General features: G+C 66.4%; 57 protein-coding genes and 1 tRNA gene (1 of these 58 cut by a window edge). 36 read left to right on the top strand and 22 right to left on the bottom strand.

Annotated elements, in window-relative coordinates; all coding sequences use genetic code 11:
- Positions 1–667, bottom strand: partial view of a transcriptional repressor LexA gene (lexA, locus tag HLH21_RS10650; protein WP_182943739.1) — the 5' portion only. 50 nt of this gene lie to the left of the window's left edge; the window shows 667 of its 717 coding nt (coding positions 1–667); the start codon lies at positions 665–667; its stop codon lies off the left edge, out of view.
- Positions 668–799: 132 nt separating this feature from the next.
- Positions 800–2,008: a molybdopterin molybdotransferase MoeA gene (locus HLH21_RS10645; RefSeq protein WP_182943738.1), complete on the bottom strand. Its 1,209-nt coding sequence runs from the start codon at positions 2,006–2,008 to the stop codon at positions 800–802.
- 159 nt (positions 2,009–2,167) lie between these two features.
- Between HLH21_RS10645 and rpmG the strand changes: the two genes are divergently transcribed.
- Positions 2,168–2,335, top strand: a complete 168-nt coding sequence (rpmG, locus tag HLH21_RS10640) for a 50S ribosomal protein L33 (RefSeq protein WP_176640578.1) — start codon at positions 2,168–2,170, stop codon at positions 2,333–2,335.
- 109 nt (positions 2,336–2,444) lie between these two features.
- Here rpmG and HLH21_RS10635 read toward each other — a convergent pair whose 3' ends face one another.
- Positions 2,445–2,774: an FtsB family cell division protein gene (locus HLH21_RS10635; protein WP_182943737.1), complete on the bottom strand. Its 330-nt coding sequence runs from the start codon at positions 2,772–2,774 to the stop codon at positions 2,445–2,447.
- 134 nt (positions 2,775–2,908) lie between these two features.
- A complete protein-coding gene (gene eno, locus HLH21_RS10630; RefSeq protein ID WP_182943736.1) occupies positions 2,909–4,189 on the bottom strand; it encodes a phosphopyruvate hydratase in 1,281 nt (426 codons plus the stop codon).
- Positions 4,190–4,332: 143 nt separating this feature from the next.
- Here eno and HLH21_RS10625 point away from each other — a divergent pair, with 143 nt between their 5' ends.
- Entirely contained in the window at positions 4,333–4,809 is a 477-nt protein-coding gene (locus HLH21_RS10625) for a DUF3429 domain-containing protein (RefSeq protein ID WP_182943735.1), read from the top strand.
- 9 nt (positions 4,810–4,818) lie between these two features.
- Here the strand turns inward: HLH21_RS10625 and kdsA are convergent, their stop codons facing one another.
- From kdsA to tpiA, 4 genes are all read right to left on the bottom strand, one after another.
- A complete protein-coding gene (gene kdsA, locus HLH21_RS10620; RefSeq protein WP_182943734.1) occupies positions 4,819–5,655 on the bottom strand; it encodes a 3-deoxy-8-phosphooctulonate synthase in 837 nt (278 codons plus the stop codon).
- Positions 5,652–7,283, bottom strand: coding sequence for a CTP synthase (locus tag HLH21_RS10615; RefSeq protein ID WP_182943733.1), 1,632 nt, complete (start codon positions 7,281–7,283; stop codon positions 5,652–5,654). Before HLH21_RS10615 ends, kdsA begins: the two co-directional genes overlap by 4 nt.
- A 117-nt stretch (positions 7,284–7,400) precedes the next feature.
- Positions 7,401–7,694: a preprotein translocase subunit SecG gene (gene secG / locus HLH21_RS10610; RefSeq protein WP_182943732.1), complete on the bottom strand. Its 294-nt coding sequence runs from the start codon at positions 7,692–7,694 to the stop codon at positions 7,401–7,403.
- A gap of 36 nt (positions 7,695–7,730) precedes the next feature.
- Positions 7,731–8,474, bottom strand: a complete 744-nt coding sequence (tpiA, locus tag HLH21_RS10605; RefSeq protein ID WP_182943731.1) for a triose-phosphate isomerase — start codon at positions 8,472–8,474, stop codon at positions 7,731–7,733.
- 264 nt (positions 8,475–8,738) lie between these two features.
- On the opposite strand from tpiA, the gene HLH21_RS10600 reads away from it, so the two are divergent.
- From HLH21_RS10600 to HLH21_RS10545, 12 genes are all read left to right on the top strand, one after another.
- Entirely contained in the window at positions 8,739–10,667 is a 1,929-nt protein-coding gene (locus HLH21_RS10600; RefSeq protein WP_182943730.1) for a peptidylprolyl isomerase, read from the top strand.
- Entirely contained in the window at positions 10,664–12,226 is a 1,563-nt protein-coding gene (gene trpE / locus HLH21_RS10595) for an anthranilate synthase component I (protein ID WP_182943729.1), read from the top strand. The genes HLH21_RS10600 and trpE overlap by 4 nt, the downstream gene beginning before the upstream one ends.
- Positions 12,227–12,380: 154 nt before the next feature.
- Positions 12,381–12,977 carry an anthranilate synthase component II gene (locus tag HLH21_RS10590; RefSeq protein WP_182943728.1) on the top strand — a complete coding sequence of 199 codons (597 nt, stop codon included), beginning with the start codon at positions 12,381–12,383 and terminating at the stop codon, positions 12,975–12,977.
- A gap of 7 nt (positions 12,978–12,984) precedes the next feature.
- Entirely contained in the window at positions 12,985–14,103 is a 1,119-nt protein-coding gene (trpD, locus tag HLH21_RS10585) for an anthranilate phosphoribosyltransferase (RefSeq protein WP_182943727.1), read from the top strand.
- Positions 14,103–14,963, top strand: coding sequence for an indole-3-glycerol phosphate synthase TrpC (trpC, locus tag HLH21_RS10580; protein WP_182943796.1), 861 nt, complete (start codon positions 14,103–14,105; stop codon positions 14,961–14,963). The genes trpD and trpC overlap by 1 nt, the downstream gene beginning before the upstream one ends.
- Position 14,964: 1 nt before the next feature.
- A complete protein-coding gene (gene moaC / locus HLH21_RS10575; RefSeq protein WP_182943726.1) occupies positions 14,965–15,477 on the top strand; it encodes a cyclic pyranopterin monophosphate synthase MoaC in 513 nt (170 codons plus the stop codon).
- An 81-nt stretch (positions 15,478–15,558) separates the two neighbouring features.
- Complete coding sequence (gene pdhA, locus HLH21_RS10570) at positions 15,559–16,569, top strand: pyruvate dehydrogenase (acetyl-transferring) E1 component subunit alpha (protein WP_182943725.1); 1,011 nt, start codon at positions 15,559–15,561, stop codon at positions 16,567–16,569.
- A gap of 6 nt (positions 16,570–16,575) precedes the next feature.
- Positions 16,576–17,925 carry a pyruvate dehydrogenase complex E1 component subunit beta gene (locus HLH21_RS10565; protein WP_182943724.1) on the top strand — a complete coding sequence of 450 codons (1,350 nt, stop codon included), beginning with the start codon at positions 16,576–16,578 and terminating at the stop codon, positions 17,923–17,925.
- Between the two features lie 12 nt (positions 17,926–17,937).
- On the top strand, positions 17,938–19,182 hold the full coding sequence (locus tag HLH21_RS10560) for a pyruvate dehydrogenase complex dihydrolipoamide acetyltransferase (RefSeq protein WP_182943723.1): 1,245 nt from the start codon (positions 17,938–17,940) through the stop codon (positions 19,180–19,182).
- Positions 19,183–19,193: 11 nt separating this feature from the next.
- A complete protein-coding gene (gene lpdA, locus HLH21_RS10555) occupies positions 19,194–20,603 on the top strand; it encodes a dihydrolipoyl dehydrogenase (protein ID WP_182943722.1) in 1,410 nt (469 codons plus the stop codon).
- Between the two features lie 168 nt (positions 20,604–20,771).
- Positions 20,772–21,761 (top strand): lipoyl synthase, encoded by a 990-nt coding sequence (gene lipA, locus HLH21_RS10550; protein ID WP_182943721.1) that lies wholly within the window; start codon positions 20,772–20,774, stop codon positions 21,759–21,761.
- Positions 21,761–22,261 (top strand): type II toxin-antitoxin system RatA family toxin, encoded by a 501-nt coding sequence (locus HLH21_RS10545; protein WP_246379595.1) that lies wholly within the window; start codon positions 21,761–21,763, stop codon positions 22,259–22,261. The genes lipA and HLH21_RS10545 overlap by 1 nt, the downstream gene beginning before the upstream one ends.
- Positions 22,262–22,458: 197 nt before the next feature.
- On the opposite strand, the gene HLH21_RS10540 is transcribed toward HLH21_RS10545, so the two are convergent.
- A complete protein-coding gene (locus HLH21_RS10540) occupies positions 22,459–22,767 on the bottom strand; it encodes a hypothetical protein (RefSeq protein ID WP_182943720.1) in 309 nt (102 codons plus the stop codon).
- A 72-nt stretch (positions 22,768–22,839) separates the two neighbouring features.
- Between HLH21_RS10540 and aqpZ the strand changes: the two genes are divergently transcribed.
- The gene (gene aqpZ / locus HLH21_RS10535; RefSeq protein ID WP_182943719.1) at positions 22,840–23,559 is read left to right on the top strand and encodes an aquaporin Z; all 720 of its coding nucleotides are present in this window, start codon (positions 22,840–22,842) and stop codon (positions 23,557–23,559) included.
- A gap of 15 nt (positions 23,560–23,574) precedes the next feature.
- Here aqpZ and HLH21_RS10530 read toward each other — a convergent pair whose 3' ends face one another.
- The 4 genes from HLH21_RS10530 to HLH21_RS10515 are packed head-to-tail and all read right to left on the bottom strand — an operon-like array spanning position 23,575 to position 27,209.
- On the bottom strand, positions 23,575–24,084 hold the full coding sequence (locus HLH21_RS10530) for a CinA family protein (RefSeq protein WP_182943718.1): 510 nt from the start codon (positions 24,082–24,084) through the stop codon (positions 23,575–23,577).
- Between the two features lie 15 nt (positions 24,085–24,099).
- The gene (locus tag HLH21_RS10525) at positions 24,100–24,567 is read right to left on the bottom strand and encodes a phosphatidylglycerophosphatase A family protein (protein WP_182943717.1); all 468 of its coding nucleotides are present in this window, start codon (positions 24,565–24,567) and stop codon (positions 24,100–24,102) included.
- On the bottom strand, positions 24,564–26,573 hold the full coding sequence (locus tag HLH21_RS10520; protein ID WP_182943716.1) for a lytic transglycosylase domain-containing protein: 2,010 nt from the start codon (positions 26,571–26,573) through the stop codon (positions 24,564–24,566). Before HLH21_RS10520 ends, HLH21_RS10525 begins: the two co-directional genes overlap by 4 nt.
- Before the next feature lie 33 nt (positions 26,574–26,606).
- The gene (locus HLH21_RS10515; RefSeq protein ID WP_182943715.1) at positions 26,607–27,209 is read right to left on the bottom strand and encodes a YjbE family putative metal transport protein; all 603 of its coding nucleotides are present in this window, start codon (positions 27,207–27,209) and stop codon (positions 26,607–26,609) included.
- 184 nt (positions 27,210–27,393) lie between these two features.
- Between HLH21_RS10515 and purB the strand changes: the two genes are divergently transcribed.
- From purB to HLH21_RS10465, 10 genes are all read left to right on the top strand, one after another.
- A complete protein-coding gene (gene purB / locus HLH21_RS10510) occupies positions 27,394–28,749 on the top strand; it encodes an adenylosuccinate lyase (RefSeq protein ID WP_182943714.1) in 1,356 nt (451 codons plus the stop codon).
- Between the two features lie 57 nt (positions 28,750–28,806).
- Entirely contained in the window at positions 28,807–29,547 is a 741-nt protein-coding gene (locus tag HLH21_RS10505) for an NRDE family protein (RefSeq protein WP_182943713.1), read from the top strand.
- 145 nt (positions 29,548–29,692) lie between these two features.
- A complete protein-coding gene (gene purC, locus HLH21_RS10500) occupies positions 29,693–30,457 on the top strand; it encodes a phosphoribosylaminoimidazolesuccinocarboxamide synthase (RefSeq protein ID WP_182943712.1) in 765 nt (254 codons plus the stop codon).
- Positions 30,454–30,696, top strand: coding sequence for a phosphoribosylformylglycinamidine synthase subunit PurS (gene purS / locus HLH21_RS10495; protein WP_182943711.1), 243 nt, complete (start codon positions 30,454–30,456; stop codon positions 30,694–30,696). Before purC ends, purS begins: the two co-directional genes overlap by 4 nt.
- A complete protein-coding gene (locus HLH21_RS10490) occupies positions 30,693–31,076 on the top strand; it encodes a Rap1a/Tai family immunity protein (RefSeq protein WP_182943710.1) in 384 nt (127 codons plus the stop codon). Before purS ends, HLH21_RS10490 begins: the two co-directional genes overlap by 4 nt.
- On the top strand, positions 31,073–31,774 hold the full coding sequence (purQ, locus tag HLH21_RS10485; protein ID WP_182943709.1) for a phosphoribosylformylglycinamidine synthase subunit PurQ: 702 nt from the start codon (positions 31,073–31,075) through the stop codon (positions 31,772–31,774). Before HLH21_RS10490 ends, purQ begins: the two co-directional genes overlap by 4 nt.
- A complete protein-coding gene (purL, locus tag HLH21_RS10480) occupies positions 31,771–33,987 on the top strand; it encodes a phosphoribosylformylglycinamidine synthase subunit PurL (RefSeq protein WP_182943708.1) in 2,217 nt (738 codons plus the stop codon). The genes purQ and purL overlap by 4 nt, the downstream gene beginning before the upstream one ends.
- Positions 33,988–34,019: 32 nt before the next feature.
- On the top strand, positions 34,020–34,256 hold the full coding sequence (locus HLH21_RS10475) for a BolA/IbaG family iron-sulfur metabolism protein (RefSeq protein WP_182943707.1): 237 nt from the start codon (positions 34,020–34,022) through the stop codon (positions 34,254–34,256).
- Between the two features lie 64 nt (positions 34,257–34,320).
- The gene (gene grxD / locus HLH21_RS10470; protein ID WP_182943706.1) at positions 34,321–34,656 is read left to right on the top strand and encodes a Grx4 family monothiol glutaredoxin; all 336 of its coding nucleotides are present in this window, start codon (positions 34,321–34,323) and stop codon (positions 34,654–34,656) included.
- A 127-nt stretch (positions 34,657–34,783) separates the two neighbouring features.
- The gene (locus HLH21_RS10465; protein WP_246379593.1) at positions 34,784–35,122 is read left to right on the top strand and encodes a hypothetical protein; all 339 of its coding nucleotides are present in this window, start codon (positions 34,784–34,786) and stop codon (positions 35,120–35,122) included.
- Positions 35,123–35,134: 12 nt separating this feature from the next.
- On the opposite strand, the gene HLH21_RS10460 is transcribed toward HLH21_RS10465, so the two are convergent.
- Positions 35,135–35,620 carry a YraN family protein gene (locus HLH21_RS10460; protein WP_246379591.1) on the bottom strand — a complete coding sequence of 162 codons (486 nt, stop codon included), beginning with the start codon at positions 35,618–35,620 and terminating at the stop codon, positions 35,135–35,137.
- Between HLH21_RS10460 and cls the strand changes: the two genes are divergently transcribed.
- A complete protein-coding gene (gene cls, locus HLH21_RS10455; RefSeq protein ID WP_182943704.1) occupies positions 35,610–37,028 on the top strand; it encodes a cardiolipin synthase in 1,419 nt (472 codons plus the stop codon). The genes HLH21_RS10460 and cls overlap by 11 nt on opposite strands.
- Here cls and HLH21_RS10450 read toward each other — a convergent pair.
- On the bottom strand, positions 37,019–37,726 hold the full coding sequence (locus HLH21_RS10450) for an endonuclease/exonuclease/phosphatase family protein (RefSeq protein ID WP_182943703.1): 708 nt from the start codon (positions 37,724–37,726) through the stop codon (positions 37,019–37,021). The genes cls and HLH21_RS10450 overlap by 10 nt on opposite strands.
- Positions 37,723–38,799, bottom strand: coding sequence for an AI-2E family transporter (locus HLH21_RS10445; RefSeq protein ID WP_182943794.1), 1,077 nt, complete (start codon positions 38,797–38,799; stop codon positions 37,723–37,725). The genes HLH21_RS10450 and HLH21_RS10445 overlap by 4 nt, the downstream gene beginning before the upstream one ends.
- Positions 38,800–39,035: 236 nt before the next feature.
- On the opposite strand from HLH21_RS10445, the gene HLH21_RS10440 reads away from it, so the two are divergent.
- Positions 39,036–39,926 carry a sulfurtransferase gene (locus HLH21_RS10440; protein WP_182943702.1) on the top strand — a complete coding sequence of 297 codons (891 nt, stop codon included), beginning with the start codon at positions 39,036–39,038 and terminating at the stop codon, positions 39,924–39,926.
- A gap of 50 nt (positions 39,927–39,976) precedes the next feature.
- Positions 39,977–41,164, top strand: coding sequence for a cystathionine beta-lyase (metC, locus tag HLH21_RS10435; RefSeq protein ID WP_246379605.1), 1,188 nt, complete (start codon positions 39,977–39,979; stop codon positions 41,162–41,164).
- A gap of 11 nt (positions 41,165–41,175) precedes the next feature.
- On the opposite strand, the gene HLH21_RS10430 is transcribed toward metC, so the two are convergent.
- Both HLH21_RS10430 and HLH21_RS10425 read right to left on the bottom strand, forming a co-directional pair.
- The gene (locus HLH21_RS10430) at positions 41,176–41,994 is read right to left on the bottom strand and encodes a helix-turn-helix transcriptional regulator (RefSeq protein WP_182943701.1); all 819 of its coding nucleotides are present in this window, start codon (positions 41,992–41,994) and stop codon (positions 41,176–41,178) included.
- Positions 41,995–42,306: 312 nt separating this feature from the next.
- Positions 42,307–43,812, bottom strand: coding sequence for a YifB family Mg chelatase-like AAA ATPase (locus HLH21_RS10425; RefSeq protein ID WP_182943700.1), 1,506 nt, complete (start codon positions 43,810–43,812; stop codon positions 42,307–42,309).
- A gap of 570 nt (positions 43,813–44,382) precedes the next feature.
- Between HLH21_RS10425 and edd the strand changes: the two genes are divergently transcribed.
- The gene (edd, locus tag HLH21_RS10420; RefSeq protein WP_182943699.1) at positions 44,383–46,203 is read left to right on the top strand and encodes a phosphogluconate dehydratase; all 1,821 of its coding nucleotides are present in this window, start codon (positions 44,383–44,385) and stop codon (positions 46,201–46,203) included.
- A 129-nt stretch (positions 46,204–46,332) separates the two neighbouring features.
- The gene (eda, locus tag HLH21_RS10415; RefSeq protein ID WP_182943698.1) at positions 46,333–46,953 is read left to right on the top strand and encodes a bifunctional 4-hydroxy-2-oxoglutarate aldolase/2-dehydro-3-deoxy-phosphogluconate aldolase; all 621 of its coding nucleotides are present in this window, start codon (positions 46,333–46,335) and stop codon (positions 46,951–46,953) included.
- A 47-nt stretch (positions 46,954–47,000) separates the two neighbouring features.
- On the opposite strand, the gene HLH21_RS10410 is transcribed toward eda, so the two are convergent.
- From HLH21_RS10410 to HLH21_RS10400, 3 genes are all read right to left on the bottom strand, one after another.
- The gene (locus HLH21_RS10410; RefSeq protein ID WP_281375043.1) at positions 47,001–48,149 is read right to left on the bottom strand and encodes a UDP-galactopyranose/dTDP-fucopyranose mutase family protein; all 1,149 of its coding nucleotides are present in this window, start codon (positions 48,147–48,149) and stop codon (positions 47,001–47,003) included.
- 129 nt (positions 48,150–48,278) lie between these two features.
- On the bottom strand, positions 48,279–49,865 hold the full coding sequence (locus HLH21_RS10405; RefSeq protein WP_182943697.1) for a globin-coupled sensor protein: 1,587 nt from the start codon (positions 49,863–49,865) through the stop codon (positions 48,279–48,281).
- 442 nt (positions 49,866–50,307) lie between these two features.
- Positions 50,308–50,381, bottom strand: a tRNA-Gln gene (locus HLH21_RS10400).
- 167 nt (positions 50,382–50,548) lie between these two features.
- On the opposite strand from HLH21_RS10400, the gene HLH21_RS10395 reads away from it, so the two are divergent.
- Entirely contained in the window at positions 50,549–51,682 is a 1,134-nt protein-coding gene (locus HLH21_RS10395; RefSeq protein WP_182943696.1) for a Ppx/GppA phosphatase family protein, read from the top strand.
- Complete coding sequence (locus HLH21_RS10390; protein WP_182943695.1) at positions 51,679–52,461, top strand: RlmE family RNA methyltransferase; 783 nt, start codon at positions 51,679–51,681, stop codon at positions 52,459–52,461. Before HLH21_RS10395 ends, HLH21_RS10390 begins: the two co-directional genes overlap by 4 nt.
- A 47-nt stretch (positions 52,462–52,508) precedes the next feature.
- Here the strand turns inward: HLH21_RS10390 and HLH21_RS10385 are convergent, their stop codons facing one another.
- The gene (locus tag HLH21_RS10385; RefSeq protein WP_182943791.1) at positions 52,509–53,423 is read right to left on the bottom strand and encodes an ROK family protein; all 915 of its coding nucleotides are present in this window, start codon (positions 53,421–53,423) and stop codon (positions 52,509–52,511) included.
- Positions 53,424–53,548: 125 nt separating this feature from the next.
- Between HLH21_RS10385 and HLH21_RS10380 the strand changes: the two genes are divergently transcribed.
- The 4 genes from HLH21_RS10380 to HLH21_RS10365 all read left to right on the top strand — a co-directional run.
- Positions 53,549–53,794, top strand: a complete 246-nt coding sequence (locus HLH21_RS10380; RefSeq protein ID WP_182943694.1) for a sulfurtransferase TusA family protein — start codon at positions 53,549–53,551, stop codon at positions 53,792–53,794.
- 138 nt (positions 53,795–53,932) lie between these two features.
- A complete protein-coding gene (locus HLH21_RS10375; RefSeq protein WP_182943693.1) occupies positions 53,933–54,163 on the top strand; it encodes an exodeoxyribonuclease VII small subunit in 231 nt (76 codons plus the stop codon).
- Between the two features lie 7 nt (positions 54,164–54,170).
- Positions 54,171–55,106 carry a polyprenyl synthetase family protein gene (locus tag HLH21_RS10370; protein ID WP_182943692.1) on the top strand — a complete coding sequence of 312 codons (936 nt, stop codon included), beginning with the start codon at positions 54,171–54,173 and terminating at the stop codon, positions 55,104–55,106.
- A gap of 5 nt (positions 55,107–55,111) precedes the next feature.
- Positions 55,112–55,300 (top strand): 1-deoxy-D-xylulose-5-phosphate synthase N-terminal domain-containing protein (locus tag HLH21_RS10365; RefSeq protein ID WP_182943691.1); only part of this gene is annotated, 189 nt, incomplete at its 3' end.

Genomic DNA, 55,300 nt, shown 5'->3' with positions numbered 1-55,300 from the left:
CCGATGGGACGATGCGGGATTCGTAGCGCGCGTTGGCCGGCTCCAGGGCGATCGTGCTGCCACGCCGGCGCAGCCGTTTCAGCGTGACCTCCAGATCGTCGATCAGCGCGACGACGATCTGCCCGTTCTCGGCCCTGTCGCTTTGCCGGATGATGACGGTGTCGCCGTCCAGGATTCCGGCCTCGATCATCGAATCGCCCGCAACCTCCAGCGCGTAATGGTCGCCCGACCCCAGCAGCGTCAGCGGGACCTCGATCTGCGCGCCGGTGTCGCGCATGGCTTCGATCGGCTGGCCGGCGGCGATCCGCCCGTAGAACGGCAGATTGATGGCCCCGGCCTCGGTCGCAACCGGGGCGCCGGTCAGGCGGCTGGCGAAATCGCCCTTGATGACGTTGGGCACGAAGGCCTCGGCCGGCAGTGGAGCCGGCGGGTCCTCCTGCACCGGCGGGGCGACTTCGGGCAGGCGCAGCACCTCCAGCGCGCGAGCGCGGTGGTGGCGCCGTTTCAGGAAATCGCGTTCCTCCAGCGCGGAAATCAGGCGATGGATTCCGGATTTGGATCGCAGGTTCAGCGCATCCTTCATTTCATCGAAGGAGGGCGAAAAACCCGTCTGTTTCAGGTGTCGGTCGATGAACAGCAGGAGTTCATGTTGCTTGCGCGTCAGCATTGGAGCCCCCGTGATCGTGCCGTTCCGATGGTTGACCGTTCCGTTGCCAGAATTTGGAACAAACAGGAAACCTCTTTCGAATGTTCTATATTGGTTCCTGCCCCTCCGTCAACATCACGGCCCGCCCGGATATCAGATGAACATATTGTCCAGCCGAATGATCCGGCACAGTTCGCCCGGTTCCGCGGCCGGGGCGTGCGGGGGGCGGACAAGCAGCGCCTGGCTGTCGGCCAGGGTCCGCAACATGGCCGAATCCTGCCGGGAAAACGCCGTCGCGACCAGCCCGCCGTCGTCCGCGCGGGCCACGCCGGCGCGCAGATGATCCAGCCGCTGGTCATTGGCCGGCAACGCGCTGCCCAGTCGCGCCACATCATGTTCCGCCATCACGTCCGACCGGCCGGACATCGCCCGAATCGCCGGCAGGATGAACAGGACCCCGCAGACCAGCGCCGCCACCGGGTTGCCGGGCAGGCCCAGCACGGGCAGCCGGCCGATTCGGCCATGCATCAGGGGCTTGCCCGGACGCATGGCGATCTTCCAGAAATCGACCTTCAACCCGATCCGGCCCAATCCCTCCTGCACCAGGTCGTAGCGCCCGACGCTGGCGCCGCCCGCGGTCAGCAGCAGGTCGGCGGTCTCCAGCCCGCCGGCGAGGCGCGCGATCTCGGCCGCGTCGTCGCGCGCGGTCGGCAGGATCACCGGCGTCCCCCCGCAGGCCCGCACCAGCGCGGCCAGCATCGGCGCGTTGGAATTGACGATCCCGCCCGGGGGAATGTCCCCGCCGGGCAGGGTGATCTCGTCCCCCGCCGACAGGATCGCGACGACGGGGCGCCGGTGAACCGGCACCCAGGCATGGTTCGCCGCCGCGATCAGCCCGACCTCGCGCGCCAGGATGTGGCGTCCCGCCGGCACGACCGTCTGCCCCAGCCCGAAATCCTGCCCGCGTCGGCGGATATGCCGGCCCGCCTCCGCGTCGGACAGTGCCGTGATCCGCTCACCCGGCTCCACCCGCGCGTTCTCCTGGATCAGGATGCTGTCCGCCCCGGCGGGCAGGACGCTTCCGGTATACAGGCGCACACAGGTGCCGGGCTCCACCCCGCCGGTGAAGGGGCGGCCCGCCGGGCTTTCGCCGATGACGCGCAGCGTGTCGCCCGACCGGCATTCCGCCGCGCGGACGGCGTAGCCATCCATGGCCGACATATCCGCCGGCGGGTTGTCCAGCCGGGCGGTGATGTCGGCCGCGGCGACCCGCCTCCAGGACTCGGCCAGCGGGACCAGTTCGGTTCCCGTTGGCGCAAGGTTCGCCAGAATCCGTTCCTGGGCCTCGGAAACACTCAGCATCTATCGGATTTTCCCTGTTTCCTGGCGGGATCGACATATATCTCGCCGATTCGCGTGACTAACGCTTGACCTGAGGGCTGTGTATGCGCATTTTCCGCCGACTTGAACCACTGCTGCACCTGATTGTTCCAGCAGCGGCGGAGCAGTGCTGAGGATTCCATGGCCAAGACCAACACCATCCAGATCAAGCTCGTCTCGACGGCGGACACCGGGTACTTCTACGTCACGAAGAAGAACGCCCGTGCCCAGACCGGCAAGCTCGAGATGCGGAAATACGATCCCGTCGCGCGGAAGCATGTCGCCTTCCGTGAAGCGAAGATCAAATAACGCACCGACGTGTCCATCGGGGACTTTCCCCGAAGGCATGTCATGAAAAAGCCGGGCGGCCCGACATCGGGCCGCCCGGCTTTTTTTGTTCGGCACGCTGTCCTGCGCTTCAGTACAGATGATCGTGCGGCCCGTAGGGCACGACCAGTTCATCCGGCCGGGCAAGGTTGAGCATCGCCCGTGACCGCTCGTCCAGCGTATCGGTGTCCAGCGCGCTTTCCTTGAGGCCATGCACCCGCCGGCTCCAGGCCGCCTGCTCCGACATCGCGTCCTGCTGGGCGGCCCTGGCTTCGTCCAGCAGGTGAAGCTGGGCAGCGTAGCTGTGCAGCCCATGGTCGCCTTGCATGACGTTCCAGCCGAAATAGGCGGTCAGGCCGATGAACAGGGCAGGGGGAACGACCATGCGGGCTGCCCGTCGGATCATCCGGCCGATCTGCATGGGCGATCTTCCCTTCCAACTGGCCCCGGACATGCGGCGGGGCGGTTTCCGTGGGAAATTATTCCCGATCCGGCGGGAGTGTGGAACTGTCTTCTTTCAGTTTCCGCCGGATCGGGGCAAATTTGTGACGGAAATCAGGCCGATTTCAGGATCGTGCGGCCCGCATAGCGGGCTGCCGTGGCCAGTTCGTTCTCGATGCGGATCAGCTGGTTGTATTTGGCTGTCCGGTCGGAACGCGACAGCGAACCGGTCTTGATCTGCCCGCAATTGGTGGCGACCGCCAGGTCGGCGATCGTCGAATCCTCGGTCTCGCCGGACCGGTGGCTCATGACGGCGGTATAGCCGGCGCGATGGGCCATCTCGACCGCCTCCAGCGTCTCGCTCAACGTGCCGATCTGGTTGACCTTCACCAGCAGCGAATTCGCCACCCCGGCCTTGATCCCGCGACGCAGGCGGTCGGGGTTGGTGACGAACAGGTCGTCACCGACAAGCTGGACCGTCTTGCCCAGGGTCGCAGTCAGGGTTGCCCAGCCTTCCCAGTCGTCCTCGGCCAGGCCGTCCTCGATCGACACGATCGGATAGCGGCTGGCCAGGTCGGCCAGGTAGGCGACCATGCCGGCCGAATCCAGGTTCTTGCCTTCACCCTCCATCACGTAGCGGCCGTCGCGATAGAATTCGGTCGAGGCGCAGTCCAGCGCGAAGGTCACGTCCTCGCCGGGACGATAGCCGGCGGCTTCGACCGCCTTGGTGATGAAGCCCAGCGCCTCGTCCGCCGATTTCAGGCCGGGGGCGAAGCCGCCTTCATCGCCGACATTGGTGTTATGGCCGGCGGCCGACAGGTTCTTCTTCAGCTGCGCGAAGATCTCGGAGCCCACGCGGACCGCGTCGGCGATCGTGGGCGCCCCGACCGGCTGGATCATGAATTCCTGGATGTCGATCGGGTTGTCGGCATGCTGCCCGCCATTGACGATGTTCATCATCGGGACGGGAAGGGTGCGGGCATAGACACCGCCGACATAGCGATAGAGCGGAACCTGCAATTCCTCGGCCGACGCCTTGGCCACGGCCAGCGACACGGCCAGGATCGCGTTGGCGCCCAGGCGGGCCTTGTTCGGCGTGCCATCCAGGTCGATCATCGCCTCGTCGATCGCGACCTGATCCATCGATTCGGCGCCCTGCAGGGCTTCCAGGATCTCTTTCTCGATGTGCTCGACGGCCTTCAGGACACCCTTGCCGCCATAGCGCGACTTGTCGCCGTCACGCAGTTCGACCGCCTCGTGCGCGCCGGTCGACGCACCCGAGGGCACGGCGGCGCGGCCCTTGGCGCCCGACGCCAGTTCGACATCGACCTCGACCGTCGGATTGCCGCGGCTGTCCAGGATCTCACGCGCGATGATATCGACGATAGCACTCATGGATCTGCTTCCTCGTTATGTGGATATTGGGCCCGTTGCAGGTTTGGCCGGAAGACGCAACGGCGACCGGCTCGCCCCATGAAGACCGGACAGGGGGCGCCCCGTCACGGCGGGGACCATAGCAGGAGGTGATGGAGAAGAACATGAAACGCCTGCCCCTTCTGGCGATCATAATGGGGATCGCCAGCCTGTTTCCAGTCATCGTCTGCTCCGCCGGGGTGATCTTTTTCCCCGCCGATCGCCCGGTGCCCGGCCTTATGATGGCGCTGGTGGAATATTCCGCCCTTCTGCTGGCCTTTACCGGGGCGGTCCATTGGGGGCTGGCGCTGGAGTCGCCGGCCATCGTCGCTGTGCCGGGAATGGCGCGGACCGATAACCGGCGGCTGCTGCTGGGCGGGCTGCCCGTCCTGATCGGCTGGCTGGCGATCCATGTGACCTTCCTGGGTCACATGACGATAGGCCTGGCCGTTCTGCTGGCCGGATTCGGAGGCGTTTTCCTGGCGGAGCGGGCGGCATGGCGCAGGGGAGACCTGCCGTCGGGTTACCTCGCCCTGCGCCTGTGCGTTACCGTTGTCGTGGTGACGTGCCTTGCGGCCGTCCTGCTGGTCCGGCTGGTATAAGGCCGGCCCTCAGGCGCTGGCGCCCTTGGTCAGACGGTCATAGGACGCCAGGCGCGTGACCAGTTCCTTCATCTCCCGGATCGGGATCATGTTGGGGCCGTCGCTGGGCGCGCTGTCCGGGTCCTGGTGGGTTTCGATGAATACCGCCGCCACGCCAATCGCCAGCGCGGCCCGGGCCAGAACGGGCGCGAATTCCCGCTGGCCGCCCGACGCGCCGCCCAGGCCGCCCGGCTGCTGGACGGAATGGGTGGCGTCGTAGACGACCGGATATCCCGTCGCGGCCATGATCGGCAGGCCCCGCATGTCGTTGACCAGGGTATTATAGCCGAACGTGGTGCCCCGCTCGCACAGCATGATGCGGCTGTTGCCGGTCGATGCGATCTTGGCCGCGACGTTGGCCATGTCCCAGGGCGCCAGGAACTGCCCCTTCTTGACGTTGATCGCGGCCCCGGTCTCGCCCGCGGCCAGCAGCAGGTCGGTCTGCCGGCACAGGAAGGCCGGGATCTGCAGCACGTCCACCGCCTCGGCCGTGGGCGCGCATTGCTCGGCCGTGTGCACGTCGGTCAGGACCGGAATGGAAAATCGTTCGCGCACGCGGGCCAGGATCTCCAGCCCCGCGCCCATGCCGACGCCGCGCGCGGCCCCCAGGCTGGTGCGGTTGGCCTTGTCGAACGAGCTTTTATAGATCAGCCCGACCCCGGTTTCCCGCGCGATCGCGTGCAGGGCCTCGGCCATTTCCATCGCGTGCGATTCGGATTCGATCTGGCATGGCCCCGCGATCAGGGTGAAGGGCCGGTCGTTGGCGACGAGCAGCCCGCCGACGGGAACAGCGACGGAACCGGTCATACCAGGCGCATCTTCTTGACCGCCGCCCCGACGAATCCGGAGAACAGCGGGTGTGGATCGAACGGCTTGGATAGCAGTTCGGGATGGTACTGCACGGCGATGAACCAGGGGTGGTCCGGATACTCCACGACCTCGGGCAGGACGTCGTCGGGGGACATGCCCGAGAATCGCAGCCCCGCCTTTTCCAGGACCTCGCGGTAATGGACGTTCACCTCGTAGCGATGACGATGCCGCTCGCGCACCTCGGTCTCGCCGTAAATCTCGGCCACCCGCGATTCGGGGGCCAGCTTGGCCGAGTAGGCGCCCAGGCGCATGGTGCCGCCCAGTTCGCCGCCTTCGCGCCGGCGCAGCCAGTCATTGCCGCGCGCCCATTCGGTCATCAGGCCGACCAGCGGTTCGTCGGTCGGGCCGAATTCGGTCGAGGAGGCATTCGGCAGGCCGGCCAGGTTCCGGGCGCATTCGATGACCGCCATCTGCATGCCGAAGCAGATGCCCAGGAACGGGATATTATGTTCCCGCGCGAAACGGACGGCCTGGATCTTGCCTTCGGCCCCGCGTTCGCCGAATCCGCCGGGGACCAGAATGGCGTGGGCGTCCCGCAGGGCTTCGATGGCGGTTTCCGATTTCTCGAAAATCTCCGATTCCACCCAGTCCAGCTTGACCCGCACGCGATTGGCGATGCCGCCATGCAGCAGCGCCTCGATCAGCGATTTATAGGCGTCCAGCAGGGCCGTGTACTTGCCCACGACCGCGATCCGGACCTCGCCTTCGGGGTGGCGTATGGCCTCCAGCACCCGGTTCCACGCCGTCAGGTCGGGTTCCTGGTCGAAGGGCAGGCCGAAATGGCGCAGGACCTCGGTATCCATGCCCTCGGCATGGTACGAGATCGGGCAGGCATAGATGGTGTCGACATCCAGGGCGGCGACCACGGCTTCGGGCCGCACATTGCAGAAATTGGCGATCTTGCGCCGTTCGTTATCGGGAATCGGACGGTCGGACCGGCAGAGCAGCATCTGGGGCTGGATGCCCACGTTCTGCAGTTCCTTGACGGAATGCTGCGTCGGCTTCGTCTTCAGCTCGCCGGCCGAGGGGATCCAGGGCAGCAGCGTCAGGTGGACGAACATCGTCCGCGCCGCACCCAGATCGTTGCGGAGCTGCCGGATCGCTTCCAGGAAGGGGAGGCTTTCGATGTCGCCCACCGTTCCGCCGATTTCGACCAGGACGAAATCCAGGTCGTCCGTGCCGGCCACCACGGCTTCCTTGATGGCATCGGTGATGTGGGGGATGACCTGGATGGTCGCGCCCAGATAATCGCCGCGCCGTTCGCGGGCGATCACATCCGAATAGATCTGCCCGGTGGTGGCGTTGTCGGCCCTGGTGGCATGAACGCCGGTAAAGCGTTCATAATGCCCAAGGTCCAGATCGGTCTCGGCACCGTCATCGGTCACGAAGACCTCGCCGTGCTGATACGGGCTCATGGTGCCCGGATCGACGTTGAGATAGGGATCGAGCTTGCGTAGCCGGACCCGGTAGCCGCGCGCCTGCAGCAGGGCCGCGAGGGCTGCTGAGGCAATGCCTTTACCGAGGGAGGAAACCACGCCGCCAGTGATGAATACAAACCGCGTCATGGACGGCCTCCCTACACCGTTTCGCCCAGCCGTGGAAAGCCCATAGTCGAACATGCCGACCGGCCGGACGTAATAAAAATCCGCGTCCCGCGCCAGACGCGGGACGAACGGGCGTCTTCAGTGGGACGGTGGGGCCGTCGGCGCCGGAGGCTGCGCCAGGATATCATGTCCGGCGCCGGTCGAGGCGCCGCGATTCAGCACCGCCAGCGTCAGCGACAGCGCCATGAAGATCGCCGCCAGGATCGAGGTGGTGCGAGTCAGCAGGTTGGCGGTCCCGCGGCCGGACATGAAGGTCCCCATGCCCTGGCTGCTGCCGATTCCCAGACCACCACCCTCGCTGCGCTGGATCAGGACCGTTCCGATCAGGGCGAGGGTGACGAACAGATGCAAAAAGAGAAGGACGGTAATCATACTCGCTTCCAGATGAGACGCCACGTGACGGACCGTTTACAGGTCGACGGCGGCCCGGACAATCGGGAGAAATGTTTCGGCCCGCAGGCTGGCGCTGCCGACAAGCGCGCCCCCGACCTCCGCGATGGGCAGGATGGTCGCGGCGTCGCGCGCATTCACCGACCCACCATAGAGGATCCGGATCGTTTTTCCAGTCGCGCCGAACTGCCGCACCAGTTCGGCGCGGATGAACGCCATCATGTCCGCGATATCCTGGCTGGAGGCCGGGACGCCCGAACCGATCGCCCAGATGGGTTCATAGGCCACGATCCCGGAAAACCCGTCGGGCAGCGACCCTTTGATCTGCCAGCCGATCGCGTCCCGGCATTCGCCCGAAGCCCTCTGGTCCTCGCTTTCGCCCACGCAGACGATGGGCGTCAGTCCGGCCGCCGCCGCGGCCGTCGCCTTTTCCCGCACCGTCTCGTCCAGTTCGCCATGGTCGCGGCGACGCTCGGAATGGCCGAGAATGACGTATTCGACGCCGACATCCGCCAGCATCGCGGCGGAGATATCGCCGGTATGCGCGCCGGACGCTGCCTGGTGGCAGTCCTGCGCGCCAAGAAGGATGCCTGTTCCCTTCAGCATCGGCGCCAGTTGCGCGAGCAGTGTGAAGGGGGGGCAGACCACGACCTGGGGCGCGGAGGGCATGGCGGCCAGCCCCTGCGCCACCTCCGTGACCAGATCGCGCGACGAGGCGCCCAGCCCGTTCATTTTCCAGTTGCCGACGATCATCTGCATCATGTGTCTCGATCCCTCTGCCTGCGTGCCGTCGTTTCGTCCGGTCTTCGACGGTCTTTTCTTTTTCCAGGGGGAGTACCGACCGGATAGGCCACCCTACACCATGCGCGCCACCGCGTGGCAATGCCGCAACGGCCCTAAATCCGCCGCAAGGGCGCGAACAGGGTTCTGGTCAAGCCGCGGTCCTGTCCCTATGGTGCGCGGCCGAAAAGGTGGCCGCCTGCCGGCCCCGACGCCTCTGCCGCTTATGTTCGGATCCTGCATTTCATGATTTCCTTTCTGCGCCATGCCTTCGTCGATTCCTGGCTGGGCCGTGTCATCGCCGGCCTGCTGTTTCTTGCCTTCGTCGGCTGGGGGGTCGGCGACGTGCTGTCGAACATGGGAAGCGAGCGCGCGGACGTCGTGGCGCATGTAGGACCCAACACCATCACGACCGATGCGTTCATGGGGGCGGTGCAGAGTGAAATGCCCCAGGTGGCGCGGCAGATGGGTCTTGCCGACGCATCGCAGATCCCGGTCGCGACGCGGCGGGAAGCGGCCCGGCAGGTCCTGCAGCGCCTTGTCATGCAGTCCGAGGTCGCCTTGTCGGCCGACCGGCATGGCCTGATCGTTCCCGATGACGTACTGCGCGACGAGGTCTTCGGCCTGCGGGACTTCAAGGGGCCCGACGGGCGCTTCGACCGCAAGCTGTTCGATACACGCCTGCGGCAGATCGGCATGACCGAAGGCCGCCTTCTGGACCTGGTCCGGACGGACATCGCGTCCCGCGCCCTGATGGAGCCGATTCGGAACAGCGCGCGCGCGCCGGAGACGATGGTGCGCCGGGCCTTCGATTTCGACGCCCAGACCCGGACGCTCGATCTGGTCCGCATCGCCATCGGCGACCAGTCCGCCCCCACGCCGGACCCCGCGCAGCAGCGCCGGTTCTACGACAATCATCCCTGGCTGTTCCAGACGCCGGAATACCGCCATGCACGGATCGTCGTCCTGTCGCCCGAGACGATCGCCCGTTCGATGGAGGTTCCCGAGGAGGAACTGCATCGCCTGTATGACGCCCAGCAGGCGAAATACCATCTGCCGGAAACCCGGACCGTACAGATCGTGACGGCCCCCGACGAGGCCAGCGCCCGCACGGTCGCGGCCCAATGGCAGGCCGGCGCGACCTGGGCGCAGGTCCAGGCCGCCGCGAAGGGCAGTGCGTCGGTGCAGATGGATGGGGTTCGGGCCGCCTCCATTCCGTCGCCGGCCCTGTCCAAGCTGGTCTTCGCCGCCCCGGTGGACAGCTTGCAGGGCCCCACGCAGACCGATACCGGCTGGGTCGTGTTCAAGGTGACGCAGGTCCTGCCGCCGCACGACACGGACTTCGCCGCCGCCCGGCAGGAACTGCACGACCAGATCGCCCAGGCCCGCGCCGGCGAACAGGTCGGCGTCCGCGTCCAGCAGCTGCAGGACGCCATCGCCGGTGGCGGCCTGGACCGGATTCCCGATACGCTCGGCGCCAGCGCCACCGGCGGAACGCTGGATGCCCAGGGCCGGACGCAATCCGGCGACGCGGCGCCCATTCCCGCGTCGGGCGAGGCCCGCCTGGCGATTCTGGCGCGGATCTTCAGCCAGGCGAAAGGGGCGAATCCCACCCTGGTCCAGGGACCGGACCAGACCTGGTACGCGGTGTCGGTCGACAGCGTAACGCCCGGCCAGATCCAGGCCTTTTCGGCCATTTCGGACCAGGCCGCCGCGGCTTGGCAGGATGAGGCCCGTCGCCATGCGGCAAATGTGCAGGCGACGGATCTGTACCTGGCGGCGAAGACCAAAGGCGGAGTGGCGCTGTCGGCCCCGGCTGCCCAGGTGGTGCACAGCCCGCCGCTGGTGCGCGGCCGCCAGACGACGGGCGTGCCCGACAGCCTGGCTCAGTTGGCCTTCCGGATCGGGGCGATCGGCCAGTCGGTGATGGTCGAGGAGCCCGACGGGTTCTACGTCGCGACCCTGACCGCCATCACGCGTCCCGACCCCTCCACGCAGCCGATGCAGGTCGGCCGCATCCGCACGGGCCTGAGCCAGTCCATCGCCGAGGATATCGAGATGTCCTACGCCATGGCGCTGCAGAATGACGTAAAACCCAAGACCAACATGAGCGCGGTCCAGTCGGTCCTGTCCTCCGTGACCGGCCCCGATGGCGCGGAAGGCACTGTCCGGTGACCCTCTTTTCCGATTCGTCCCGCCCCGCCTCGCCCGACCGCGAGGACGTGCTGTCGGCCCTGGGCCGAGGATGCGCCAGCGTGGTCTGGAGCATCGAGGTCGCCGACCTGCTGACGCCGGTTTCGGCATTCATGCGCCTGTCCCGCCTGGCGGGGGCCAGCGATTCGTCCCCCCCGCGCAACGCTTTCCTTCTGGAAAGCGTCGAGGGCGGCGTGGCGCGCGGGCGCTATTCCGTCATCGGCCTGCTGCCCGACCTGATCTGGCGCTGCCATGACGGCAAGGCGGCGGTCAACGGCGCCCCCGACGACGCGGCCGCGTCCTACGAACCCGTGGCCGGCCGGCCTCTGGACTCGTTGCGGACGATCATCCGGGACAGCCAGATGACGCTTCCCGACGGCCTGCCGCCGATGACGGGCGGCGTGTTCGGCTACCTGGGGTACGACATGGTGCGGCAGATGGAATATCTGCCCGACATGCCGCCGGACGATCTCGGCCTGCCGGAAGGGATCATGATCCGGCCGGGACTGTTCGCGATCTTCGACACCGTCCGCGACGAACTGACCCTGGCCGTCCCCATCCGCCCCCGGGGCGACCGGTCGCCTGAAGAGGCCTGGCAGCGCGCGCAGGACCTTCTGGCGCTGGCGCGCCGGACCTTGTCCGAGCCCCTGGCGTTGCAGGAGATCATGCCGACCTACGCCGGGCCGGTCGATCCACCGCGATCGACCTTCACGCGTGAGGCATTCTGCGACGCCGTCCGGCGGATCCAGGATTACATCGCTGCCGGAGATGCGTTCCAGGTGGTGCCGAGCCAGCGGTTCTCGACCCCATTCACGCTGCCGGCGCTGGCACTGTACCGGGCGCTGCGCCGCATCAATCCGGCGCCGTTCCTGTTCTATCTGGCGCTGGACGGGTTCAGCCTGGTGGGCTCGTCGCCCGAAATCCTCGTGCGCCTGCGCGACGGCCAGGTGACGGTGCGCCCGCTGGCCGGCACCCGCCCCCGTGGCCGGACCGCCGCCGAAGACCGCGCGCTGGAGGAGGAACTGCTGGCCGATCCCAAGGAACGGGCCGAACATCTGATGCTGATCGACCTGGGCCGCAACGATGTCGGGCGCGTGTGCGAGATCGGCTCGGTCCGCGTCACGGAAAAATTCGTGATCGAGCGGTTCAGCCACGTGATGCACATTTCGTCCAATGTCGAGGGCCGGCTGCGTCCGGGGCTGGAAGCGCTGGATGCCCTGGTCGCCGGCTTTCCGGCCGGCACGTTGACCGGCGCCCCGAAGATCCGGGCGATGGAAATCATCGACGAGGTCGAGCCGACGCGCCGCGCCGCCTACGCCGGCTGCATCGGCTATTTCGGGGCCAGCGGCGAGATGGACACCTGCATCGGCCTGCGCATGGCGGTGGTGAAGGACGGCGAGATGCATGTCCAGGCCGGGTGCGGCGTCGTTGCCGACAGCATCCCCGAGGCCGAGTACGAGGAAACCCAGCACAAGGCGCGAGCGCTGTTCCGTGCGGCCGAGGCGGCCGCCCAGTTCACCCGTGGCCGGAACGAGGAATAGGCGATGGGAGCGGCCTCGGCCGTCCCCGTCATAAAATTGCGCCTGTCTTGCGGACAGGCGCAATAAAACGCCTGTTTTCCGCGGATAAACATTATTTCGATCAATTCCCGATCTGCTGTTTGACCGGGCCGAAACGGGAGGTCATCATATCGCCATGATCCTGCTGATCGACAATTACGACAGCTTCACCTTCAACCTCGTCCATTATCTGGGCGACCTTGGAGAGAGGTGCGACGTCCGTCGCAACGACGCCCTGACGGCCGAGGAGGCCCTGGCGCTGAACCCCGAGGCCATCGTGCTTTCGCCCGGCCCCTGTTCGCCGAACGAGGCGGGGATCTGCTGCGACCTGGTCCGCAAGGCCGCGGGCCAGGTTCCCATCTTCGGCGTCTGCCTGGGGCACCAGGCAATCGGCCAGGTCTTCGGCGGCACGGTCGTCCGTTCTCCGGCGCCGATGCACGGCAAGGTCAGCCCCGTCCTGCATGACGGGACCGGCGTGTTCGAAGGGCTGCCCAACCCCTTCCGCGCGACGCGCTATCATAGCCTGACGGTCGATCCGGCAAGCCTGCCGTCCGACCTGATCCCGACCGCCCGGACCGAGGACGGGGTCATCATGGGGCTGCGTCATCGTACCCTGCCCATCTTCGGCGTGCAATTCCATCCGGAAAGCATCGCGTCCGAACATGGGCACGATATCCTGGCCAATTTCATGGCGATCGCGCGGGGCCGTAACACGCCGCGGAAAGCGGCCTGACCCGACCATGGAAAATGCGCCGTCCCTGTCCGTCGATCCGGTCGGAGCGTTTCGGGCCGTCCTGGGCCGCGTGGCGCAGGGCGAATACCTGACCGAGCGTGAGGCCGAACAGGCATTCGGCCTGATTATGGACGGCGGCGTGCCCGACACGCTGATCGCGGCCTTCCTGATGGGCCTGCGCGTGCGGGGCGAGCGGCATGCCGAACTGCTGGGTGCGGTCCGGGCCGTCCGCGCACGCATGCGCGCCGTCGCCCCTGTGCCCGCGGGCACGATCGACGTCTGCGGGACCGGTGGCGACGGGCTGGGGACCCTCAATATCTCGACGGCCGTGGCCTTTGTCCTGGCGGCACTGGGCGTGCCGGTCGCGAAGCACGGCAACCGTGCCCTGTCATCGCGGTCGGGCGCCACGGATGTGCTGGGGGAGCTGGGCGTGCCGCTGTCGGACGACCCGGCAGTCATCAGCGACAGGCTCACCCGGCTGAATCTGGCGTTCATGGCGGCGCCCGCCCATCATCCGGCCATGCGGCACGCGGCCCCGGCACGCGTGGCGCTGGGGATCAGGACCCTGTTCAACCTTGTCGGGCCGCTGTGCAACCCGGCCAACGTGACGCGCCAACTGGTCGGCGTTCCCGATTCTGTCTGGCTGCGGCCGGTCGTCGAGACCTTGCAGCTTCTGGGAAGCGAGCGCGTCTGGGCCGTCCATGGCCAGTGCGGGGCGGGGCGCGGAATTGACGAGCTGACGCTGGCGGGGACGACCGACATCGTGGCGCTCCAGGACGGGCAAATCCATGAGCTGACGCTGGAGCCCGAGGACGCGGGCTTGCGCGCCGCGCCGATCGAAGCGATTACCGGCGGCAGCCCCAGGGACAATGCCGAGGCCCTGGCGGCCATGCTGGCCGGCGCCCATGGCGCCTATCGCGACACGGTCCTGCTGAATACCGCCGCGGCACTTCATGTTGCGGGACGCGGGGAGGTGCTTCACGATGGGGCCATCCGGCCGGCGGCATTGCGGATGCTGGTCGCCGATGCCGCCCGGGTTCTTGATAACGGGGCGGCGCTGGCCGTGCTGAACACCATGCGCGACCGCAATGCCGATACCGTAGAGGGGATTGTGCAAGCTATATGATGAACGACACGCCGACGAATCAGACCGAGGCCGATGGCGGAAACGCACCGGACCCGGACGACATTCCGGACGTCCTGGCACGGATCTGCGCCAGGACACGGGTCGATGTCGCCCAGCGTGCGACGATCATGCCGCTGAAAGACATCACGGCCCGCGCGCGCGAGGTGGATACGCCGACCCGAGGTTTCGGCCAGGCGCTGAAGCAGCGGACGGCAGACCGCCAGATCGGGCTGATCGCTGAAATCAAGAAGGCATCCCCTTCGGCGGGCATTCTGCGCCCCGACTACAACCCGGCGGCGATCGCCGCGCAGTACGAGCAGGCCGGGGCGGCCTGTATCTCGGTCCTGACCGAAGGGTCGTGCTTCCATGGCTGCACCGAGGATCTGGAACGGGTCCGCGACGCGTGCAGCCTGCCGATCCTGCGGAAGGATTTCATCCTGGACCCATGGCAGGTCCATGAAAGCCGCCTGATCGGGGCGGATTGCATCCTGCTGATCCTGGCGGCATTGACCGACGCCGAGGCATCGGAACTGCTGGATGTCGCGCGGGGCCTGGACATGGACGTCCTGGTCGAGGTGCATGACGAGGCGGAACTGAACCGCGCGCTGGCCCTCGATACCGCGCTGATCGGGATCAACAACCGCAATCTCAGGACGTTGAAGACCGATCTTGAGACGACGATCCAACTGACGCCGCTGGTGCCGCCCGACCGGATCGTCGTGTCCGAAAGCGGCATCAGGACGCATGACGACGTTGTCCGCCTCAGCACCATCGGGGCCAGTGGCTTCCTGGTCGGGGAAAGCCTGCTGCGTCACGATCGCCCCGGCGACGCCGCCCGCGCGTTGCTCGGCCTGTCATAAGATGACGGGCGGCGGGAAACTGTCCCACCTTGACGCGGCCGGACACGCCGTGATGGTCGACGTGTCCGACAAGCCGGCCACGGCGCGGCAGGCCCTGGCGCGCGGCCGGGTTTCCATGCGCGCCGAGACACTGGAGCTGATCCTGTCGGGCGGCATGCCCAAGGGGGACGTCCTGGCGGTGTCGCGCATCGCCGGCATCATGGCGGCCAAGAAGACGGCCGATCTCATCCCGCTGTGCCATCCGCTGCCGCTGTCGTCGGTGCGCGTCGGGCTGACGGCGGCCGAGGACGGAACAGGGATCGACATCGAGGCCTGCGTCGGGACCACCGGCCCGACCGGGGTGGAGATGGAGGCCCTGACGGCGGTCAGCGTGGCGGCGCTGACGCTGTACGACATGTGCAAGGCCATCGATCGCGGCATGACGATCGAAGCCGTGTATCTGGAGCGCAAGGCAGGCGGACGATCCGGCCTGTATGAACGAGCCGGGGCAGGGGGGCGACCACCCGGAACGTAGTCGATTGCGGCGATCATGCCCGGCCCGGCGGCAACCGCATGTGGTGACATCTGTTATAACAATAACAAGGGAGCGTTCAGAATGAGCGGGAACCAACACCCCAAGACAGAGGCCGGACGCAACAGTCCGTCGATGAGCGCGGAAGACCTGGCGCGCGCGTTTTATGACATGGTCCTGATCCGGCGGTTCGAGGAACGGGCCGGGCAGCTTTACGGCATGGGGCTGATCGGCGGGTTCTGCCATCTGTACATCGGGCAGGAAGCCGTGGTCGTCGGCCTGCAGATGGAACTGAAGCAGGGCGACAAGATCATCACCTCGTACCGCGACCACGGGCAGATGCTGGCGGCCGGCATGGACCCGCGCGGGGTCATGGCCGAACTGACCGGGCGCGAGGGGGGATATTCCCGCGGCAAGGGCGGCTCCATGCACATGTTCTCGTCCGAAAAGCATTTCTATGGCGGGCATGGGATCGTCGGCGCCCAGGTGTCGCTGGGCATCGGCCTGGCCTTCGCCAACAAATATCGTGGAACGGACGAGGTCTCGCTCGCCTATTTCGGCGAGGGGGCCTCGAGCCAGGGCCAGGTCTACGAAAGCTTCAACCTTGCGGCCCTGCACAAGCTGCCGTGCGTGTTCGTGCTGGAAAACAACCATTACGGCATGGGCACCAGCGTCGAACGCTCCTCGGCCTCGAAGGAGCTGTGGCGCAATGGCGAACCCTGGGGCATTCCGGGCCGCAAGGTCGACGGCATGGATGTCGAGGCCGTGCGCGAGGCGGCGCGCGAAGCGATTACGCATTGCCGCCAGGGCAAGGGACCGTTCCTGCTGGAGATGGCGACCTATCGCTATCGCGGCCATTCGATGTCCGACCCCGCGAAATATCGCCCGCGGAGCGAAGTGGACGAGATGCGGAAAAATCACGACCCGATTGATCGGGTACGCAAGGAACTGCTGGGCATGGGCGTCGACGAGGCCGAACTGAAAGCCATGGAGGACAAGGTGCGGGCCGTCGTGACGGACGCTGCCGATTTCGCGCAGACCAGTCCCGAGCCCGACCCGTCGGAACTCTGGACTGACGTGCTGGTGGAGGGCTGAGCGATCATGAGCACGCAGATCCTGATGCCGGCGCTGTCGCCGACGATGACCGAAGGCAAGCTGGCGCGCTGGCTGAAGAAGACGGGCGATCATGTCGCGGCCGGCGATGTGATCGCCGAGATCGAGACCGACAAGGCCACGATGGAGGTCGAGGCCGTTGACGAGGGGACGCTGGGCGACATCCTGATCGCCGAGGGTACGGAAAACGTCGCCGTCAACACACCGATCGCGAACCTGCAATCCGAAGGCGCCGCCGCCGCGCCGGCATCCGCACCGGCCGCTACCGCCCGGCCTGAGGCCCCGCAGGAACCGGCGCCCCAGGCGTCGGCCCCCAAGCCACCCGCCGCCCCCACGGCCGCGCCCGAGAAGGAATGGGGCGAGACGGCCGAGATCACGGTCCGCGAAGCCCTGCGCGACGCCATGGCGGCCGAACTGCGCCGGGACGAGGACGTCTTCCTGATCGGCGAGGAGGTCGCGCAGTACCAGGGCGCCTACAAGGTGTCGCAAGGGCTGCTGGACGAGTTCGGCGAGAAGCGGGTGATCGACACCCCCATCACCGAGCACGGCTTCACCGGCATGGCCGTCGGTGCGGCGCTGACCGGGCTGAAACCGATCGTGGAATTCATGACCATGAATTTCGCGATGCAGGCCATCGACCAGATCATCAATTCGGCGGCCAAGACCCGCTATATGTCCGGCGGCCAGATGTCGTGCCCCATCGTCTTCCGCGGCCCCAATGGGGCGGCGTCGCGCGTGGGGGCGCAGCATTCGCAGTGCTATGCCAGCTGGTACGGCCATATCCCCGGCCTGAAGGTCGTGGCGCCGTGGTCGTCGGCCGACGCCAAGGGCCTGCTGCGCGCCGCGATCCGCGACCCCAACCCGGTGGTCGTGCTGGAGAACGAGATTCTCTACGGCCAGAAATTCCCGTGCCCGGTCGACGAGGATTTCATCCTGCCGATCGGCCGCGCGAAGATCGAGCGCGAGGGCAGTGACGTCACCATCGTCGCGTTCTCGATCATGGTCGGCACCGCGCTGGAAGCGGCGGCGATCCTGGCCGAGCAGGGGATCGAAGCCGAGGTCATCAACCTGCGGACGATCCGTCCCCTGGATACCGAGACGATCGTCGCCAGCGTCAGGAAGACCAGCCGCCTGGTCTGCGTCGAGGAAGGCTGGCCGTTCGCCGGCATCGGGGCCGAGATCTCGATGCAGGTCATCGAACATGCGTTCGATTATCTCGACGCCCCGCCCGCGCGGGTGGCCGGCGCCGACGTGCCGATGCCCTTCGCCGCCAATCTTGAAAAGCTGGCCCTTCCCAACCCGACCTGGGTGGTGGATGCGGTCCGCAAGCTGGTCTGAGGGAGCGTCGCGATGTCTGTGAATATCCTGATGCCGGCGCTGTCGCCGACGATGACCGAGGGCAAGCTGGCCCGCTGGCTGAAGAAAGAGGGCGAGCACATCCAGTCCGGCGACGTGATCGCCGAGATCGAGACCGACAAGGCCACGATGGAGGTCGAAGCGGTCGATGAGGGTACCCTGGGGCGCATCCTGGTCACCGAGGGCACCGAGGGCGTGAAGGTCAATGCGCCGATCGCCATCCTGGTGGCCGAGGGCGAGGCAGTGCCCGAGGGCACGGCGTCCGCGCCCGCGCCTGCGCCCGTCGCGGCTTCGGCTCCCGCGAAGGCTGCGCCGGCCCCCGCAGCCCCTCCGGCGGCACCGGCCCCCGCGGCATCGGCCCCGGCCCGGAGCGGTACGCGTGTCTTCGCATCGCCGCTCGCACGGCGGATCGCGAAGCTGAAAGGCATCGACCTGTCCGGCGTGAAGGGCTCGGGTCCCAACGGCCGCATCGTCCGGCGCGATGTCGAGGGCGTGTCGGCCGCACCGGCGCCGGCCCCGTCCGCCCCCGTGGCCATCGAGGCCCCTCACAAGACGGTCCCGAACTCCACGATCCGCAAGGTCATCGCCAGGCGCCTGACCGAAGCCAAATCGACCATTCCGCATTTCTACGTGGCGGTCGATGTCGAACTCGACGCCCTTCTGGCGCTGCGGACGCAGTTGAATGCCGCGTCCCCGGCCGAGGGGCCGGAGGCCTTCAAGCTGTCGGTCAATGACATGCTGGTTAAGGCCGCCGCCGTGACGCTACGCCGGGTGCCGGGGGTCAATGCGTCGTACACCGAGGATGCGACGATCCTGTATGACGACGTGGACATTTCCATTGCCGTGTCGATCCCCGACGGGCTGATTACGCCGATCGTCCGCAATGCCGACGGCAAGTCGCTGCGCCAGATCAGCCAGGACGCCAAGGACCTGATCGCGCGCGCGCGGGCGGGAAAGCTGAAGCCGCAGGAATTCCAGGGGGGATCGTTCTCGATCTCCAACATGGGGATGTACGGGGTGAAGGAGTTCTCGGCCATCATCAACCCGCCACAGGCGGCGATCCTGGCCATCGCGGCCGGCGAGAAGCGCGCCGTCGTCAAGGGTGACGCGATCAAGATCGCGACCGTCATGACGGTGACGTTGTCGGTCGACCATCGCGTCGTCGACGGGGCCTTGGCCGCCGAATGGGTATCGACCTTCCGTTCGGTGGTCGAAGCGCCGTTCAGCCTGGTGGTCTGAGGACAGAATCCATGAGCAAGACAGAGTTCGACATCGTCATCGTCGGCGGTGGCCCCGGCGGCTATGTCGCCGCCATCCGCGGGGCGCAACTGGGCCTGAGCGTCGCCGTGGTCGAGGCCGCGCAACTGGGCGGCATCTGCCTCAACTGGGGATGCATTCCCACCAAGGCGCTGCTGCGATCCTCCGAGATCAACCATCTTCTGCATCATCTGGGCGAATTCGGCTTCACGGCGGATAACATCCGCTTCGACCTCGACAAGGTGGTCAAACGCTCGCGCAAGGTCGCGGGCCAGTTGTCGTCGGGCGTCGCGCACCTGCTGAAGAAGAACAAGGTGACGGTCTTCGACGGGTTCGGCAAGCTGGCCGGCAAGGACGGCGCGCGCCGTAAGGTCGCGGTCAGCAAGGACGGCAAGCCCGTCGCGACCCTGACGGCGCCGCACGTCATCCTGGCCACGGGCGCGCGGGCACGCGTCCTGCCGGGACTGGAACCCGACGGAAAGCTGATCTGGTCGTATCGCGAGGCCATGGTGCCGACCGAACTGCCGAAGCGGCTGATGGTGATCGGGTCGGGGGCCATCGGCGTGGAATTCGCGTCCTTCTACCGGAACATGGGGGCCGAGGTCACGCTGGTCGAGGTCCTGGACCGGATCCTGCCGGTCGAGGACGAGGAGATCAGCGCCCTGGCCCACAAGGCTTTCCTGAAGCAGGGCATGACCATCCTGACCGGGGCGAAGCTCGGCGCCGTCCGCAAGAACGGCGACAGCGTCACCGTCCCGGTCGAGGCCGGCGGCAAGAGCCAGGAGATTACGGTCGATCGCGTCATCTCGGCGGTGGGCATCGTCGGCAACGTGGAAAATATCGGCCTGGAAGGCACGGCGATCGCGGTCGACCGGACCCACATCAAGGTCGATCCGTACTGCCGCACCGGCGAGGCCGGGGTCTACGCCATCGGCGATATCGCCGGTCCGCCGTGGCTGGCGCACAAGGCCAGCCATGAGGGCGTCCTGTGCGTCGAGGCGATCGCGGGCCACACGGTCCATCCGATCGACCCCACGAACATCCCCGGCTGCACCTACTGCCGCCCGCAGATCGCCTCGGTCGGCCTGACCGAGGCCCGGGCCAGGGAGGCGGGGCATAAAATCCGCGTCGGGCGCTTCCCCTTCATCGGAAACGGCAAGGCCATCGCCGCCGGCGAGCCCGAGGGCATGGTCAAGACCGTCTTCGACGCCGCCACCGGCGAATTGCTGGGGGCACACATGATCGGCGCCGAAGTGACCGAGATGATCCAGGGCTACGTCATCGCCAGGACGTCCGAGCTGACCGAGGCCGAACTCAAGGAAACGGTATTTCCGCATCCGACGATTTCGGAGACGATGCACGAGGCCGTCCTGGCCGCTTACGATGGCGCCCTGCATATCTGAGCAGGCGCATCCGGCGTTGGCGATCCGGGCATCGGGGTCGCTCCCCTTCCAGATGGGGCGCCTCCGCTGCTTGTGATCGTCGTCGGCCCGGCGCCGGGGATGTTTGCTTGACGCGTTCCCCGCGCCGTTCCACTTGTGAGTGTCTATTGTCCTGCTGGGTTTGCCGCCATGTCCACGCGCCTGTTGATCGACCATAGAAAAGGCGGCGTGTCCGTCCGCCATCCGGAAAAGGCGCACCGGCCCGATAATCCGATCGCGCGCAAGCCGGACTGGATTCGCGTCAAGGCCCCCACCCACCCGATTTATCACGAGACCCGGACGCTGATGCGCGAGCAGAAGCTGGTGACGGTCTGCGAGGAAGCGGCCTGCCCGAACATCGGCGAATGCTGGTCGCAGCGCCACGCCACCATGATGATTATGGGCGAGATCTGCACCCGGGCCTGCGCGTTCTGCAACGTCACCACCGGCATGCCCAACCCGCTGGATGGCGACGAACCCGCCCGGGTGGGGGACGCGGTGGCGAAGCTGGGCCTGCGTCACGTGGTCATCACGTCGGTTGACCGCGACGACCTGACCGATGGCGGCGCGCACCATTTCGCACGGGTCATCGCCGCGATCCGGGCGGCCGCGCCCGCGACGACCATTGAAATCCTGACCCCCGATTTCCTACGCAAGCCGGGCGCGCTGGAGGTTGTGGTGGCGGCGCGGCCGGATGTCTTCAACCATAATCTGGAAACCGTTCCCCGCCTGTATCCGGGCATCCGGCCCGGCGCGCGCTACTATCAGTCCCTGCGCCTGCTGGACGACGTGAAGCGCCTGGACCCGTCGATCTTCACCAAGTCGGGCCTGATGGTCGGACTGGGCGAGGAGCGGCCGGAGATCCTGCAGGTCATGGACGACCTGCGCGTCGCCGATGTCGATTTCATCACGCTGGGCCAATATCTGCAGCCGACCGTCAAGCATGCGGCGGTCCAGCATTTCGTGACGCCCGACGAATTCGCCGATTACGCGGCGATGGCCCGTGCCAAGGGCTTCCTGCAGGTCAGCGCCTCGCCGCTGACGCGGTCGTCCTATCACGCCGATTCCGATTTCGCGGAACTTCGCGCCACGCGGGAGGCAAAGCTCGCGGCCGCGCGGATCGTGGCGGAGGCGCCCTGATGCCGACCCATGCCGAACGTCGCCTGATCGCCTATTCGTCGGAGCAGCTGTTCGATCTGGTCGCCGACGTGGGCAAGTATCCGCAATTCCTGCCGTGGTGCACCAACGCACAGGTCCGCACGCGCACCGCAACCGAACTGGTCGCCGACCTGACCATCGGGTTCGGGCCGTTCCGCGAGACGTTCACCAGCCGGGTCTCCCTGGAACGGCCGTCGCGGATCCGCGTGCAGTACGAAAAGGGGCCGTTCCGCTACCTGAACAATGTCTGGACCTTCACGCCGGACCGGCAATGGTGCCTGATCGACTTCTTCGTCGAATTCGAATTCCGCTCCCGCCTGCTGCAGGCCGCGATCGGGGTCGTCTTCAACGAGGCCGTGCGCCTGATGGTGTCGGCCTTCATCCGTCGCGCCAGGGAAATCTACGGCCCGCCTGTCGGCACACCGCCGGTAAGCACCCAGCCGCCCGGCCGCATCCAGCCCGCCGGAACCGGAGGCGTCTGACGGGCGTTGCCCCCCATGTCCGGGCGTACAGGTGGCTCCGCCACCGATCCGTCGCGCGTCATGGACGGATACGACCCAGTTGAAGGAGCCCCTCCGATGAAATTGTCTTTTGGCGCGATCCTTGTCGCCACAGCGATCGTCTCGACCGCCCCGGCACTTGTTGCCGCGCCGCCGGCCCATGCGGCCAGGCACAAGCATCATATGGCCAAGGGGACCGAAAAGAAGTCCCAAGTCAGCGCGACGGAAGACCTGAACGCCAAGAGCCTCGCCGCCGCCCGCGCCGGCACGACGACGCCCACCGCGCCATCGGTCGAATCTCCCTCATCCATGACGCCGTCGGGGACCGGGGTCACGACCCCTCCGACTGCCCCGTCGCCTTCGATGCCCGGAAACGCGCCCGACGGCAACTGATCCCCCAGCCGTCCGCAATGACCGGTATCCTGAGCCTGAAGGTCGAGCATGACCTTCAGGCTCAGGATATTTTTATTCCCGGTCGCTGAAATCACGGGGCGAAACTCTGGACGTATTGGGGCGATATGACCGCGCGGCGATCCCGCCGCATTGGCAGGACACGTCCCATGCCCCGCAAACTTGCCGCCGAGTTCTTCGGTACATTCTGGCTGGTGCTGGGAGGGTGCGGCAGCGCTGTCCTGGCTGCCGCGTTTCCCGAACATGGGATCGGCTTCCTTGGCGTCGCACTCGCCTTCGGCCTGACGGTCCTGACGATGGCCTATGCGGTGGGCGGCATCTCGGGCGGGCATTTCAACCCCGCGGTGACGCTGGGCCTTGCCGTCGCAGGCCGGATCTCATGGAAGGATGTTCCCTCCTACTGGGTCGCGCAGGTTCTGGGCGGAGTGGGGGCCGCTGTGATTCTCTACCTCATCGCCTCCGGGGCACCCGGTTTCGCGGCCGGAGGGTTCGCCTCCAACGGGTATGGCGACCTGTCCCCCGGGCATTACGGGGTGCTGTCCGCCCTGGTCTGCGAAGTGACGCTGAGCGCATTCTTTCTTCTGGTCATCCTCGGATCGACCTCATCGGCCGCGCCGGCAGGCTTCGCGCCGCTCGCGATCGGGCTTGCGCTGACCCTGATCCATCTGATCTCGATCCCGGTGACCAACACATCGGTCAATCCGGCCCGCTCGACCGCCGTGGCGTTCTTCGCGCAGACCGCCGCCCTGGGCCAGCTCTGGCTGTTCTGGCTCGCGCCGCTTGCCGGCGGCGCGATCGGGGCGCTGATCTGGCGGCATCTTCTGTCCCCCGGAGAATCGCCCGGCCTGATCGGTCGGGAGCCCAGATAAGGGACGACAGGACCCTCAGGAGGATCGGACGCGCTGCCCGATCAAATTCAACGCCTGCGCCACCGCCTGTTGCCGGACCGACGTGCGATCCCCGTCGAACACACGCGACAGCGTGACCGTTTCCCCGTTTCGGCGGGCCGTCGCGAACCAGACCAGCCCGACCGGCTTGGCGGCCGATCCCCCTCCGGGTCCCGCGATGCCTGTAATGGACACCGCGATGTCCGCGCTGGGGGCATGGGCCAGCGCGCCGTCGGCCATTGCGGCGGCGGTTTCGGCGCTGACCGCGCCATGGCGGGCCACCACTACAGGATCGACGCCCAGCAGGACGGTCTTCATGGCGTTGGAATAGGTCACGAACCCACCCTCCACCACGTCGGATGATCCCGCGTGGTGGGTCAGGGCGGCAGCGACCAGGCCGCCGGTGCAGCTTTCGGCGGTGACGACCCGCAGGCCGGCCTCGCGCAGCCGGGCCAGCAGCCCGCCCGCCTGGTCCAGTGTCGCGTCGTCCAGCAGGAAGGGGGGCATGCGCGGCCTCACAGGTCAGGACAGGACAGGCAGGTAGTGGACGGCAAGCACGATCGCCGCGGCAAGCAGCCCGGCCACGACATCGTCGCCCATGATCCCCACCGAATCGTGACGCCGGTCGAACCAGCCCACCGGGCCGGGCTTGGTGATGTCGAACAGGCGGAACAGCGCGAACGCAAGCAGCAGCAACAGCACGTGCCGCCCCGACAGATGCAGGGGATCGACGGGGGCCAGGGGCAGCATGGCGATCCACATGCCCGCGACCTCGTCGATCACGATCCATCCGTGGTCCTCGCCGCCGCTGACCCGTTCGGTCGCGCGATATCCGATCCAGCAGCACAGCAGGATCGCCACCCCCATCAGGACAGGGCTGGACAGCAGCGGCACCCCGCAGACAAGGGCGGCGAGCGACCCCACCGTACCAGGAGCCTTCGGGGAAAAGCCGCAGCCGCCGAAACTGGCGATCAGGCGGGCAGGGGTCATGGCGTCGCCTCCGGCCGGGAATCGGAGGCCATGGCCTGGTAGATGGCCATGTTTTCCTCCACGCGCTGGATATATCCCCGGGTCTCGGCGAACGGAATGCTCTCGATCCAGTCCAGCATGGCGTCGGATGTCGGCGTGCCCCTGGTGGGATCGCCCAGTTGCGCCAGCCATTCGTCCGCCCGGTGCGGTCCGGCATTATAGGCGGCCAGCACGTAGGGAATCGCGCCGCCGAATTTCCGCATCAGGCGGGACAGGTAGGCCGTGCCGATCCGCATGTTCAGGACCGGGTCGACCAGGGTCGCCCCGGTGACCGGGCCGCTGGCCATGCGGGTCTGTCGCGTCACGTCCCGCGCCGCCGCGGGCAGAAGCTGCATCAGGCCGTAGGCCCCCGCCGGACTGACGATGGCGGGATCGAACCCGCTTTCCTGCCGGATGACCGCCATGACGAAGCCGGGCGGCAGAGTGTCCCCCGCCGGCGGCAGGAGCGGATCGGGGAAAACGGGGCTGGGCCATCCGGACCGCAGCAGCGCGATCCCCTCGCGCCCGGCCCGACGCGCGACGGCGACCGCGACGTCGGGCATGCCGAGCCTGAGCGCAAGCATCGCGGCCAGGGCATGCCCGGCGGGCGTATCGGTCCGGGCGTCCTGCAACAGGATGAAGTCACGCGCATGCCCCACATCCTGGCGCGCCGCCAGCCGCGCGGCCTGGATCAGGTCGCTGCCCTCGAAACGCGCCATGTCGGCGCGGGTCCAGACCGGCCCGGCCTGTTGCCGCAGCAGGTCGCGCACCCGTTCGCCGGATCGCTCCGGAAACAGCAGGGGGCTGGCTGTGTCGCCGGCCAGCCTGGACAGGGCCATCTGGCCGTAGAATGTGCCGGGCATGCGCGTCGCCTCGGTCCAGGCGGCACGCGCGGCAGGCAGGTCGCCCGCGGCCTCCAGCGCGCGGCCGGTCCAGTAGAACCCCCGGCTGCGGGAAATCAGCGCCCGGGCATCGCACAGGCGCTGGAACTGCGCTTTGGCAGCCTGCGGGTCATGCTGTCTCTGCAACAGGATCCAGCCCGTCAGAAAGCGCGCTTCATCCCGGCTGGCGGGGGGCATGTCGTCGGTGGCCGATGCCAGGGCCAGCGCTGCGTCGTCATTGCCGGCCAGCAGCATGTCATGGGCCAGCGCCTCGCGCTCGGCCCAGAAGGCGGGCAGGTGCACGCGCTGCTCCGCCGCCAGGCCGGCGCGGGTCCACACGGCGTAGGCCTCGTCGAATTGACCGGCCCGGCGCAGCCACCGGGCCTGGTCCAGGATCAGCACCGGGTCGCCGGACAGGCCGGGGGGCAGGGCGCGCAGCATATCCGGCGCGTCCGCCCGCCCGCGCCGCAACGCAAGCCGGGCCTGCGCCAGCGCCTGACGCCCGGCATCCAAGCGCCCGGCCTGCCGGGCCGCGTCATCCAGCCGCCCGGCCAGTTCCTGCCGCCCGAAGCGCGCCCATTGGTCATCGGCCGTCACGGATGCGCCGAAAGCGGCAAGGAAAATCGCTTCGTCCCTCGGCGAATCAATGCCGGCGATCCAGGCCCGCCGCGCCCTGACGGGCAGATCCGGCGGCGGCGCAGGGCGATTCGCGCAGGCGACCAGGGCCGGCGCCGAGGTCAGCGTCACCGAGGCGCAGGCATCGTCCATGCCGGGAACGGGCAACCCGGCCCCCATCAGTGCCTGAAGGCGCGCCATCATCACCGGACGTCGCGGCCATGCCGGCGTCCGGGCCAGGAAGGCCACATACTCCGCGACCGTGCCGCCCTCCGGCGACAGCAGGCGCAGATACATCTCCACCCGCGCCTCGACGTCGGCGCCCTCCACCGCGATCGGGGGCGGGGGCGCGGCCGGCGCGGCGTGCCCCCCGGCATGGAACGTGGCGAAGATCGCGACGCCCAGCCAGGCCAGGCGCCGGTATCGGCCGGACCGATCAGTCGGGGATCGGACGGTCCGCGATGTGGCGGGGAGGTGTCGTACGCGCTGCATGGGCCGGCATGACCTGATGGCGGGGAAAGGCGATCATGCCACGGAATGCCAGATTTCGCCGCCCCCCTTGACGATCAATTCCACCGCGACGCCCAGCACGATCAGCAGGCCGACCCAGGCGATCCAGCGATAGCGCTCCAGCAGGCGCGCGATCAGCGCCGCGGCAACCGCCATCATCAGCACCGACACCGCCAGGCCGATAATCAGGACCCAGACATGCTCGCCCGCGGCGCCGGCCACCGCCAGCACATTGTCCAGGCTCATCGACAGGTCGGCGATCACGATCCTGATGATCGCGGTACGCAGCGAGGTCGGCGGGCGGGGCGCACCTCCCGCATCCCCATCATGCGGGCCGTGCAGTTCGCGATACATCCGCCAGCAGACCCACAGCAGCAACAGGCCCCCCGCCAGGGTCAGGCCGATGATCGCCAGAAGCCTGACCGCGACGATGGCGAGCCCGACCCGGATCAGCGCCGCCGCCATGACACCAGACAGAATGGCCTTTCGCCGGTGATCGGCCGGCAGCCCCCGGACGGCCATTCCGATGACGACGGCGTTGTCCCCGGCCAGGGTCAGGTCGATCAGGATAACCTGCAGGAGTGAGGTGAGGGCGGAGAGCGAGAAAATATCGCTCATGGAAAGACAATCATCGGCAAAAGGATCTCGACTACGTCCTGCGGACAGGCTTGGGATAGGCGAGGATCTTGCCCGTCACCGCCGGGCCTCCGCAAGGGCGGCCATTTTCGGCAGGAGACGCGGCGGCCGAAATCGGATAAAGGGGCGGCCGCCCGCATCTGCCGACAAGAGGAAGCTGAACACGATGGTTCCGCGTTATACCCGTCCCGCCATGGCCGCCATCTGGGCGCCCGAGAACCGGTATCGCATCTGGTTCGAGATCGAGGCCCTGGCGTGCGAGGCCATGGCGCAGTACGGCGCCGTACCCGCCGAAGCCGCGCAGGTGGTGCGGGAAAAGGGCGACGCCGCAATGGCCGCGTTCTCGCAGGCCGACCTGGACCGGATCGACGAGATCGAGGCCGAGACCCGGCATGACGTCATCGCATTCCTGACGTGGCTGGCTGAAAAGATCGGGCCGGAGAGCCGCTTCGTGCATCTGGGCATGACGTCGTCCGACGTGCTCGATACCTGCCTGTCCGTGCAGCTCACGCAGGCCACCGACATTCTGCTGGCCGACCTCGACGCCGTGCTGGACGCCCTGAAGCGCCGCGCGTTCGAGCATAAATACACGATCACCATCGGCCGCAGCCACGCGATCCATGCCGAACCGACCTCGTTCGGGCTGAAGCTGGCGGGGCATTACGCCGAATTCGCCCGCAATCGCGAACGCCTGCTGAATGCGCGGGCCGAAATCGCGACCTGCGCGATTTCGGGCGCGGTGGGCACCTACGCCCATGTCGATCCGCGGGTCGAGGAATTCGTGGCCGCGCGGCTGGGCCTGGCGCCCGAGGGCGTATCGACCCAGGTCATTCCCCGCGACCGCCATGCGGCCTATTTCTGCGCGCTGGCGGTGATCGCAAGCGGGATCGAGCGCCTGGCGGTCGAGGTGCGGCATCTGCAGCGGTCCGAGGTTCGGGAGGCGGAAGAATTCTTCCATCCCGGCCAGAAGGGCTCCTCGGCGATGCCGCACAAGCGCAACCCGGTCCTGTCGGAGAATCTGACCGGCCTGGCCCGCCTGGTGCGCGCCCATGTCATCCCGGCGCTGGAGAACGTGGCCCTGTGGCATGAGCGCGACATCAGCCATTCGGCGGTCGAGCGCAACATCTGCCCCGACGGCACCATCGGCCTGGATTTCGCGCTGGTCCGGCTGGCCGGCATGATGGACAAGCTGGTGGTCTATCCGGATCGCATGATCGCCAATCTGGAAAGCCTGGGCGGAGTCGTCCATTCCGGCGAGGTCCTGCTGGCCCTGGCGCGCGCGGGCATCCTGCGCGAGGATGCGTACCGCATCGTCCAGCGCAACGCGATGGCGACCTGGACCCTGCTGGGCAAGCCCGGCGGGCGCAGCTTCCGCGAAAACCTTGCGGCAGACCCCGAGGTCGCCGGGCGCGTGGCGCCCGCGATCCTGGATGCGGCGATGAACAGCGACGCCCATCTGGGGGCGCTTGACCATACTTATGCCCGCGTGTTCGGCGAGACCGGACCATCCCGCGCGGGCTGACCCGACCGCAACCCACGGCCGCAACCGGGGCCGGGATCCAGGATAGAAGAAAGAACCGTGTGTACCATCGTCCTGTCCTTTGCCCCCGATTCCGCGTGGCCGCTTCTGGTGGCCGCAAACCGTGACGAACGCCTGGACCGCCCCTGGGACGCACCGGGGCGGCACTGGCCGGACCGGCCGGCGATCGTGGGCGGACGCGATCAGGTCGCCGGCGGGTCCTGGCTGGCCCTGAACGACAGCGGCGTCGTCGCCGGCGTCATGAACAGGGTCGGCAGCCTGGGCCCGGCGCCGGGCAAGCGTTCGCGCGGCGAACTGCCGCTGATCGCGCTGGAGCACGACAGCGCGACCGCGGCGGTGCGGACCATCGCCGCGCTGGATGCCGGGGCCTGGCGGTCGTTCAACATGCTCATCGCCGACCGCCACGCGGCGTATTACATTTCGGGACTGGGCTACGCGACGCCTGAAATCATGACGCTGGAGCCCGGCGTCCACATGGCGGCGACGACCGGGCCGGACGACATGGCCATTCCGCGCATCGGCCGCCATCTTCCCCGCTTCCGCTCGGCCGTCCGCCCCGTTCCGCCGGACTGGACGTCCTGGACCCAGCTGTTGTCCGACCGCTCGCTGCCCGCGGGCAGCGAGCTGAATATCCCGCCGCGATCGGGGTTCGGGACGTGCAGTTCCTCGGCCATCGGGGTTCCGGCGGACCGGGACGCGCCCGCCTCATGGTATTTCGCCGCCGGCGCACCAGATCGCGTGGGCTACCGCCCCATCGACCTGGGCAGGCCTGTTGCCTGAGAAGGAGGGGAAGGTTTGCATGAAAGGGAGTGGTATCTTCCGCGTGCAATCGTTGCTATGAGGCTCTCGCATTACCGAGACCGCGTTGCACGTCTCATCGGGAGGATGCCCGGGCATGCCTCCACCAGCCGTATGAAGGACGAGTATGGCCCGCCGCCGTCAGCTCTATGAAGGAAAAGCCAAGATCCTCTTCGAGGGTCCGGAACCGGGAACGCTGGTCCAGTATTTCAAGGACGACGCGACCGCCGGCAACGGCGCCAAGAAAGGGATCATCACCGGCAAGGGTGTCCTGAACAACCGGATCAGCGAGCATCTGATGCTGCGCCTCCACGATATCGGGATTCCCACCCATTTCATCCGCCGGCTGAACATGCGCGAGCAGCTGATCCGCGAGGTGGAGATCATCCCGCTTGAGGTCGTGGTCCGCAACGTCGCCGCCGGTAGCCTGGCCAAGCGCCTGGGCATCCCCGAGGGCACGCGCCTGCCCCGGACGATCATCGAATATTACTACAAGAACGATAGCCTGAACGACCCGATGGTGAGCGAGGAGCACATCACGGCATTCGGCTGGGCCTGCACGAACGACCTGGATGACATGGTCGCGCTGACCATGCGGGTGAACGATTTCCTGTCCGGCCTGTTTGTCGGCATCGGCATCACGCTGGTCGATTTCAAGCTGGAATTCGGCCGGCTGTGGGAAGGCGAGGAGATGCGTATCGTCCTGGCGGACGAGATCTCGCCGGACAACTGCCGCCTGTGGGATGCGAAGACCAGCGAGAAGCTGGACAAGGACCGCTTCCGTCGCGACCTGGGGCGGGTCGAGGAAGCATATCAGGAAGTGGCGTGGCGGCTGGGCATCCTGCCCGAAGCCACGAATTCCGACATGAAAGGGCCGGAGGTGATGCAATGAAAGTGCGCGTGACGGTCATGCTGAAGGACGGCGTGCTGGACCCGCAGGGCAAGGCCGTGGCCCATGCGCTGCATGTCCTGGGCTTCGGCGGTGTCGGCGATGTCCGCATCGGCCGTGTCATCGAACTGGAACTGGACGAGACCGATCCCGTCCAGGCCCGCGAGAAGGCGGACGCCATGGCGCGCGGCCTGCTGGCCAACCTGGTCATCGAGGATTTCGTGACGGAGGTCGTGGCATGACGACGAAACGCCCGATCCTTCTGCTTGCCGCGGGCCTGGCGTTCAGCCTGCCGGCGGGCTCGGCCCTGGCCCAGCGCGTGTCCAACCTGCAGGGCGGACGCTTCCTTCAGCTTTGCACCCGCGCGCCCAGCATCGGGATCTGCGACGCCTATATTTCCGGCCTGGCGGACGCGGTGGCGCTGACGCATGTGTATGACCGGAACGAAGGCGACAAGACCGCGCCCACCGGTTTCTGCGTGGCGTCCGGCGTGACCAGCACGGACATGCGGACCAAGGTGGTGGCCTGGCTGAAAGGCCATACGGACAAGCTGAACAGCCCCGTCGGCGGGCTGGTGTTCACCGCCCTGCACGAATCCTATCCCTGCGGCGGTAGCAAATGAAGGCGGGGATCGTCGTTTTTCCCGGGACGAACCGGGAACGGGACATGGCGATCGCACTGCGGACCGTGACCGGGCGCGCCCCGGCGATGATCTGGCATCGTGAGACCGACCTGCCGGACCTGGACCTGGTGGTGCTGGCCGGCGGATTCAGCTACGGCGATTATCTGCGCTGCGGCGCGATGGCGGCCCATGCCCCGATCATGGCGGCCATCCGGCGCTTCGCCGAGGCCGGCGGCCATGTGCTGGGGGTCTGCAACGGCTTCCAGATCCTAACCGAAACCGGCCTGCTGCCCGGCGCGCTGCTGCGTAATGCGGCGCTGCGTTTCCTGTCGCAGGATTGCCATCTGCGGGTCGAACGCAACGACACGCCCTTTACCCGCCACTGGGCCACGGGCGACGTGTTCCGCACGCCGATGGCGCATGGCGACGGAAACTACATCGCCGATGCCGACACACTCAAGGCGCTGGAGGGCGAAGGCCGCGTGGCATTCCGCTATGCCCGGCCCGATGGCCGGGTCGACCCCGGTGACAGGCTGAGCAACCCGAACGGCAGCCAGAACGCGATCGCGGGCGTGCTGAGTCCCAACCTGCGTATTTGCGGCATGATGCCGCATCCCGAAGACCTGGTTGATCCGCTGATGGGCGGAGAAGATGGAAAGCCCCTGTTCGAGGGGCTGGTGGAGGCTCTGGTCCGATGAGCAGCGGTAGCGCGGGACAGAAGCCCGTCGATCAAGCCCTGGCGCAGGAATTCGGCCTGACCGCCGAGGAATACGGCAACGTGCTGTCGATCATGGGACGCACGCCCACCCTGACCGAACTGGGCATCTTTTCGGTGATGTGGTCGGAACATTGTTCCTACAAATCGTCGCGCGTCTGGCTGAAGACCCTGCCGACTACGGCGCCATGGGTGATCCACGGCCCCGGCGAGAACGCGGGCGTCGTCGATATCGGGCAGGGCCTGGCCGCCATCTTCAAGATGGAAAGCCATAACCACCCCTCCTTCATCGAACCCTACCAGGGGGCGGCCACCGGCGTGGGCGGCATATTGCGCGACGTCTTCACCATGGGCGCGCGCCCGGTCGCCAACCTCAACGCCCTGCGTTTCGGCAGCCCGGACAATCCGCAGACCCGCCGCATCGTCGATGGCGTGGTGCGCGGCGTCGGCGGCTACGGCAACTGCGTCGGCGTGCCCACCGTGGGCGGCGAGGTCAATTTCCACCCGGCCTATGACGGCAATCCGCTGGTCAACGCCATGACGGTGGGCGTCGCGCGCCAGGACCGGATCTTCCTGTCCGCCGCGGCGGGCATCGGCAATCCGGTCGTCTATGTCGGGTCCAGGACCGGACGCGACGGGATTCACGGCGCGACCATGTCGTCGTCCGAATTCGACGAGGACGCGCTGGCCAAACGCCCGACCGTACAGGTCGGCGATCCGTTCGTGGAAAAGCTGCTGATCGAAGCCTGCCTGGAACTGATGGCGACGGACGCGATCGTGGCCATCCAGGACATGGGGGCCGCCGGCCTGACGTCCTCGTCCGTCGAGATGGCGGGCAAGGGCGGGGTGGGCATCGACCTCGACCTCGACGCCGTGCCGCAGCGCGAACGCGGCATGACCGCCTACGAAATGATGCTCTCGGAAAGTCAGGAGCGCATGCTGATCGTGATCCGGCCCGACCGGACCGAGGTGGCGCGCGCGATCTTCGACAAGTGGGAACTCGATTTCGCGGTGATCGGCCATCTGACCGATACCGGCCATATCGTGGTCCGTCATCAGGGACAGGTCGAGGCCGATATCCCGCTGGACCCGCTGGCCGACCAGGCGCCGATCTATCGCCGACCGACTGCGCCGTCGCCCGCCCCGGCGCCGCTCGGCCCCATCACCGACCCGCTCGGGATCGAGCAGGCGCTGATCCGCCTGATCGGCTGCCCCGACCTGGCGTCGCGCGCCTGGGTGTGGAACCAGTACGACAGCACGGTCGGCGGGCAGACGGTCAAGCGTCCCGGCGCTGCGGATGCCGCGATCGTCAAGATCGAGGACACGTCCATCGGCCTGGCGCTGACCACGGATTGCACGCCGCGCTATTGCCGCGCCGACGCGCGTCTCGGCGGGGCCCAGGCGGTGGCCGAGGCGTGGCGCAATATCGTCGCGACCGGCGCGCGCCCGCTGGCGGTGACCGACAACCTCAACTTCGGATCGCCGGAAAAGCCCGAGGTGATGGGCCAGTTCGTCTCGGCCATCGAAGGCATGGGCGAGGCCTGCCGCGCGCTGGACTTCCCGGTCGTCAGCGGCAATGTCTCGCTCTACAACGAAACGCGGGCGCCGGACGGATCGTCGGTCTCGATCCTGCCGACGCCGGCCATCGGCGGCCTGGGCGTGCTGGACGATGTCAACGCGGCGATCGGCCTGTCCATGCCGGCCGATTGCACGCTCGTCCTCGTGGGGGCGACGACCGGGGAACTGGGCCAGTCGCTGTGGCTGCGCGAGGTGCATGGGCGCGAGGACGGGCCGCCACCGGCACTCGACCTGGCGGCCGAACGTCGGAATGGCGACTTCGTCCGCGCGCAGATCCTGGCCGGCGCCATCGTGGCGTGTCACGATATCGCCGATGGCGGCCTGCTGGTCACCCTGGCGGAAATGGTCATGGCCGGCGATGTCGGTTGCGTTCTGCTGGCCCCGCAATCGGGCATGCGGCCCGAGGCCTTCTGGTTCGGCGAGGATCAGTCACGATATGTTGTAGCGGTCCGCGACGTGGACGCCTTTACCCTGGCTGCAACGCAGGCAGGCGTGGCGATTCGGGTTTTGGGCCATTCGGGGGGCAACGGTTTGACATTGCCCACGGGCGCTACAATATCAATAGCACGGCTGAATGCGGTCAATTCGGCGTTTTTTCCTGCCTTGATGGACCAGTAGGCTAACGCGCCGAAAAGAGGAGTTCCCCGCCGATGGCAATGACGGCACAGGAAGTTGAAGACTATATCCGCACCGCGTTGCCGGACGCCTCGATCACCATCGAGGATCTGGCCGGTGATGGCGACCATTATGCCTGCACGGTGGTCTGCGAATCCTTTCGCGGACTGTCGCGCGTGCGCCAGCATCAGATCGTGTACACGGCGTTGCAGGGCCACATGGGGGGCAAGCTCCATGCCCTGGCGCTGCAGACCAGTGCTCCGGACCGATAAGACGGCCCGATAAGACAGAGCAATCGTGCGGCCGCCCCGGCCGCCCTTCGGACAGGACCGAACCATGGCTGACACCATTACCCAGCGTATCCAGAACGAGATCGATACGAACCCCATCATGCTGTACATGAAGGGCAATGCCCTGTTCCCGCAGTGCGGCTTCTCGGCCCGGGTGGTGCAGGTCCTGACCCAGATGGGCGTCCCGTTCCAGACCGCCAACGTTCTGGATGACCCGGAACTGCGCCAGGGGATCAAGGATTTCTCGAACTGGCCGACGGTGCCGCAGCTCTATGTCAAGGGCGAGTTCATCGGCGGCTGCGACATCGTGACCGAGATGTTCCAGTCCGGCGAACTGGAAAAGCTGTTCGAGGAAAAAGGCATCGTTGCCGCCTCGGCGTAAGAGTACACCGCCTCAGGGGCCGGAAAGGACGGATCGGATATTCATCCGGTCCGTTTTTTTGTACCATCCCGCAATGTGCCTCTTGTCGCCGCACCGGGCTTTCGCCTAGCCTTGAATGACCGGGTGGATGATGAGGACAACGATGTTTCAGGTCGAGATCAGGAAAATCGCCTTGTGCGTGGTCGGAACAGCGACCCTACTGATGACGGTGGGAACCCATTCGGCGCAAGCGCAGCATCTGGTCACCGATTATGAAGCAGGCCGTCTGACGCTCGACGCCCTGACGGCCGCGCCGCCGCCGGTCAGGCATGTCGTCTATCGCCGGTCCGGCCACGCCATGCCGGCCCTGGTTCATCGCGCCTCGGCCACCTCGACCGTCCACAGCCGGGGCCTGGTGCATAATATCGTCTTCCATCCGCATGCCGCCGCGCATCATGCCGCGCGCAAGGGACATCACCGGACCTGATCCGGTTTCTCCTTATTCCAGCCTGAATGCGTCCGCGATCTGGTGCACGGCGTTGTCCGCCGTCACCACGATGACGTCGAAACGCATTTCATCATAAACCCATCCGGGGTTTTCGGCACACAGCATGGACGCCGCGTCGATCAGACGGCGAATCTGGCGGGTGCCGAGACTGGAGGCGGCCTGCGAGAATGTCGGGCGGCATTTGACCTCGACAAAAATCATCATCCCACCCCGCGCGGCAATCAGGTCGATTTCACCCCACGGGGTGCGCGCACGATGTTTCAGGATTGTCCAGCCTTCACCCGCAAGTTTCTCCATTGCGACCTGTTCGGCATGTCGACCGCGCCGGTACGAGGCCGCCCCTGCAAGACGCCGTGAATTTACCATGCCCTGTTCTTGCCGCCTGAACGCCATCGGGTCATGACGGTGGCCCATCAGGGTGGATTCGGCAATCCTGTCGGGCTGTATCTTGGATCGAAATGGTTTCATGTTTCCCATGTACTGGCGGACGTTCCTGTATGTTGTGCTGGCGGCCCGGGTGGTCGTTGCGGGGACGGTCAGCCTGCATGTCCTGCTGACGAAACGCGACGTCGGGGCGTCCATCGGCTGGATCGGGATCGCGGTGCTGATGCCGTTCACCGGCGGCGTGCTTTACGCCATGTTCGGGATCAATCGCGTCCATCGGCGGGCGCGCAAGCTGATCGGGCGGCAATCCTGGCACAGCCGCACCCTGACCTCGCGCTGGAAGCGGGCGGAGCAGGGCAGCTTCGCCCCGCTGGCGGACATGGTCGGCAAGCTGACCGGACGCCCGCTGATGGCGGGGAACAGCGTCCGCATGCTGCATGACGGGGACGAAGCCTATCCGCAGATGCTCGAGGCCATCGCGAACGCCACCACCAGCATATTGCTGTGTTCCTACATCTTTCGTGACGACAAGGTGGGCACGCGGTTCGTGACGGCCCTGGTCGCCGCCCATCGGCGGGGCGTCGCCGTGCGCGTGCTGGTCGACGGCATCGGCAGCGGTTACTTCCGCTGCCCCGTGGCCCGCGCACTGCACGGCGCGGGCGTCCCGGTCGGGCGCTTCATGCATTCGATGCTGCCGTGGCGCATGCCGTTCATCAACATGCGTAACCACAGGAAGATCCTGGTGGTGGACGGGCGCGTGGGCTTCATGGGCGGGCTGAATATCGGGGAGGAAAACCAGGTCGCAAGCCGGCCCGCCCATCCGGTCTCGGACACGCATTTCCATGTCGAGGGGCCGGTCATCCATCAGTTGACCGAGGCGTTCGCCCAGGACTGGTCCTTCACGTCCGGCGAGGATCTGCATGCCGCCCCGTTCTTTCCGGACGTGACCCAGAGCGGCGAGACCCTGACGCGCATCGTCACCGCCGGCCCGGATTCCGACCTTGAGAAAATCGAATACACGATGCTGCAGGCCATCACCCTGGCCCGGCGTTCCGTACGCCTGATGACACCCTATTTCCTGCCGGGCGAACGCTTCCTGACGGAGCTGGCCCTGGCGGCGCTGCGCGGGGTCGAGGTCGACATCGTCGTTCCCCGCCGCAGCAACCACACCCTGATCGACTGGGCGCGGGCGGCCAACCTGCCGCGTTTCCTGGATTCAGGCTGCCGGGTCTGGCAGGCGAGTCCACCGTTCAATCACTCGAAACTGATGGTGGTGGACCGGCACTGGACGTTCGTCGGCAGTTCCAATCTCGACGTGCGAAGCCTGCGGCTGAATTTCGAAATCAACCTGGAAGCCTATGACGACGCGCTGGCCGCCATGATCGACGATTTCGTCATCCATCACCGGCATGATCGCCTGACCCATCACGACCTGGACCGACGCCGCCTGCCGATCCGGATCCGCGATGCCGGGGCGCGGCTGCTTCTGCCTTACTTGTAGCCCGACAGTTCCAGCCGGACGGTGATCGGGCGATGATCGGACACGTAATTGTCCAGCACGCGGGCCTCGGTGCAGCTCAGCCCCCGGACCAGGCAGCGGTCGATGCGGATGGGCACCATGTCGGCCATGCGATGGGTCGGCGCCCGTGGGCCGACATCGCGGAAATGGGGCATCATGGTCGGCCCGACCAGGTTGAAATCGCCCAGGACGGCCGCGTGCGGGGGCAGGATCTCCGCAATGCGGCGCAACTGCCGCCGGTTCATGATCTGGCCGTGCGACAGATGGACATTCGCAACCGAAAAGGTGAACGGCGCGCATTCGATCATCTGGGCGACGCGCCTGACCAGCGGGCCTGACGGCAGCGTGCAGGCCAGAGGGGGGCGGCGAAAGGGCCACGGGCTCCAGCACGCGACGCCGTGGATCCTGCCGGGCAACGGGGCGCGGGCATAATAGCCGCCGATCAGGTCGGGCAGGGCGTCGAAATCGGACGTCGCCTCCTGCATCAGCAACAGGTCGGGTGTCTCCTCCTCGATCAGGTGGATGACGTCGCGCGGCGTGGCGCCCACCCGCCGCAGCAGGTTCCAACTGACGATCTTGCGTTCGGACCCGCTGGCGGTCGCGGGCAGGTGGATCGGGCGCGGCCGCGTGCCCGGAGGCAGCGGCACCGAAACATGCGAAAAAGGGTGGGCGCGGGTCATGATTCGAAAAAAGGCTCCTGTAACGGGGTGCCATGTCGTGCGCGGCCGGACCCGTTGGCGGCGAATTCCGCCGTCAGCGTATAGCCGACGCCCAACAGCACCGGCCCGAGGAAGATCCCCAATCCCCCGAACGTCCACACCCCGCCCAGGACACCCAGAACCGTCAGCAGATAGGGCAACTGCGCGCCGCGCGAGATGAACATGGGGCGGATGATATGATCCGCACCGGAGATAATGGCGATTCCATAGACGATCAGGAAGACGCCCCAGCCGACATGATGGGACAGAAGCAGGGCGACAGCCCCCGGAATCCAGATCAGCGGGGCGCCGATGGGCAGGACGGCGACGAACGCCGCGATCCCGCCGAACAGAACGGGGTACGGCAGGCCGGTGATCGCGAACCCGATCCCGGTCAGGAGGCCCTGGACGATGGCGGTTCCCAGGATTCCGTAGACCGTGCCCCTGATCGTCCGCCCGATGATGTTCAGGATGCGGTCGGCATAGGACCCGGCAATCCGCCGGATGATCGCGGCGAAGGTCGCACCGAGCGAATCCCCGCCCAGCCAGAAGAAGAACGCGATGAACAGCGCCATGCCCAGATGGGCCAGGCCACTTGCGATCAGCATCAGCCCGGCAAGCATGGATTGCGCGATGCTGCCGGCATAGGGCCGGATCATGCGTTCGGCATGCCCCAGGTCGGTTCCCCACTGGGTCCAGGTCTCGGCCAGGTCGTGGCCGAAATGCGGAATGCGCGACAGCCAGAGGGGCGGCGGGGGCAAATGGACCGATTGCGTCACCGTGGCCACCAGATTCTCGATGGTTCCCGGCAGATCGGCGATGCTGCTGGACACCACCAGGCCGAAAGGCAGGACCACGACCAGCGCCGACAGGATGGTCATGCCCATCGCGGCCACGACCGGACTGGACCGCTGGCGCATCCGGACATGGATCGGCCAGGTCGAGAATGTCAGGATCGCCGCCCACAGCAGCGCGGACATGAACGGATAGAGGATGGCGCCGCACCCGAAGGCCACTCCGCCCAGCAACAACCCCATCATGATGCGTTCGGCCATGCGCTCCCGCCATTCCGTCCGGTGCCGGACGGTATCCGGCATGATCTGATGATGTGGCAGACCGGCAGGGCGGTAAAGACCCGCTTGCGCCGCCTCCGTCGTTCGTGCGCGGTCGTGATGCCCCACGCCCGGCGTTCGACGCCAGTTGATCGCGGCACGTACGCTCCGGTAAGGACATGGGCTGACCGGTCGATGGTGCGTGTCTGTCGCGCGCCGAACCGGCGAGGGACCCGCGCATGCATCCTCTGATTTCGCCGGCCCGGCTTCTGGAGGGCCTGTCCTCGTCCAGCCTGGTCGTCCTGGATGCCACGCTTGCCTTGCCGGGCGAGAATTTCGACCCCCTGCAGCGATTCGGCCAGGCCCGGATCCCCGGCGCCAGGTATTTCGACATCGAGCTGTTCTCCGATCCCGATTCGACCCTGCCGCACATGATCCCGTCGCAGGCCCGATTCGAACGGCTGGCGCGGGGGCTGGGGATCGGCGGTAATTCCCACATCGTCTTCTACGATCAGGGCAACGCGGCGTCGGCGGCGCGCGCATGGTGGCTGGCCGGACTGTTCGGACTGGACCGGGTGCAGGTGCTCGACGGCGGCCTGCCGGCATGGCTGCGCGCCGGGGGGGCGGTGCAGGCCGGCCCGGTACAGGCGGACACCACCCCGGAAGGGACAGGCCCCGCCGACACGGCCACCGCCTTCCGGGCCGCCCCCCGCTTCGGGCGGGTGTACGGGCTGGGCGACATGAAGGACGTCGTCGGACGGGACGATGTGCTGATCCTCGACGCGCGATCGCGGGGCCGGTTCGACGGCACGGCGGCCGAACCGCGCGCCGGCCTGCCATCGGGCCATATGCCCGGCGCGGCCAGCCTGCCGTACGGCGACCTGCTGGATGAAGACCGGGCATTCCTGCCTGGCCCGGTGCTGCGGGAGCGTTTCATCCGGGCCGGCGTCACCGACGACCGGCTGGCGATCACGACATGTGGCTCCGGTGTGTCGGCCTCCGTCCTCTCGCTGGGGCTTGCGGCATGCGGCTGGACGTCGCATGCGCTCTATGACGGGTCGTGGACCGAATGGGCCTCGACGCCCGGCGTGCCGATCGAGACCGGGCCGGGGCGGAGGGAAACGGCGTGACGTTCGACCGGGAGTCCTTGCACCGACAGGTCTCGCGCGGATGGCGCGAGATGGCGACGCTGCTGGTCCAGATGGCCCGCGACCAGCCGACGGACCGGGCCGGCGTGCTGGTGAACCCGGCGGTGACGCGGGGGTCCACGGTCCTGTTTCCCACCGTCGACGCCATGCAGCGCAACGGCCAGCGGCGTTATGACCACGAACTGATCTATGGCGCGATGGGAACGCCGATCCAGCATCAGCTCGAAACGGCGATCGCCGCCATCGAGGGCGCGCGCCATACCCAGATCGTGTCGTCAGGCCTGGCGGCCTGCACCACCCCGCTGCTGGCGTTCCTGGGCAAGAACGGCCACTGCCTGATCCCGGACTCGGTCTATGGGCCGACACGACGCTTCGCGAACACCGTACTGCGCCGCTTCGGGGTGGAGACGACCTATTACCCCCCGACGATCGACGCGTCCGGCCTGCATGCGGCGATGCGCCCGAACACCCAGATCGTGTTCACCGAAAGCCCCGGCAGCCATACGTTCGAGGTCCAGGACATCCGCATGATCGCCGACGTGGCCCACGAGCATGGCGCGCGGGTCATGCTGGACAACACCTGGGGCATCGGCGTGTTCCAGCCGTTCCGGCATGGCGTCGACATCTCGATCCAGGCCCTGACCAAATATCCGTCCGGCCATTCCGATACCATCGTCGGCGCGGTGTCCGTCGCGGATGAACAGGATTGGCATGTGCTGCGCGACACCTGCATCCAGATCGGGCAGGTGGCTGGGCCGGACGATTGCTGGCTGACGCTCCGGGGCCTGCGTACCATGGGCGCCCGCCTGGAAAAGCAGTCGTGCGCGGCCATCGATGTCGCCCTGTGGCTGGCCCAGCGGCCGGAAGTCAGCCGCGTGCTGCATCCGGCGCTGCCGTCCTGCCCGGGACATGCCTTGTGGGAGCGCGATTTCACCGGTGCGTCGGCATTGTTCGGCGTGGTGTTCAAGCCGGAATACGGGGTGGCGAACATGACCGCGATGATCGATTCCCTGACCATGTTCGGCCTGGGGGCGTCGTGGGGCGGTTACGAAAGCCTGGTCCTGCCCACGACCCATGGCATTACCCGGTCATGCCCCGCGCCGGCCGACGACGGCCCCGCCTGCCGGCTGCATATCGGCCTGGAAAATCCGAACGACCTGATTGCCGACCTGGCGGCCGGGCTGGATGTCCTGGCCGGCAGGACCATGCCTCAGGACTGAGCGCCGCGAAATCAGACTTCACCCAGGGCCGACAGGCCGGACACCAGGGTTGATAGCTGGCTCTGGCTTGCGATGTTCAGTTTCCTGAATATGACCTTCAGCATGGAACGTGCGTATTGATCGGAAATGCCAAGCGATTTCGCGGCATCCTTCGGCGATGCGCCGCTTCCGACCTTCTGGGCGAGCCGGATTTCGGCAGCCGTCAGTCCCAGCGGGCGCAGCGCGGCAGAGACATCCGGTTCGTTTGACCCGGTTTTATAGGCCAGCAGCAGCATGGCCGACTGGCGCGTCTCATGAACGTGGAACATGCCGTCGCGCGGAAGCCTGACCACCCTGACGATCAGATTTTGTCCGGACGGGCAGTTCAGCACGATGAACCCCTTGTGGCCGAGTTGCACCTCGCCGGAGGCGGTGTCTTTCAGAAGGGCGTCCAGACGGCTCTGATTATCCCGATTGCCACATATGATCCGGCCGTTGATGTAATCCACCCCATCCCCGAGCATGTTCCCGAGCTTCTGGTTGACGAGCACCACGCCCCCGTCGCCCCTCAACAGGGCGGCGCCGCACTGAAGACGATGGCAAAGATCCGCGAAGCCCCCGGCCAGAAGGCGCGTCTTTCCGATTTCGGCGGACAGGCTCAATGACCGGGCGATATGGCGTGCAAGAATGCCACGGACACGTCGCTCGTCGGGCGTCTCGGGTTCCGCATTCAGGGCCCTTTGGACCGAGAAGCTGAATCCAGGGCCGCATGGTTCCGCAAAACCAAAACGACACATCCGTCCACGATCGAATTTCCTCAGGAAATCCTGATAGAACGGATGACGTTTCATTTCGTCATCGCTGATGAATTCGATGTCGGATACATCTCCTTCCAATTTGTCGGGACAGTATGTTTTATAAGGATTATATCGCCACCAATGTTCATAGTACAATAAATCGGAAACGCGGTCCTCTGATGAACTGAATCGCAGTTCCTTATTCGAATGATCGGTCGGGACGATCGCCGCCCCAGTCGCACCTACACATTCTGCGACTGATCTGAGGGTAGGCTGCCAGTTTTCCTCATGTGAAGAACATTTATATATATCTTCGATTATCGAATTTATTCTTTCGATATACATAAATTTTCCTCCGAATGAGCATCATCGCCGGTCCGGCCGCCGCAGCCGATATCCGGCGGCCTCGGCCACATGAGGCTGCGCGGTTTCCTCGTGGCCCGCCAGGTCGGCGATCGTCCGGGCGACCCGCAGCAGCCGCGTGAAACCACGGGCCGACAGGCGCAGCCGCTCGGCCACCAGCACGGCATAATCGCGCGCGGGGGCGGCGGTGGGAAACAGGTCCGGCGAGGCCTCGGTGTTGCACAGGCCGTTCTGGCGCGCCTTTTGCCGCCCACGGGCCGCCGCCACCCGCGCCGCCACCACGGCGCTGGTTTCGCCCGTCGGCAGACCGGCCAGTTGCGACGGCGGCACGGGCTCGACATGCACGGTCATGTCCATCCGGTCCAGCATCGGGCCGGAAATCCGCGATACGTAATCCTCGCCGCAGCGGGGCGCCTTCCGGCATTCCTGCGCGGCATCGCCCAGATAGCCGCACCGGCAGGGATTCATCGCGGCAATCAGCTGGAAGCGGGCAGGGAAGGTCACATGGGCGGATGCGCGTGCGATGGTGATCGTCCCGGTTTCGATGGGCTGCCGCAGGGCCTCGAGCGCGGGACGCGAGAATTCGGGCAGTTCGTCCAGAAACAGAACGCCGCGATGAGCCAGGCTGACCTCGCCCGGCCTGACGCGGCTGCTGCCGCCCACCAGTGCGACCTGGCTGGTCGAATGATGCGGATCGCGAAAGGGCGGACGAAAGATCGGCATCCCCATGGGCAGGTGCCCGGCGACGCTGTGGATGCGGCTGATCTCCAGGATTTCCTCAGCGTCCAGATCCGGAAGCAGGGACGGCAGGCGGGCGGCCAGCATCGACTTGCCGGCCCCCGGGGGCCCGGTCATCAGCAGGGAGTGGCCCCCGGCCGCCGCGATTTCCAGGGCGCGCTTGGCGGTTTCCATGCCGCGCACGTCGGCCAGATCCGTCCGTGGTCCATCCGGATCGTCGGGCAGGCGCTCGGGCAGTTCCACCGACGGCAGGACCTGCTCGCCGCTGAAATGATTGACCAGGGCCAGCAGGGAGTCGGCAGCCAGGATATCCAGCGCGTCGCCCGCCCAGCGCGCTTCGCGGCCCTGGGCCGCGGCGCACACCAGCCCCATGGACTGTTCTACCGCGCAGATGGCCGCAGGCAGGACGCCGGGCACCGCGTTGATCCGGCCGTCCAGGGACAGTTCGCCGATCGCCCCGAAACGTCCGCTGTCCTCGGGGGGCACCAGTTTCATGGCCGTCAGCAGCGCCAGCGCGATCGGCAGGTCGAAATGCGAGCCTTCCTTGACGATATTGGCCGGGGCCAGATTGACCACGATCCGCTTGGGCGGCAACGCCAGCCCCATGGCCGACAGCGCCGCGCGGACGCGCTCGCGCGCTTCGGCCACAGCCTTGTCCGCCAGGCCGACGATCAGGAAGGACGGCAGGCCCGACGCCAGTTGCACTTCCACCCGCACGGGGATCGCCTCGATGCCTGAAAAGGCAAAGCCCAACACAGTGGAGATACTCATGCGGTCCCGATCGTCAGACAAAGCGCCAGAATGATCGTTTTTAACCGAGAAACCGGAATTCGGAAGCCCGGCCCGTCCGGCGGCAATAACGGCAAAATGAGTTGGCATAATATATCTTATGCGACTTTTGGCGCAAACGAGGGCCGCCACGGGCGGGACGTGCGACGACCGGGGGGCGATGCAGCGCCGCGGGAAGCGAATGCAGGTCGGCCTTCCAACCGCCTCCCTTTCGGCTGGGATGCCGGCTGTCGTAATGAGCGACGGGGGCCGCGACGGTCGCGGCATCCCCGAAGGCGTCCCCCCCGCCCGTTCAACCCGCGGGGCCTCACCTACCCTCCGGGCGCAGGGTCAAAATTGTAATAATATTACAAAAATGTGCATTAAATCGCCTCATTTATATCAAAATTTTACTTGCTCACATTATATTTAGCCGGTATCTGTCCCGTCCTTACCCTTCTTATGCGTTTCATGCATAACTATCCGCCTCCGGCGTGCATGAACATGACATTCAGGAGTTACGGTCTTGCCCGCTCTGCATCGAATCCGACGCCGCTGTGACGGTCCCTTCCAATGCAGATGAATCCTGTCCTGGCCGAAGTGACGGCCCGCGTCATCCGTCGTTCCGCGCCGACACGCGCGGCCTATCTCGACCTGATCGCCCGCCAGCGGGATCGCGGCGTCGCCCGTCCGCGCCTGGCATGCGGAAACCTGGCCCATGGATTCGCCGCCTCGGGCGAGGACAAGCCCGCCATCCGCGCGGGCGGCGCGATGAATATCGGCATCGTCACCGCTTATAACGACATGCTGTCCGCCCACCAGCCCTATGCCCGCTATCCGGACCAGATGCGCCTGTTCGCGCGTGAAAAGGGCGCGACGGCCCAGGTGGCCGGGGGCGTGCCGGCCATGTGCGACGGCGTGACCCAGGGCCAGCCTGGCATGGAACTGTCGCTGTTCAGCCGCGACACGATCGCGCTGTCGACGGCGGTGGCCCTCAGCCATGGCATGTTCGAAGGGGCTGCGCTGCTGGGCATCTGCGACAAGATCGTCCCCGGCCTGCTGATGGGCGCCCTGCGCTTCGGCCACCTGCCGATGGTGCTGGTGCCGGCCGGCCCGATGTCGTCCGGTCTGCCGAACAAGACCAAGCAGAAGGTCCGCCAGCTCTATTCGGAAGGCAAGGTCGGCCGCGACGAATTGCTGGAGGCCGAGGCCGCGTCCTATCACGGCGCCGGCACCTGCACCTTCTACGGCACGGCCAACACCAACCAGATGATGATGGAGGTGATGGGCCTGCACATTCCGGGCGCGGCCTTCGTTCCCCCCCATGCCCATCTGCGCCAGGAACTGACGCGCGCGGCCGTGCATCGCATCCTGGCGATGGGCATGGACAGCGACGATTACCGCCCCCTGGGGCGCTGCATCGACGAGAAGGCGATCGTCAATGCGGCGGTGGGCCTTCTGGCGACGGGGGGATCGACCAACCTGGCGATCCACCTGCCGGCGATCGCGCGGGCGGCCGGCATCGTCATCGACTGGGAAGACCTGGACCGGCTGTCCAGCGCGGTGCCGCTGCTGGCGCGCGTCTACCCGAACGGCGCGGCGGACGTGAACGCATTTCACGCGGCGGGGGGCATGGGCTTCGTCATTGCGACGCTGCTGGAGTCCGGGCTGCTGCATGAGGACATCCTGACCGTGGCGCCCGAGGGATTCCGGGCCTACACGCGGGCGCCGGAACTGCGTGACGGCCATCTGGTCTGGACGGATACCCCGTCCGTACCGGGTGACGAGACGATCCTGCGCCCGGCCACGGCCCCCTTCAGCACCGACGGCGGCATGCGCCTGGTCCAGGGCAATCTCGGCCGTGGCATCTTCAAGACCAGCGCGGTATCCCGCGACCGCTGGACCATCGAGGCCCCGGCCGCCGTCTTCAACGACCAGGAAGACGTCCTGGCCGCCTATCGGGCGGGCGAACTCAACCGTGACGTGATCGTGGTCGTGCGCTTCCAGGGCCCGGCGGCAAACGGCATGCCGGAACTGCACAAGCTGACGCCGGCGTTGAGCGTGCTCCAGGACCGGGGGCATCGGGTGGCGCTGGTGACCGACGGACGCATGTCGGGCGCCAGCGGCAAGGTCCCGGCGGTGATTCATCTCTCGCCCGAGGCCCTGCCCGCTGGCCCGCTGGCCCGGTTGCGCGACGGCGATGTGGTGCGGCTGAGCGCCCAGGACGGCCGGATCGACGCCTTGGTCGATCCCGCCGAATGGGACGCCCGCGATCCCTGCCCTCCACCCCAGGCGCAGGACGGCACGGGCCGCGAACTGTTCGCCTTCATGCGCCGTGGCGCCGACAGCGCCGAGCGTGGCGCGTCGGCGATGCTGGCGGCGATGGAGCAATAGGCCCGATACACAGTCGGGCTTTGCCCGAACCCACCAGGGCCTGAGGCCCTGGACCCCGATCATTGGTCAGTGGCCTTTGGCGCGTTTCGGGGGAAGCCGGCGCGCCATATGAAGAAGAAAGAAGCAGATATGTCCGAAATAGATCGTATCATGGGCCTTTCGCCGGTCATTCCGGTGCTTGTGGTGCAGGACGCGGCGCATGCCCGCCCGATTGCCGAGGCCCTGGTGGCGGGCGGGCTGCGGGTGCTGGAAGTGACCCTACGCACCGAGGCGGCACTGGATGTCATCGCGGAAATGGCCAAGGTCGAGGGGGCGGTTGTCGGCGCGGGCACCGTGCTGAACGAGGCCGACCTGGACGCCAGCATCGAGGCCGGCGCGGAATTCATCGTCAGTCCGGGCCTGACCGACGGCCTCGCCAGGGCCGCGATCGCCCGCCGCATTCCATTCCTGCCCGGCATCGCCAACAGCAGCGACATCATGCGCGGGCTGGACCTGGGCCTTGATCGCTTCAAGTTTTTCCCGGCCGAGGCGTCCGGCGGCATCAAGGCGCTGAAGGCCCTGTCCGCGCCGTTCGGCCGGATCCGCTTCTGCCCGACCGGCGGCATCGACCTCGAACGCGCGCCCCAGTGGCTGGAACTGCCGTCGGTGCGCTGCGTCGGCGGATCGTGGCTCGTCCCCCCCGGCGCGCCGGATGGGGCCGAAATCCGTCATCGCGCGGCTGCCGCGGCGCAACTGGCGACCACCCGCTGAATGGACACCCCCCGACTTTCGCACCGCGCGATTGTCGGGGGGAACGATCAGGACGGATCGACGAAGAAGGTCGGGATAACGCCGCCCTGCCGCGCGAGATCCAACACGCGATCGGATGCCGCCAGGGCTTCCGAGATCGTTACGTCCATATCCAGGTAGCGATAGGTTCCCAGCCGCCCCATGAACGACACGCCCGGCGTCGCGCGCGCCATCTCGATATAGCGGGTCAGTAGCGCCTTCTCGCCGACCTGACGGATGGGGTAGTACGGAACGTCGTCCGCGCCGGCCTGGCGGCTGTATTCGCGGAAGCAGACGGTGCGGGTGAAACGATCCTGCTCCCACGGCGCGAAATGCCTGTGTTCCGTGATCCTGGTATAGGGCACGGTCTCGTCGCAGTAATTCATGACCGCCGTGCCCTGGTAATCCCCGTCGGCGACGAAGGCCTCGAAATCGAGGGTCCGGTAGCCGAGGCGCCCCAGGGCGTAGGAAAAATACCGGTCGATCGGCCCGGTGTAGAAGACATGGGCGAAACGCTCGTCCACCGTCTCGAACGACTGGCCGAGACGCAGTTCGATCCCGTCGGTCTTCAGGATGTTCTCGATGATGGCGGTGTAGCCGTCCTGGGGCATGCCCTGCCACGGATGGCTGAAATAATTGTCGTCGTAGTTGAAGCGAACCGGCAGACGCTTGAGAATCGAGGCCGGAAGCGCCGTCGGCGACACCCCCCACTGCTTCTTGGTATAGCCATGGAAGAACGCCCGGTACAATTCCGGACCGATCATCGACAGCGCCTGCTCCTCGAACGATTGGGGCGCGGTGATGGACGCATCGGCGCGCGCGGCGATGAACTGCCGGGCCTCGTCGGGGCGTAGCGTCGTGCCGAAGAACTGGTTGATGGTCATCAGGTTGATGGGCAGGCTGTAGATCCGGCCCTGCGACTGCGCCTTGACCCGGTTGACGTAGGGCTTCATCACGCCGAAACGATTGATGTAGGTCCATGCCCGTTCGTCGGCGGTATGGAAGATATGCGGTCCGAACCGATGGACCATGACCCCGGTCTCGCCGTCGCGGCTGGTATGGCAGTTTCCCGCCACATGCGACCGTTCGTCCAGCAGCAGGACCTTGTGACCGGCTTCGGCAAGGGCGCGGGCCATGATGGCTCCGCTGAAACCAGCGCCTACAATACAGTACCGCAACAGCATCTTCTCCATACGATACGCCGGTGAGTATCCCCCCAGGGACGCTGCTGTCCACCTCGTATGCGTATGGCAACCTTGAAGGCTATCGCCATTCCTGACGTCGGCCCGCATTCGCGCCGCCGGATCCTATAATTGGAAGGTTTCAAGAATATCGCGAAGATGAACGGCTTTTCCCGCCAGGTCGGCACTCGCCGCCGAGGTCTGTTCGACCATCGCCGCATTCTGCCGGGTACCCTGGTCGATTGTCGCCACCGCGCCGTTTATATTATGGAGCGCCTGGGCCTGCTCCTGTGCCGCATCCGCAATGGCTTTCAAATGGTCGCTTATCTTTGTCACGCGCGTGATAATGGTCTGCATCCCGGAATTGATGCCTTCCATGACCAGAGCCCCCGCCGTGACCTGACTTTGTGACGCGGTGACGAGCTTCCTGACGTCTTTCGAGGCTTCTCCCGCACGGCGGGCGAGTTCCCGGATTTCCTGGGCAAGCGCCTTGAAGCCCGCGCCGCCGTTTCCCACGCGACCCGCCTCGACACTCGTGTTCAGCGCCAGAAGATGGGTCTGGACGGCTATCGCATCCATGACATCGGTAATCGTGCTGATCGCGTTGGATGACCGTTCGATCTCGGCCATTGAACCGGTCGCCCCGTTTACCATGACACCAAACTGCTCTGTAATGGTCTGGCAATCGGTAACAAGGGCATGAGCCTCCGCCACCCGCGCCGCGGTCAAGGTAACGGTCGAGGTTATCTGTTCGATCGACGCGGCCGTCTTTTCCACGGAAAACTTCTGCCGCTCCGTCCGATGAGACAGATCCTGCGCCGCGCCATTAATCTGGGTGGCCGTCGTGTCTATGGTCTGCGCTGTTGCGTTCACGACTTCCAGCGTGGCGCGCAGGGATTCAACGGCCGCATTGAGGTTGTCGCGTAAGGGGATATAGAACAGGGGCAGGTCTCCATGCACCCTGCCCGTCAGGTCCCCGTCAGCGATCTGACTGATGACGGATCCGAAACTCCGCGAAACCAGAGTCTGCTCTTTTTCGATCGCCTCATCCCTGGTGGCCCGCACCGCCTTTTCCGTGACGTCCGGATAATAGACTGAAAGTGCCAGATCTATATCGAGCAGAACGGCCTTGCACAGGCTGCCGATCGCGTCCCCCAGCTTTTGGGCGGAGACGGTGCCTCCTCTCGAAAACAGGCCTTTTTTTGGGACTAGCTCTTCCGTAATGGCATGAATGAGATGGTCGAGAACGACGGCGTACCCGCCGATATACCATCTTGGCTCCAGACCGATACGGGCATGAACCGCGCCAATCTCACGAACCTGGGCCGAATATTCCGCGCCGAAATTTGCCGCCGAGATGTTCTTCCAGTGATTGGACTGTGCACCTTTGGCATGCTGCATTTGCATTTCAGAAGAAAAGAATCTTCGGGTTTCCGGCGTTTTCCGCACCTGCCTGTAAAAGCTTTCAAGCGCGATCGGAATTTCCCGGTCGATGAGCGCCTGCATGGAGCGAATGGTCTGGAGACTGTCGTCGGTCAGATCCATGAATTCCAGACGCTGTCTTATATCATCCAGTTTTTGTCCGCGATTTTGCGTGTTTTTTGCCAGGCGATCATTATTGGTCTTGGTCAATTCAAACTCCCGTAGCACTTCGTTCAGATAGCAGGAAGGAGCAACAAAGACGGTGAAGGCATGTCCTCTAGGCAAATTCATCGGGCCAAAAAATTTGAATTCTATGCTTCCATTTACCTGTAAAAATAAGGATCGAAGGCTGAAGTTTCGATTGTATTTGTAAATAAATTATCAAAATTCCATTGAAATTTATTCGATGACCGAGAGCGGGACAGTAAGGAATATTAAGGCCGGGTTCGCTATCGGTCTGGTCGCGGCAGGTTGCGATACGCTTGATGGAGAGAAAAGTTCTCGACCAGGTGTCACCATTTTATAGCTGGCGAAATCGCGTGAGGACGGGTTTCTTCGGCCATCCGAAGCGGTTTGAACCGAATTCTTTGGGCCTGCAGGTTTTATCACGAAAACCCGTGACGCCTGCCTACGCGCGCGCGATATGGCCGACCTGGGATTGCCCACGGCCTTCCACAGAGGCGCCCGGAATCGGGCGCTTCCAAATACTCGATTTTACTGGTTTTCAGGGAAATGGCTGGGGGACCTGGATTCGAACCAGGGCTGACCGGGTCAGAGCCGGTAGTTCTACCGCTAAACTATCCCCCAACACTGCCTTTCGGCCGGTAGTGCCGTGCGGTGAGCGGCTGATAGCATCGGTGGATCGACGTGACAAGCACCTTTGTGACGAAGTTTCTTGCATGCGGCATATTTGACTTGCCCTTCGCGCGGCTGGAACTCCACTATGAATCCAGCAGCGGCAAGGGAACCGCCCGATGGACAACAGCATGTCCTGGCGCGATAGCCAGGAGAGACCGCCATTCTCCCATGCCTCCGGATTCACGACGAATCACGGAATCCCTGGCATGTACGCTGCCATCGACCTCGGGACGAACAATTGCCGGTTGATGATCGCGACGCCGTCGGCCGACGGATTCCGCGTCGTCGACAGTTTCAGCCGTATCGTCAGGCTGGGCGCCGGCCTGCAACGGACGGGGCTGCTGGAACAGCACGCGATGGACCGGACCATCGACGCGTTGAAAATCTGTGCCGCGCGTATGGGGCGCCGCCGGCTGCGCCGGTATCGCGCGGTGGCGACCGAGGCCTGCCGCCGCGCCGGGAACGGCGCCGCCTTTCTCGAGCGCGTCCGGCGCGAAACGGGCCTGGATATCGGCGTGATCTCGCCGCGCGAGGAAGCCGAGCTGGCCATGGACAGCTGTGCGGCGCTTCTGCACGATGAGAGACTGTCCCCCGCGCGCAACCGCGCCGTTCTGTTCGACATCGGCGGCGGCTCGACCGAAGTGGCGTGGGTGCGGACCGAGCGACGGTCGCGCAGCCAGGACCTGATCGGCTATATCAGCCTGCCGGTAGGCGTCATCACCCTGGCCGAGCAGTTCGGCGATACGGCCTTCACCGAGGACGGCTACCGCCACATGGTCGATACCGTGACGCGGCAGTTGCGCGCGTTCGAGGACGTCCATTGCATCGGCCGGGAAATCAGCCGCGGCAATGTCAGCCTGATGGGAACCAGCGGCACCATCACGACCCTGGCCAGCATCGCCCTGTCGCTGGCGCGCTACAGCCGGGCTGCGGTCGATGGCACCATCCTCTCCGCCGACGCGGCCCTGGCGGCCATCCGGACCCTGGCGGAAATCGGCCCGGACGGCCTGCGGCAGCATTCCTGCGTCGGGCCGGAACGCGCGTTGTATGTCCTGCCGGGATGCGCGATTTTCGAGGCCATCCACAAAATATGGCCGGTGCCCGAGATCGTCGTGGCGGATCGCGGGCTGCGCGATGGTATGCTGCTACGCATGATTAACGATTCGACCATGGCGCCCCTGTCGCCATTTCCCACCGCCCTGCCCTATGCAGGGTCCAGGCTGACCACGGCGGGCGTCTCCCGTCCATGACGCGCCGTTCCTCGGCCGGAGGCGGCAAGTCGCGGGTTCCCGGCAAGTCCCTTTCCAGCAGCGCGACGCCGGGCGGCACATCCGCACAGGCGGATTCGGGTGCGGCGAAGACCACGCGCGCGCAGGCGGTGTCGCTGCGTACGGCCCGTGGCCGCACGACCGCCCAGCAGCGCTGGCTGAACCGGCAACTGAACGACCCTTACGTCCTGGCCGCGCGCAAGCAGGGCTGGCGGTCCCGCGCGGCCTTCAAGCTGATCGAACTGGACGACCGCTTTCACCTGATCCGGCCGGGCATGCGGGTCGTGGATCTGGGGGCGGCGCCGGGCGGATGGACGCAGGTCGCGGTCAAGCGGGGTGCGGCGCATGTGGTCGGCGTCGATCTGCTGCCGGTCGACCCGGTATCCGGCGCGACGATCCTGGAAGGGGATTTCAACGACCCCGACCTGCCCGATCGCCTGATCGCCCTGCTGGGCGGCCCGGCGGACCTGGTGCTGTCGGACATGGCGCCGAATACGACCGGACACGCGCCGACCGACCATCTCCGCATCATCGGCCTGGCCGAACTGGCGCTGGATTTCGCGACCAAGGTGCTGGCGGAAAACGGGGCGTTCGTGGCCAAAGTCTTCCAGGGCGGGTCGGAGCGACAGATGCTGACCCCGATGAAGCAGGCCTTCGCCACCGTCCGTCATGCCAAGCCACCGGCCAGCCGCAAGGAATCGAGCGAGCTTTATGTGGTGGCCACGGGGTTCCGGCCCGACCGGATCAGACGGGACGCCTGAACGGCCCGCCCTGCCGGGCGGGCACGCGATCAGTCTCGTCGCACGATTCAGGCCGCGCCCTCGTCATTCGACCACAGCCACGCCGCGCCGCGCACGCCCGAACTGTCCCCATGCCGGTTCCGTATGATCGGCGTGGTACAGCGTGGCGTGATGACATAGCGCGGCATCAGCAGCGGCACGCGCTCGTAGATCGAATTCAGGTTCGACACCCCTCCCCCCAGGACGATGACGTCGGGATCGAGGAAATTGATCGCCAGGGCGCATGCCCGGGCCAGACGGTCCATGTAGCGATCCAGCGCGCCGATCGCCGCCTGGTCGCCGGCCTCGGCCTGCTCCTCGATTCCGGCAGTGCTGCGGTTGCCTGGCCCCTTCCAGTCCTGGGCCAGGGCCGAACCGCTGAGGAAGCGTTCCAGGCAGCCCTCGTTTCCGCAGAAACATTTGGGCATGGGCATTTCCTCAAGTCGGGGCCAGGGCAGCGGAATATGCCCCCACTCCCCGGCGATGTGATGCGCGCCGATCAGAAGCTTGCCGTCGACGACGATCCCGGCACCCATCCCGGTGCCGACGATGACGCCGAAGACCACGCGTTTCCCGGCCCCCGCCCCGTCCACCGCCTCGGACAGGGCGAAACAGTTGGCGTCGTTCTCCACGCGGACTTCCCGACCGACGGCGGCGGTCAGGTCCCGGCCGAATGGCTGGTTGTTCAGCCATGTGGCGTTTGCGTTCTTGATGACGCCGGTGTCGGGGCTGATCGACCCGGGAATCCCGATGCCGACGGTGCCCTGGCCGCCCAGTTCGCTATCCACGCCCGCGACCAGGTCCCGGATGGCATGGATCGCGCCGTCGTAATGGCCGGGGTTGGCGATGCGCCGCCTGACAAGCTCGCGCCCATCGTGGGCCGCGAGGGCCGCGATCTCGATCTTGGTTCCGCCGAAATCGATGCCGATCCGATAGCCGGTCATGTCCGTCCCGTTGTTCGTCATATTTTATCCGCTGGCTGTTTGAGCCTATAATGCACAGAAATGTGGCGTAAACATCGCGCCAGCACAGGCCGGACGCGGCCGCCCCTGTCGGAGCCCCCATTTTCATGAGCGAGACCGTGCTCGACGTCAAAGGGCTAAGTTGCCCGCTTCCCGTCCTCAAGGCCAATCGCACCCTGCGCGGCATGCAGCCGGGCGAGCGGTTGCGCGTCATCGCGACGGACCGTGCCAGCGTCGCCGATTTCCAGGCGTTCTGCCGGGAAACCGGCCACGCGCTTATCGCTTTCGGCGAGGATGGCGGAATTCTGTCCTTTGTCATCCGCCGCCGTCCCGACCCGGCCGCCGGACCCTAGGCGGCGCTTTTCCACCAGCATTCCGAACACGTTGCGCGGAAGCCACAGCCGCCACAAATTCCTGCCATTCCCCCTATGCCCTTGGCAGATGCGCCCGGCAGGGAGTAATCCCCGCCTCATGATGGAAGCACCGCACCCATGACGGACGACCTGTCCCTGCTGTCCTTCGAAGACGCCCTCGTCCAGTTGGAGGAGATCGTTCGGCAACTGGAGGGCGGGCAGCTCCGGCTGCAGGACGCGATCGCGTCCTACGAGCGTGGCGCCGCCCTGAGACGACATTGTGAGAGCAAGCTGAACGAGGCCGAGGCCCGCGTTCAGGCGATCATCCAGCGGGCCGACGGCACGCTGGAGACGAAATCTATGGATTGATGCGCCGATGAGCCAGACAATAGCGACAGCCCCCACAGGAAATTCCGCAGACCGGGGCAGCCTTCTGCGTGCGTCCATGGCAAGGCGGGCATCGGCGGTCGAGGCCGCGATCGACAGCCTTCTGCCGCCGGTTCCCGGCAGCGAGGGGCGGGTCGTGGACGCCATGCGCTACGCCACGCTCGGCGGCGGCAAGCGGCTGCGCGGTTATCTGGCGGCCGAGGTGGCCAGCCTGTTCGGCGTCGCCGAATCCGGCGCCTATCGCGTCGCGGCGTCGGTCGAGATGCTGCATGCCTATTCCCTGGTCCATGACGACCTGCCGGCGATGGACGACGACGATCTGCGCCGGGGCCAGCCTTCGACGCACCGGAAATTCGACGAGGCCACGGCCATCCTGGCCGGCGACGCGCTGCAGACCATGGCGTTCGAGATCCTGGCCGATACGGCGACCCACCCCGACGCCGTCGTCCGGATCGGTCTCGTCGCCGCCCTGGCCGCCGCATCCGGCGCGGCAGGCATGGTCGGCGGCCAGATGATCGACATGGAGGGAGAAGGGCGCGCCCTCGCCTTGCAGGACGTCGAACGCCTGCACGCGCTGAAGACCGGCTGCCTGATCCGCTATTCCGCCGAATCCGGCGCCATTCTGGGCAATGCCGACCTGTCGGTGCGGTCGCGCATCGCGGCTTACGGGCGCGATCTCGGGGCGGCGTTCCAGATCGCGGACGATGTGCTGGACGCGACGGCCAGCGCCGAGGAACTGGGCAAGACGGCGGGCAAGGACCAGGCTGCCGGCAAATCCACCTACGTCGCCCTGCTGGGGGTCGACGGCGCGGCGCGGGAAGCGCGGCGCGTGGCCGAACAGGCTGAATCCCATCTCGATATTTTTGGTACCGAGGCCGACAGGCTCCGGGATCTCATCCGTTACGTGGTCGATCGCAGGAGCTGACAGTCATGACCCAGCAGAAGTCAGAGGGGCAGCCGACGGGAAGCGCGCGTACGGCGTCGGTTCCGACGCACGGGCGTTTTGCGTTGCTGGACCGGGTGGCCTATCCGGCGGACCTGCGGAACCTGTCGGTGGAGCAGCTGAAGCAGCTGGCCGAGGAACTGCGGGCCGAGACGGTGGACGCGGTCTCGACGACG

The organism is Gluconacetobacter johannae (assembly GCF_014174305.1).
Classification (GTDB): Bacteria; Pseudomonadota; Alphaproteobacteria; order Acetobacterales; family Acetobacteraceae; genus Gluconacetobacter; species Gluconacetobacter johannae.
Note: the sequence above shows the minus strand (reverse complement) of the source record. Positions and strands in the feature narration are given on the sequence as shown.

Excerpts from the sequence above, each read along its gene's own strand:
- HLH21_RS10645 (WP_182943738.1), bottom strand. The coding sequence starts at position 2,008 with ATGCTGAGTGTTTCCGAGGCCCAGGAACGGATTCTGGCGAACCTTGCG.
- rpmG (WP_176640578.1), top strand. The coding sequence starts at position 2,168 with ATGGCCAAGACCAACACCATCCAGATCAAGCTCGTCTCGACGGCGGAC.
- HLH21_RS10635 (WP_182943737.1), bottom strand. The coding sequence starts at position 2,774 with ATGCAGATCGGCCGGATGATCCGACGGGCAGCCCGCATGGTCGTTCCC.
- eno (WP_182943736.1), bottom strand. The coding sequence starts at position 4,189 with ATGAGTGCTATCGTCGATATCATCGCGCGTGAGATCCTGGACAGCCGC.
- HLH21_RS10625 (WP_182943735.1), top strand. The coding sequence starts at position 4,333 with ATGAAACGCCTGCCCCTTCTGGCGATCATAATGGGGATCGCCAGCCTG.
- kdsA (WP_182943734.1), bottom strand. The coding sequence starts at position 5,655 with ATGACCGGTTCCGTCGCTGTTCCCGTCGGCGGGCTGCTCGTCGCCAAC.
- HLH21_RS10615 (WP_182943733.1), bottom strand. The coding sequence starts at position 7,283 with ATGACGCGGTTTGTATTCATCACTGGCGGCGTGGTTTCCTCCCTCGGT.
- secG (WP_182943732.1), bottom strand. The coding sequence starts at position 7,694 with ATGATTACCGTCCTTCTCTTTTTGCATCTGTTCGTCACCCTCGCCCTG.
- tpiA (WP_182943731.1), bottom strand. The coding sequence starts at position 8,474 with ATGATGCAGATGATCGTCGGCAACTGGAAAATGAACGGGCTGGGCGCC.
- HLH21_RS10600 (WP_182943730.1), top strand. The coding sequence starts at position 8,739 with ATGATTTCCTTTCTGCGCCATGCCTTCGTCGATTCCTGGCTGGGCCGT.
- HLH21_RS10590 (WP_182943728.1), top strand. The coding sequence starts at position 12,381 with ATGATCCTGCTGATCGACAATTACGACAGCTTCACCTTCAACCTCGTC.
- trpD (WP_182943727.1), top strand. The coding sequence starts at position 12,985 with ATGGAAAATGCGCCGTCCCTGTCCGTCGATCCGGTCGGAGCGTTTCGG.
- trpC (WP_182943796.1), top strand. The coding sequence starts at position 14,103 with ATGAACGACACGCCGACGAATCAGACCGAGGCCGATGGCGGAAACGCA.
- moaC (WP_182943726.1), top strand. The coding sequence starts at position 14,965 with ATGACGGGCGGCGGGAAACTGTCCCACCTTGACGCGGCCGGACACGCC.
- pdhA (WP_182943725.1), top strand. The coding sequence starts at position 15,559 with ATGAGCGGGAACCAACACCCCAAGACAGAGGCCGGACGCAACAGTCCG.
- HLH21_RS10565 (WP_182943724.1), top strand. The coding sequence starts at position 16,576 with ATGAGCACGCAGATCCTGATGCCGGCGCTGTCGCCGACGATGACCGAA.
- HLH21_RS10560 (WP_182943723.1), top strand. The coding sequence starts at position 17,938 with ATGTCTGTGAATATCCTGATGCCGGCGCTGTCGCCGACGATGACCGAG.
- lpdA (WP_182943722.1), top strand. The coding sequence starts at position 19,194 with ATGAGCAAGACAGAGTTCGACATCGTCATCGTCGGCGGTGGCCCCGGC.
- lipA (WP_182943721.1), top strand. The coding sequence starts at position 20,772 with ATGTCCACGCGCCTGTTGATCGACCATAGAAAAGGCGGCGTGTCCGTC.
- HLH21_RS10545 (WP_246379595.1), top strand. The coding sequence starts at position 21,761 with ATGCCGACCCATGCCGAACGTCGCCTGATCGCCTATTCGTCGGAGCAG.
- aqpZ (WP_182943719.1), top strand. The coding sequence starts at position 22,840 with ATGCCCCGCAAACTTGCCGCCGAGTTCTTCGGTACATTCTGGCTGGTG.
- HLH21_RS10530 (WP_182943718.1), bottom strand. The coding sequence starts at position 24,084 with ATGCCCCCCTTCCTGCTGGACGACGCGACACTGGACCAGGCGGGCGGG.
- HLH21_RS10525 (WP_182943717.1), bottom strand. The coding sequence starts at position 24,567 with ATGACCCCTGCCCGCCTGATCGCCAGTTTCGGCGGCTGCGGCTTTTCC.
- HLH21_RS10520 (WP_182943716.1), bottom strand. The coding sequence starts at position 26,573 with ATGCAGCGCGTACGACACCTCCCCGCCACATCGCGGACCGTCCGATCC.
- HLH21_RS10515 (WP_182943715.1), bottom strand. The coding sequence starts at position 27,209 with ATGAGCGATATTTTCTCGCTCTCCGCCCTCACCTCACTCCTGCAGGTT.
- purB (WP_182943714.1), top strand. The coding sequence starts at position 27,394 with ATGGTTCCGCGTTATACCCGTCCCGCCATGGCCGCCATCTGGGCGCCC.
- purC (WP_182943712.1), top strand. The coding sequence starts at position 29,693 with ATGGCCCGCCGCCGTCAGCTCTATGAAGGAAAAGCCAAGATCCTCTTC.
- purS (WP_182943711.1), top strand. The coding sequence starts at position 30,454 with ATGAAAGTGCGCGTGACGGTCATGCTGAAGGACGGCGTGCTGGACCCG.
- HLH21_RS10490 (WP_182943710.1), top strand. The coding sequence starts at position 30,693 with ATGACGACGAAACGCCCGATCCTTCTGCTTGCCGCGGGCCTGGCGTTC.
- purQ (WP_182943709.1), top strand. The coding sequence starts at position 31,073 with ATGAAGGCGGGGATCGTCGTTTTTCCCGGGACGAACCGGGAACGGGAC.
- purL (WP_182943708.1), top strand. The coding sequence starts at position 31,771 with ATGAGCAGCGGTAGCGCGGGACAGAAGCCCGTCGATCAAGCCCTGGCG.
- HLH21_RS10475 (WP_182943707.1), top strand. The coding sequence starts at position 34,020 with ATGGCAATGACGGCACAGGAAGTTGAAGACTATATCCGCACCGCGTTG.
- grxD (WP_182943706.1), top strand. The coding sequence starts at position 34,321 with ATGGCTGACACCATTACCCAGCGTATCCAGAACGAGATCGATACGAAC.
- HLH21_RS10465 (WP_246379593.1), top strand. The coding sequence starts at position 34,784 with ATGATGAGGACAACGATGTTTCAGGTCGAGATCAGGAAAATCGCCTTG.
- cls (WP_182943704.1), top strand. The coding sequence starts at position 35,610 with ATGTTTCCCATGTACTGGCGGACGTTCCTGTATGTTGTGCTGGCGGCC.
- HLH21_RS10460 (WP_246379591.1), bottom strand. The coding sequence starts at position 35,620 with ATGGGAAACATGAAACCATTTCGATCCAAGATACAGCCCGACAGGATT.
- HLH21_RS10450 (WP_182943703.1), bottom strand. The coding sequence starts at position 37,726 with ATGACCCGCGCCCACCCTTTTTCGCATGTTTCGGTGCCGCTGCCTCCG.
- HLH21_RS10445 (WP_182943794.1), bottom strand. The coding sequence starts at position 38,799 with ATGGCCGAACGCATCATGATGGGGTTGTTGCTGGGCGGAGTGGCCTTC.
- HLH21_RS10440 (WP_182943702.1), top strand. The coding sequence starts at position 39,036 with ATGCATCCTCTGATTTCGCCGGCCCGGCTTCTGGAGGGCCTGTCCTCG.
- metC (WP_246379605.1), top strand. The coding sequence starts at position 39,977 with ATGGCGACGCTGCTGGTCCAGATGGCCCGCGACCAGCCGACGGACCGG.
- HLH21_RS10430 (WP_182943701.1), bottom strand. The coding sequence starts at position 41,994 with ATGAAACGTCATCCGTTCTATCAGGATTTCCTGAGGAAATTCGATCGT.
- HLH21_RS10425 (WP_182943700.1), bottom strand. The coding sequence starts at position 43,812 with ATGAGTATCTCCACTGTGTTGGGCTTTGCCTTTTCAGGCATCGAGGCG.
- edd (WP_182943699.1), top strand. The coding sequence starts at position 44,383 with ATGCAGATGAATCCTGTCCTGGCCGAAGTGACGGCCCGCGTCATCCGT.
- eda (WP_182943698.1), top strand. The coding sequence starts at position 46,333 with ATGTCCGAAATAGATCGTATCATGGGCCTTTCGCCGGTCATTCCGGTG.
- HLH21_RS10405 (WP_182943697.1), bottom strand. The coding sequence starts at position 49,865 with ATGAATTTGCCTAGAGGACATGCCTTCACCGTCTTTGTTGCTCCTTCC.
- HLH21_RS10395 (WP_182943696.1), top strand. The coding sequence starts at position 50,549 with ATGGACAACAGCATGTCCTGGCGCGATAGCCAGGAGAGACCGCCATTC.
- HLH21_RS10390 (WP_182943695.1), top strand. The coding sequence starts at position 51,679 with ATGACGCGCCGTTCCTCGGCCGGAGGCGGCAAGTCGCGGGTTCCCGGC.
- HLH21_RS10385 (WP_182943791.1), bottom strand. The coding sequence starts at position 53,423 with ATGACCGGCTATCGGATCGGCATCGATTTCGGCGGAACCAAGATCGAG.
- HLH21_RS10380 (WP_182943694.1), top strand. The coding sequence starts at position 53,549 with ATGAGCGAGACCGTGCTCGACGTCAAAGGGCTAAGTTGCCCGCTTCCC.
- HLH21_RS10375 (WP_182943693.1), top strand. The coding sequence starts at position 53,933 with ATGACGGACGACCTGTCCCTGCTGTCCTTCGAAGACGCCCTCGTCCAG.
- HLH21_RS10370 (WP_182943692.1), top strand. The coding sequence starts at position 54,171 with ATGAGCCAGACAATAGCGACAGCCCCCACAGGAAATTCCGCAGACCGG.